Source organism: Pseudomonas sp. 58(2021) (assembly GCF_017491585.1).
GTDB lineage: Bacteria > Pseudomonadota > Gammaproteobacteria > Pseudomonadales > Pseudomonadaceae > Aquipseudomonas > Aquipseudomonas fluorescens_BT.
Genome location: NZ_JAFGYZ010000006.1, coordinates 1 through 57,671 on the forward strand (window position 1 = coordinate 1; position 57,671 = coordinate 57,671).

Sequence of the window (57,671 nt, forward strand, 5' to 3'; positions counted from 1 at the left end):
GGACTAGTTCATGGAAGTCGACGCGGGTTGAGGGAAATTTCCTAGGATGCAAGCGGAGAAAGTTGAAGCTCGCTCTCCGGATATGAATCCCCAGATGCGACAAGGCCCGCACTTGGCGGGCCTTGTCGTTGAGAGTTGGTGGGCCGGGGTAATTTGGATCCGGTCAGTAAATAATTGATTTTTAATGGAATTATTACTTTTAATTATAAGTTGGAATGCCAATTGGAATACTGCATTCCACGTGACCATCAGTTTACATCGATCTTACCAGCACGCGTCGTAAGCATAATTGGCAGTGAGCCGGACCTGCCCATAGCTGCCGGTGGCGACATGAAAACGGTTCAATAGCCGCCGCTCAATGCTGTCTATTAATCAAGGGGCGATTCACCTCCTGATTGGCTGCAGTTTAAGACAAAGAGTCATCTGCAAATGCCGGGATCTGTCATTTTCCTTACCGCAGTCTTGGGGGTGCGGGAACTGCGGCCCTTCAAATCCCATATGTCGCTGTGGCGTCGCCATCTGCATTTAGCCCGTCAAGGCAAAGCGTCCGTAGGCGCTCTAGGTACTGATCGGGCATTTGAAGCAAAGAGTTATAGAGTAAGCTGCGCCAATAATTGAAGGGAGTCAGTCGGGCATAGCGCATATTTATTTTTGCCCTATGTTCGATGGAAGATTTAAAGGCTGACAGGTCTTCAAAGTCCAAATCTTCTGCGAGTTTTTCGCGCAGTGAAAGAAACTCTCCTTCAATACGTTCTTTTATCTTATAAACTTCATTCCAGGTTATCAGCTTTTGTTGGTTTATAGGGTCTATGGGGGTCGCGGTCCAAGTGGCCAGTGGCGAAATGTCAAGAAATTCTACCTGTAATGCTACTTGTCCGTGGGCATTTTCGGTCCATGGGTTAAAGCATGTGCGTCGTACTCCTGCTGTGTCTCTTATAAGATCCTTTGCAAGTTTAGCTTTGGAGTTGCAGGTGTGACAAGTAGGTAGCAAGTTGCTCGGGTCTACTCCGAACTGTGGGTACTTATCTTTAGCTAACAGATGGTCGTAAGGTGCACGCCATTGCTCTTCTGCTGCGATGTGATGTTGTCGTTGCGCTAGTAGTTCCGTCGCGCAAATGCCACAGACGTTACCATTACCAGGAGGGAGATCAGCGCTATATCGATTGTAGTGATCCATGACGGTCTCTCCGCAGGCGCGTGTGACAGCGACAAGCTTCGACGTGTTTTCGAATAGATGCGCGGCCAGATTTTTCAAATCGGCTAATACTGCTTCAGGAAGCTCAGGTATTATAGATTTTGAATTACCAAGAAGTAGTAGAGTGTTCTCAGTACCGCGAAATGCTAAATACAGTTCATATCTTGCATCTGGGTTTGTAGCTGCGATGGAAACTTCTACGGATTGCAAGAGTGCTAAAGTTGGTTTATTAGCTTGCACGGCGTCCCATAGCCCGTGGGGAAAATTGATATCGTCGATAGCCCGCCCGGCGCAACTGGCGACTAGTAGTTCTTGCATTAATAAATTTAGCCCACTGAAAACCGCGCTGGGTGGAAGGCCAGCTCTTATTGGAAGTAGCATCAGTTTTCTAAGCTCCGAAGCCGCTGCAGTATGTAAGCACGCTCCATTGACTCACCAAGGTGGGACTCCATCCATTTCAGCTTATGATTATTATCTGTGCTTTGGTCGTGCAAGTGTCGATTGATTTCATCAACTGCCGTTTGTGAGATAACGGACCTAAGGCCGAAGAATTTTTTGATTAATACCTCAAACGAAGCACCAAAAGTTTCACTGGGTGGTGATGCCATAATTGATTGGCCATCAATTCTTTCAAAGTGAAAGACAGACTCGCGATGTAGGGAGGAGATCAAAAATGGCGAGTGTGTCGAGATCAGCGCCTGAGAGGTTATTAAGTTGCGTCCGGCTTGCTCAAAGTCAATGTGGTAGCGAGTACGCCAGCTGGGATTCAGATGTGTCTCGGGTTCGTCGAATATAAATAATGACTCAACCTCTCCAAAGAGTCTTACCGCTCCGATTGTATGGAGCAGTTGAGCCTCTCCATCACTCAAATCGTCAATTGGTGCGAAGTTGTCCCCGTCAGATAGTTGCAGCTCTATTACAGTAAGCGGTAGTTTTCCTTTAAGTGGCTTTTTTATATGTACATTTACGGAGTCGTTTCGCAGGGCTTTACGGATGTCGAAGGACCATCGCTTAACGCCTAATAGTTGTATTTTGTATAGTTTCCAGAATAAGCGGACGGGGTCTATATAGGTATCTCGTAGTCGTTCGGTGATAGTTCGGTCAGTGAAATCAATTGTGATTTCAGCTCGTAGGTAATTGAGTTCATAAAGTTCGTACTGATCATCCGTGGTTCGGTTGGTTAAGCCTTTTATGTTTTCTTCGCCGACAGCTCTTATTAGTTGTTTTAGGTCTTCGATGCTGTCTTGTTCAACGGGGACGTACTGCAAATTATAATGTAGGACTACTTTGCTCGGATGTCTTAAGCGGATCTCTGGCCACAGTTCGTTGCGCTCGGCGTCGCTTAATAGTCCAAGGGCTGCAATAACTAAATTTGTGCAGTCATAATCTAAAAATAGTGAATTCGGTAACGAGGTGTCTGCTTCTAGTGTATGCAGGGGATTATCTGTTACGCTTGTAGCTGCACCAAAAATACCAGGGAATCGTCGTCGGTACTTGTCATTGATTTGTTCAAAATTATCTGCGTCTACATTAGGCTGTGCCAGCTCGATACGACGTCGTGATCTCACCCGTATTACATCAAAGTACTCTAAGGCATTGCGCATGAATGAGCGTTGCAGGTTCTCGTTTAACCCAGAGGCGTAACCTATCAAACGAGGTAATGGAAGATTTTCCAATGTGGAGGTAGTGTCAGATATCCATTGTGCAGCACCATTTTCCATACTGGGGCCGGATATCTGAGTGCTAGTGATAATTAGGATTGATTGGTCTGGCTGGACTTGTACTATATATCGTTTTAGTGGCTCTCTATTATTGTCCTCACCTGACCATTCAAAGGCCAGATTAAAGCGATAATTTAAGGTCTTACGAGCGCGAAAGTCTGCTCGCTTCCGTCGCTCCAGGTATGCAAAGGATTCTGCGATAAGCTCCATCAGCTGCGACTTGCCAGACCCATTCAAGCCAATAAGTGCGATCACTTTTCCTGGTGCCTCAGAAAAATCAAATCGTTGATTAGCCAGGCTCTTGTACTGACCAATTAGCTCAAACTGCAGCAGTTTCATTCTTGAATACCTAGTTTTTTGGCATGCCTTGGTTTGTACGTCTGGAGCCCTTGGTGCAGACGAGCACAGGCTCCTGACAGGATGAATGCAGTCGATGCTTCTGAAATATTAGGAGCTTTTGCTTCTGCGTTTCACCTTGGGCGGGACGGCTCGTTTTGCTTTGATACGTTCCAAGAGGACGCTGGCTGGTTCATCGTTTAGGTCTTGGGGTACCAATTTTCCTCTAAACGCCTTGGCTAGGATGCTCTGGGTCAGCAGGTCTATACGGCTCTGAGCTTTAGTGACCTTGGCCTCTAGTTGGTCGGCAAAGGCAAAGAGCTGTTCGACACGACGGATAATCTCAATTTGTTCGTCTATGGGCGGTAGAGGAAGTAGCAAATCTCGAATGTTTGAGAGGTTTAGGCCTGGTTTTCCCCCGCCGTACGCAAGATCTAGCAAGATGCCACGGCCAGAGCCGATGTCTTTAAGAAAAAGCTCTATAAAAGGCGCATATTCAGGTTTGTAAAGTCTTACCAAGGCTACGTGTTGGCTGACGTAGGCTTCAGGAATTTGCTGTTTCACTCTAGCGACTTTCCCAACATTGGCACCGGTGATCGTAAGCAAAATATCTTGATATTGAACTCTAGTACGCTTTCCTTCGCTAGAGTCAGGCAGTTTCACAAAAGCTGTATCTGATATTTCAAGCTCATCAGTATTGATGTCCTGAGAGCGGATAAAAATGGCACCGCTATCTGAGTAGTAATCTGCCCAACCTCGCGAACCACTAGTCACTAATGATGATATGTCTCCGATTTTGCAATTTTTCCAGCTTGCCAGAGGCTTTGACGTATTAAGGGACAACCGCCACTTCTCCGTTAAGTGCCCGGAAACTGCTACCGCGAAGACGGAGTGGCGGAAGCGTTTGAGCAGTGCGGGGATGCCGTCGATACGGGCTTTCAGGGTATCGACTTTAGCCAGCAGTTCGTCGAGCTTGGCGGCGATGCGGGTTTGTTCAACGGTTGGTGCTAACCGGAACGGTAAGGTCTTAGCCGTTGCGCCAGAAATTTCTTTAAAGGTTGTTCCTGTTCCAAGGCTATCTGCCAGTTGTCGAATACTTTTCAGGTAATAAAAAGCGTAGCTCGGATCAATATCATGAGACAAAACGAAGCTTTTGAAGCCCTGATTGGTCGCGATTTCATTCGCAGCCACTGCCACATAGCCAATAGGCGCGCGGCTGCTGAACAGCAGACTGCCTTTTGGCATCAGTTTGGCAGAGCAAGACTTATATCCCTGTAAAGTCAGGTCTCGTGCGCCGAAGGCAATTTCTTTTCGCTTGTAACCACTGAGATCGGCCGGTGTAAGCCAAGCGATACCTTCGCCGGGAGCAGTGAAATTTTCGACGTCATTCGCCTTTGGCGTACCTCCACCTATGACTTCAGCAATTTCACCGATCTCCACATCAATCCAGGTGCTAGGCAACTTACTCATCGCCACTCTCCTGAGCTACCACCAACCCCATCACCTCAGCCATCAACTGCTTCTGCGCCACCACTTCATCCCCCGCCCCCAGCGCCTTCATCAGCTCTTCCAGCTCACGTAGTGCCTCGGTCAATTCAGCCATCGCCTCACCCGCCAGTACTTCCGGAGCGGGCAGGTCGGCGGCATCCAGGCTGCTGTTGTCTTTTAGCCAACTGATGTCCAGCGAGTCACTCCGCTCGTTGCGGATGTAATCCCGGGTAAAGCTGCGGAAGCGGCTGTTTTCACCGATACCTTCGACGTTCTCGGCGCGTGGGCTTTCGCCGTCGGGGGTGTCGCCATAGGCGTCCTCGAACGGTTTGAGGTGCGTGGGGCCGAAGGGCGTGCGCTTGCCGAAGCTGGGCATGTTGCTGCGCAGGTCGTAGATCCACACGCGCTTGGTGCAGCCTTCCTCCTGGCGCGGGTTTTCCACGGTGCCCTTCTGAAAAAACAGTATGTTGGTCTTCACACCCTGTGCGTAGAAGATGCCAGTAGGCAGGCGCAGGATGGTGTGCAGGTTGCACTTGTCCATCAGGTCGCGACGCACGTCTGTGCCAACGCCGGCCTCGAACAGCACGTTATCCGGCAGCACCACGGCGGCGCGGCCGCCTGGCTTGAGGCCACGGTAGATGTGCTGGAGAAAGGCCAACTGCTTGTTACTGGTGCGGTACGTGAGGTCATCACGAGTCGGGCCACCGCCACCCTTGGCCGTGCCGAATGGTGGGTTGGAGAGGATGACGTCGACCTTGGGTAAGTTGGCCCCGGTCTGACCTAGGGCGTTGCCCAAGTGCACCACGCCTTCTTCGTCGCCTTCCATGCCATGCAGCAGTGTGTTCATTAGCGCCAGACGGCGAGTGCCCGGCACTAGTTCTACGCCGACAAAGGCACGATTGCGCTGGAATGCCTGGGCTTTGGCGTCGAGGTCGTAGTAATCGTCGGTTTGACTTTTGATATAGGCGTCAGCAGCGATCAAAAAGCCCGCAGTACCGGCGGCCGGGTCTTGTATGGTCTCGCCCGGTTGCGGCTTGATGCAGCGGATGATGCTGTCGATCAGCGGGCGCGGGGTGAAGTACTGGCCGGCGCCGGACTTGGTCTCGCTGGCGTTCTTTTCCAGCAGGCCTTCATAAAGATCGCCGAGGCCGTCTTTGCGGGCGCTGAACCAGTCGATGCCGTCGAGGCTCTTGATCAACTGCTCTAGGTGGCGCGGTTCCTTGAGGCGAGTCTGAGCGTCGGCGTAGATCGCGGCGATCAGCGGGTCAGGGTTTTTGCCAAGGTCCAGCAGCATCTGCCGGTAGTGATCGAGCAGGTTAACGCCGGACTTGCCAGCCAGGTCTGGCCAGCGCGCGCCTTCGGGCAGCTTGTGGCCGAAGCTGTCGTTGTTCTGCACCTGTTCGTATTCCATCTTGATGAACAGCAGAAGCACGAGCTCGGTGACGTAGTCGCTGTAGTTGATGCCATCGTCGCGCAGGACGTCGCAGAGGTTCCAGAGTTTCTGGACGATATCGGAGTTGGTCATGGGGTACCTGTGGCGAAGAGTGTAAAGCGCCAGATTGCGCTGGCGCAAAGAAGTGGTTGTCTGGGCTCAGTCGTCTGAGGAGCGTTGTTCGGCCTTTAGCGCTCGGCCGGCCGCAGTCAGGCGATAGCGTTGCTTGCTGCTGTTGGGCTTGTCTGGAATGGTCATCTCGACCATGCCAATTGTCAGTAGTGGGGTCAAAACCTGCTCGCGGAACTTGCTGCGGTTTCTGCGCCCAACGAAGGTCATTAGCTCTGGCGCAGTGTGATCGCCTGTCATTTTGCACAGCATCGTTATCTGCTCTTGCTGCAGAGACAGGCGAGTTTCGGCTTGTTCTTCTTCGACAGCGGACTCAGTCCCTACTTGGTCCCTACTTGGTCCCGACTTAGTCCCTACTTGGTCCCCACTTGGGCCCGAAAGAGGCCCTTTTTCAACGGCGCGCTGAATCACCACCTTGAACTGATTACTCTGCCGGTCGTCCTCCAGCCGGATCATTGGCCAAGCATCGATAGCGCGCGGGATGCCGGTGCCCAAACCGCGATAGGGAAGAATGTGCACAGCATGGGAGGTGAGCGTCGGGTTGCGACGGTTGGACAGGCCGAATCGAATTTTCTCGGTATCGAGCACGTCAGGCAGGTGCCCGGGGCTGATCAGTTCGATGCGATCGGCGAAGATCATGATCCGGATGGAGGCGCTGACAAAGTAGTCGCGGTGGATCAGGGCATTGACCAGCAGTTCTTCAAACACCTCCTCCGGCACTTCCAGCTGGCCGAGGGTATTGAAGCCCTGCTGGCGCTGCACGTGGTGTAGGTTGCGCTTTATGAAGGCAAGGCTGCGTCGGTACTGTTCCTGCAGATTGCCGTCGATATCTTCGCTGTCTAGATAGTGGCGGTCATGCAGAACCGTGCCCGGAAACGCAACGGCCTTGATATCGAACGCCGGGCACAGGCGTTGTGGCGCTTGGCCGAAGAGCAGCAAACCGGCCAAATTGGGTGTGTCGCCACTGGCGAGGCCAAGATTTTCCAGGATGCGGGTGGTTTCCAAACCTGTCTGTTCGGGGCTTTGCCGAAAGCGTCTTTGAAAGTACTCGCCGAGCGCCTTGGCATCGATATCCGCTACGCTGCTGCCCGCGACCGGTACTGCATCGGCACACACCAGCCCGGCCTGCTGGAACAAACGCTGCAGTTCTTCACGGGCCGTGACCCGACGTTTGTCGGCGCCGTTCTTTACCCAGATGCGACCCTGGTTGTCGACATAGGGTTTATTCAGCCCTTGTTCGACTGTCACCACCATGACCAGCCCGTGTTCGGTCTGAAGGTTGCTGGACAATGGATTGATCGCCGGGCGGACATTCTGTGAGGCCGCGTTGGAGAGCAGTTGATTGAGTCGCGAAATGTCGGCGCTACTCAACCCGCTCACCGTGCCGGAGTCGTCTACGCCAATCAGCAAGTAGCCACCGGACGTATTGGCGAACGCTACCAACTCGGCCGCCAAGGCATCGATATTGCTGAAATCGCGCTTGAACTGATGGCGGCTGTCCTCACCACGGTCAAGGATTTGATGAAGCTCGGCAAGGGTCATTAAGCGTCTCTAGGTGTTGCAGTCGATAACTCGTGCAATAGGAGGGCATTATCCCTCATGAACGAGTACGGTGGCCAACCCAGCGTTCAGGATCGGCCTCATCCCGTCTGTGCCCACAGGTTGTCATTCAGGGCGTCCAGTACCACGCCCAAATTGCCGCCGAGCATCTTGTCCAGCCGCGTGCTGCCGCCATCGCTCTTGAACGCCTCACCAATCTGCTTCTTGTCAATAACGACCTCGTGCACCAGTTGCTTGGCCAGGCGATCAAGCCACTTACGCTGAATTTGAGTCCAAGGCTGCAGGGTATAAATCGTCTCCATCGCCTTGGTTACGCGCTGCTCAAATGGCAGCAAAGCCTCTCCGAGGGCGGCGCGGCGGATGAAGCCGACGATACTGGCAGCGATTTCCTGGTTGGTTTGGTTGCGCCAGGCGCTTTGCAGGTTCACCTCGCTATAGCCATGCCCGTCGAGCAGCAGGCGCACTTCGCGCAATTGTTCACGGGTCAGGTCTTGCGGGCGGTTGACCACTACGCCGAGTGCCACTGACTGGTTCAACTGATTCTTAATGAAGTCGTTGAAGCTCTCCAGATAGTCCCCGGGCTTTTGGTAATCGCCGTAATTCTGCTCACGGACCATCAGTTCGTCCGTGTGAGTGGAGATCACCGGGTAGTTCAGCGATCCCAGCAGGGCATTAACCGTGGCGAGCTGATCGAGAAGTTGGGCATGCTGTTGGATGAACTGGGCAGCTTGCTGTGGGCCGAGCTGGTGCAGGTGCTGATGCAGTTTGTCCGGGGCTACGCCCCAGGTGTTCTCCAGTTCGGCGAGCTTGGCCTTTAGGGTTGGCTTTTGCTCGGCCTTATGGCTGGCCTTGCGCAGAATACGCATGATCCGCTGGCTGAGCTGGTCCAGGACGTCGTGGGCATGACTAGTGTCTGGCTGGTTACCAGGAGCATCGAGGCTGGCTGGGTTGCTTAGCTCGCTGACCAGCTGTTCGAGGCTGATGCTTGGGTCTTTCACTAGCGGCTTCATTGTATCTACTGGCTCGAGGGCAGCGTACAGATCAACCGGATCGTAGATTCTGAATACCGTCTTGCCGATTTCATCGCAGCGGCGAGTCGCGCGGCCCTTCATCTGTTCGTAGAGAATGCGCGAACGCACCCGACGCATGAACACCAAGTGGCAAATGCGTGGTACGTCGATACCGGTGGTCAACAGGTCGACCGTGATGGCAATGCTCGGGTAGCGCTCGTTCTTGTACTGGCGGATCAGTTGTTTGACCTTGTCACTTTGCCCGGTGATGATCTGTACAGCTGCCTGGTTGTAATCCTCGCCGTGAACGTCCTTGAAGGCTTCGTCGAGAAGGTTTTTGACTCGCTCGGCATGGGCTTGGTTAACGCAAAAGATCATCGTTTTTTCGTCGCCCGACGGGTCGAGCTCTTGTGCCAGTTGCTCGCAGATGACCTTGTCGAAACCGGGCGTAATCACGCGGCGATTGAAGGACTCGATTTCGAAGTCGAGTTCGTCCTCGAGCTCGGCGACATCCACCTCGCCGGTGCTCGTATCGATGACGCTGACACTCTCGCCCTTGGCAAAGTGGATGCCATTCTGGCTCAGCAGGGTTTGGTAGCGGATTGGAGGTTCGTGATCAATCAGCCAGTCGTCAGCCACGGCCTCACGGTAGCTGTAGGTGTATATCGGAGCCCCGAAGACCTCGCTGGTGTGCTTGGCTGGGGTAGCGGTGAGCCCGACGCGGCAGGCGTCGAAATAGTCGAGCACGCGACGATACTGCGATAGATACTGGTTGAAGTCGCGCACTGCCAGCTCGCCTTCAGTCATTTCCTGATCGAGGGTGTAACCGCGGTGGGCTTCGTCGACGATGATGCAGTCGAAGGCATCGATGGGCGGCGGAGTGTCCGACTGGAAGATACGCTTGACCATGGCCTGCACAGTGGCGACCTGAACCCGTGTTTCAGCTTCGGCAGCCATGTCACCTAGTTCTTTGACGTCGTAGATCTGCGCCAGCGTGTGGTTCTGTTCCAGCGTCGCCTCATTGAAGGCTTCGATGGCCTGTTCCCCCAAGGCGCTGCGATCGACCAAGAAAAGAATACGGCGAAAGCGCTCGGCCTTCAGCAGACGGTACATCAAGCCAATGATAGTGCGCGTTTTGCCGGTTCCGGTCGCCATGGCCAGCAGACAGTTGCGGCGATTGGCGGCTAGGGCCTGTTCGACGGCGCGGATGGCGTTTTCCTGATAGTCACGCAGCTTGAGATAGGCGAAGCCTTCCTGCTGTAGTTTCGCCTCGGCGTCCTCACGGCTGCGTTTGAGCAGGTCGAGTAGGCCGCCCGGCGTGTGGAAGTCCTGCAGCGGCCGGCGCAGGTTGGCCGGGCTGCGCAAGTCACGAAACCAGATGCCAGACAGCTCAGCGAGCTGCTTAATGAAGGGCCGGCCATTGCAGGCAAAGGCAAACGGGACTTTGAAGTGGCCGCCCTGGCCATCCGCCCAGCCCGTGTTCTGCCCGGCCGGTTGCAGATTGTCGGTAACGATCAGTTGGCGTGAATAGCGCTCGGCTTGGGGAATGCGGTCCGCTATGTTGACACGCTTGCGCTTGGCTTCGACGATGGCGACTGGGATTAGGCTGGCGAACAGCACGTAATCAGCGTTTTCTTTCGGCTTGCTGGTTGGCCATTCGGCGATGGCCTTGTTCTTGCCCTTTTCGGGCCGAGCGCCCTTGCTGTAGGTAAGATCGAGCGAATCGGCTTCCCAGCCGGCATCGTTTAACTGTTGATCGATGAGAATACGGGTGAGGTCTTCATTGAGGTCGAACTGGCTGCTTGCCTGCTGAGTTTTACGCGTGACCTGCTGGGCAGCTTGCGGATGATCTTCAAGCTGTTGTTGCAGCACTTTCAGCCGCGCCTCGAAATCGACTCGGGCCTTCGATAGTTCTGCCTCGCGTTCAAGGGCAATCTGCTCGTAGACGCGGGCTTCTTCGTTCATCTGCCCAACAAGACTGGCTTGTTCATGCTTTTCTTGCGCCAGTAGCTCGGCTAATTGGTGGTTGTTCTCCAATTGCTGGCGACTGTCGCCCAGCTCTGCGCGAAGTTTTTCGATCTGCCCCTGCAGCTCACGTAGAGGCTCACTCGGATCGGCCGGAACCATGAAAGGCCCAGGCTTGAAGGTGTTGCCGCCCGTGCCAAATGACTGGTGATACCAGATCGCCAAGGCGCGGGCGACCCTCAGCCCGTCCAGTGCCTCACGATGCTGGGTGCGGAATTCATGGGTAGCCTTATTGCCTTCGACGCGCAGCGTATGGAATAGGTTACGGATGTTACCGTCGAGCTGGATTTCACGACTCAGGCGGAACAGCAGATCAGCTTGGGAAGTGGTGGCGTCGAACTCAATGCCTGCTCTTACCGCCAGATCCTGGGCGAGCGCTTCGCCCAACTGGCGCAGTTTGATCAGCGTCGTGTTGGGATCACTGGAAAATACTCGCTCGGCCGCATTGGCAAGTTGGAAAAAAACCGGATCGTGTTCTTTGAAAAAGGCGAAGTTGCTGTTCTCTGCCATGTTCCATCCCTTGAGTTCGTCACCAGCCATCCTGAGAGTGGTGGCGCTATAAAGGCATAATGCCAGACGAAGCGTGGTGCGTGTATAACCATATGCCGTCGGTCCAGCGTGACCAGCTTCTGGCCGAGGGCGAGATGTTACGCTTGTATGCGGCGCGACTTGCGCATAGTCGGGCTGACCTTTAAAAGTCATGATTTCCTCAGCACTGAGGAGGTTGCTTATAGGCGCGTCGACGCCATGATTTTCCGAGGCGGTGGCGATTACCGATGGTTAGGAACGGGAGCTCCACTCAACGCTTAAAAACCCATGGCCTTTCCAGGCGTCGTGCGAGCAGTTGGACAGTAAGCAAATAGTAATACTGTGTTGCCTCACTGCGGCCGGTGAGGAAGTGTTCAAGAAACCAAACCAAATGCTTTCGCTGCCAGGCCCAAGGAGTTGATCGCTGCCAGCGTTTTGCGATTTCAGATTGGATGATTCTCGCCTGCCGCAAATGCCGGTGCCGCGTCGCATGCGATCCTGTCAGCACGGCACTCAAGAACAACTCCATATCAAACGCCTTAGTCATACCCTCCACCCTATGTAGGCAGCGACCACTTCAATCCGTCCATGCCCCAGCTCATCGCTGATCTGCATGCGAGCCTCCAGATCTAGGCGCCGGTCTATGGTGTAGCACTGACCACCATTTACAGGCGCACGGTGATGTGTGATCTGTTCATAGCGCTCACATGCAAACGCCGCCCGAAGTTCGTGAAAGCCTTTGAGGTCGTGTGCTTTCAGGACCTCTCTCGCTGGCCGTGCTATTTCCTGCAGAATGTTCAGATAGCTCTCGTTTGGAGCAATCAGGTTGCGGCTATCCGTGGGGGATACTTGCAATGCAAATCTAAGTGCGCCACGAATATGGTCATCCACCTTAATCCAGCGGGGGGCAGATGCACCGGCGCGGCCGCCTTTGGTGCCATCCTGAATATTGATTTTGCCGTAGAGCGCGGCTTCACGGCTCAGCCGTGGCAGGTCAGCCAGGATGGCCTCGCGCAAACGCATCCCCGTGGCTCGCGTCAACTGAACTATCGCTGCTGCTCGCATCTGATCACGGCTACAAAGCGTCTCGACGATCTGCTGTACCTGTTCGCGGTCTTGGCCTTGCGGCGCCGATTTACGTACACCGGTGCGCTGCATACCCAAGGCCTTGCTCGGACTTGGCAATTTTACATATTGATCACCGCGAAGGGCTGCCATGGTTCGGTTAACGCTGGATAGCCGGTTTTGTGCAGTGCTGATTGCTAGGTCGTCGTGCTCAACCAGGCCGCGAAGGTATGCGGCATAGTCCGACAACACCTCGCGATCAATCTGCCGCGCATCATTGACCCCGGGCCCCGCTTCAGACCGACACCACTTCACGAATGCCAACCACCGATCAGAGTGCGCCTTGACCGTGCCGTAGTGGCCTCCGCCGAACATGTCTTTCAGCGCCTGCGGCCCTGCGTAGCTCAATTGCCTGCCGTAGCCAAAATTGCGGCCTTCTCGCCTGCCTACTAATACCATTTCGGTTACCTCGCCTAATTCACCAGGTCTTCGCCCCACGTCATCCCGCCAAAAATGCTGAGTGTTATCAGGGATCAAGGCCCCTGCGGCCTGTGGGGATGTCCACTTACGCGGGACTGGCGGCTCCTTACGGCCAAGAGCTTGGGCATCTCATGATCTGGCCCCCTGAGCACCGAAACCGGTGGGCGGGTGGAGGCTGCGTTGGCTGACGAAACCAGCGCCGCGAGATCCTGAGTCGGGTGAAGGCAACGATGCGATGACAGGGGCGTGCCTGGCTGTCAGCCAGGTGCAGTCCAGTTAAGGTCTGCGGCACCATCATCTACATCGCTGTTGTAGGTGGCTTCGGCGTTTGTCACGCCGATTGTCACGAGGAGGATTGCGGCAAAGCGACGTATTACCTTGCCGGCAGCGGTGGTATGTGCGCCCGTCTCTTTCCTTAGAAAGAGACGGGCAAAGGGATGGCGCACATGAAATGGCCATGCGAATGGGTTGCTACAAGGCAGCAAGAGGGTAGGGTGGTTGCCGCATGGGCAACGAAGTGAAGTAGGCATCCATCACGTGGGTAGTGACCGTACGAGCTGCCGGACGCGAATCGTACTTAGGTTGAGCCACCGCGTTAGCGGCATGACCTTGAAGGCTCTGGCCATCTGGGGTGCTGCCAACGGCAGCGTTTGGAAGCTTCGTTTTAATGGCGCTGGGGGTATGGGTCAATGGCGAAACGCGCCTGGAATTGCGCCAATTGAAAGCGTTGGCGTGGAGTGGAAATCGGTGGCATTCAGTAGCGGCGCGGCCGCTCGTCGCTTTTATAGTGTTAGCCCCTGGGTATGGGGATGCGAAGCCTCCCCATACCCAGGGGCTGGGCGGGAGAGGCTTAGAGCAAAGTGAGTTGGCCACTGCCGCCAGTGAGTCTGACGGCGCGCTTTCTACCACCGATGCCGCAGCGCTACCGGATCGGCACCACGATGCGATCACGCGTCACGTTGATCGCGGTTGCCGAAAGGTTGCCCGTCGCAGCTTTCTGAATGTATTCACTCCACCACGCCATCATCGGCCGTCGGCGCTCGATATAATCCGCACGGTTGTACGCACTGCGCACTTCATCCTTATCCACATGCGCCAGCGCGACCTCAATCAACTCGGGGTCCCAGCCATGCTCGTTAAGAATGGTGCTGGCCATCGAGCGCAGACCGTGGCTGACCAGGCGGTCTTGGAAGCCCATCCTCTTGAGCGCCATATTCGCGGTCTGGCTATTGGCGTGGGTGCGGGGATTGCGGTCAGAGGGAAACACATATTCACGATTGCCGCTGTGCGGCCTAACCGTGGCAAGCAGTGCGAGCGCCTGCTCGGTGAGGGGGACCGCGTGGGGGCGGCGCTTCTTCATGCGCTCGGCGGGGATCACCCATAACGCTTTATCGAAGTCGATATCGGCCCATCGAGTGGTGGCCGCTTCGGCGGGGCGGGTCATGGTGTGCAGTTGCCATTCGAGCAGGCAGCGGGTGATGCGCTTGATACTGGCGTTAGCGATTTCCATCATTAGCTCGGGAAGCTCTTCGGGCGGAAGCGCGGCCATGTTTTCTTTCTTGGGCTTTTTGAAAACTGCACGAATGCCACTGAGCGGGTTGGCAAAGATCAGCCCGGAGTTAACGCCGTAGGTCATGATCTCGTTGAGCCGCTGGGTCAAGCGTTTCACCGTTTCCAAGCTGCCTTTGGCTTCGAGCGGGCGAAGCAGCTCGATCACCATCGGGGCAGTGATCTTCACCAGTGGCGTGATCCTCATACTCGGCAGCACGTGCAGCGTGAGCGAGCGCCAAATGTCTTAGGCGTAGGCAGGGGTGACCGAGTCTTTCTTGAGCTCGAACCAGGCGAGAGCGACGTTCTCGAAGGTGTGTTCGGTTTCGGCTCGCCTGGCTTCATTTAGCATGTTGCGCTGCACTTTGGGGTCGATGCCTTGCGCGAGCAGTTCGCGCGCTTCGACAGCCTTCTTTCGTGCATTCGCTAGTGACAGCTCGGGGTAGGTCCCGAAGCCCATGTTGATGCGTTTTTTGGTCACCGGTTCGCGGTAATTGAAATTCCACAGCAACGAGCCGTTGCTGCGTACGCGGAGCTGCAAACCGTCGCCGTCGGTGAGGACGTAATCCTTGGACGCCGGTTTGACTCCCTTGAGTTGTCGGTCGGAGAGGCGGAGGGCTGGAGCAGGCATGAGATCTACCTCAGGCGCTGTTTTGGTATTCCAGAGATTAGCCCCGGAGGGGCTGGAATACCACTTGGAATACCTGAACGGTCAGAACTCGGCGGATGCCAAAAAACCTCAGAAGTGCTGAAGCCCTTGATTTCAATGAATTTCAGGCACAAAAAAAGACGTCCGTGGACGTCTTTAGATGATGAAGTGGTGGAGCCGGGGGGATTTGAACCCCCGTCCGCCAGTACTCCGCTGTCGGTACTACATGCGTAGCCGTGTCTATTAAGTTAACCCTCAGCGACCCGACGGGCAGGGTGCTTTGGGCGAGTTGTGTAAGTTTTAGCCGCTTCGTCCACAACGTACTGCACGGCGATTCTGTTCTATATGACAATCATTTCGGGTTTACAGACATCCCCTGATGATTGCTGGACCCGAAGGTACCAGGAGTGCATGTCAGCTGCAATTAAGCAGCGAGAGCAGCACCGTATTGGTCGTCATTGGCAACTATAAGTAGTTGCAACAGTGGATTTACGACTTCTGTTACCAAGTCGGCATGCACCTAGAGTTTCGCAACCGGCGTCGAATCCTAAACGGCCCCGAACTCATTGCCCGGTACATCTGTTCGAGCAACAAGCATGTGCAGTGTACGCCAAACGGCCCGCAAGGCCAACCCGAAGGTTGGCCGGGCCTGGATCAATTGTTGGTGCCGGTGGATTTACGCAGTTCCAGAATGGTTTGCGAGGTTTCCGCAACACAGTCATCGATCTTGCCCTGGGCCTTGAGCGCCTGAGCCTTTTGCACGCTGGTTTCAGCACGCTGACTCAGCTCCGGCGACGATGACAGCTGCCCCTTGGCATTGTTGATGGTCTGGATATTGGCGTCGCACAGGTCGGCAGGCTTGTCTGCAGCAAAGGACGTGGAAGCCATCATCGAGGCAGTAACGAACAGACCTAACAGTACAGAACGTTTCATATGAGTCTCCTTGAACTGAGGGATCCCGACTTCGCTGGCCGTCAGGACGGGCAACCGAATGGAGGAAAAGCCCCGACTGTTCGGGGCCTGTTCTGTGGACTGCGGTCGTTCGCAGGGGTTCTATTTTTCTTCAGGTGACGGTTTCACGGGGTTTGGCCCGGGTCACTCGATCCACCAGATAGACCAAGCCGTGGTAGTCGATGCCGCCATGTTGTGTCAGACCGATCTCACAGGTCCGGCTGGTGGAGATCCCTTCGCTGCAATGCTGCACCGCATCCTTGAGGGTTCGCAGCGAATGGCCGTTGAGTTCCGGTGTAGTGAATCCCTTGTCCCCGGCAAACCCACAGCAATGAATGCCTTCCGGGATCACCACGTTATTGCTGCACATGCGTGCGAGGTCGATCAGCGCCTGGCTTTCCCCCAGATGCTGAGTGCTGCACGTCACATGAACGGCAATCGGTGCTTCCTGCGGAGTGAACTCCAACCGGTCGATCAGATGCGTACGGATGAAACGCACAGGGTCATACAGATCAAGGCGAACATTTCCCACATCCTGCACCAGACGCAAGGTGCAGGGACTGGTGTCGCAATAGATCGGATCGAGCCCGCCACGGCTGGCGTGCAGCAAGGCGCCGATCAGCTCCTGACGCTTGTGCTCGGCCTGTTCTGTATAGCCTTTGGACGCGAACGGCTGGCCGCAGCAGAGGTTGTCCAGATTGTCCGGGAAGACCACCTGATAACCGGCCTTTTCCAGCAGACCCCGGGTTTTGTCGTACAGCGACATTTGCTCCTTGTCGCCCGCCGCCGGTCCCATTACCCGCGATACGCAAGCCGCCAGATACACCACACGCGGGCGTTCGTCCGAGACTGTCGGACTGAGACGAATGGCCTTTTCCGGCTGCGGCATTGCGTTGGTCCACTGCGGCACCTGCCCCTTGGACAAGCGCGTCAGCGTCGCCGAAAGCTTCGCCAGACGCGGCGCTCCCAGCAGCATTCGCGCACCGTTGGCCACGTGCAGGGTGAATCGTGCGCCTTGCAGGGTGGTGGCGAAATTTCCTTCGATCCAGTTGGCAGCTTTCGTATGCGTGGCGTGACGGCTGCGAAGTTTTTTCACCAGCTCGCCGGTATTGATGCCTACAGGACAACGCTGCGCACACAAACCGGTCGCGGCGCAGGTGTCGATGCCTTGGTACTCGTAGGCTTTTTCCAGTTCGGTGGTGTCGATCCCGGCGCGTTTTCGCGCCTGAATATCGCGCCAGATCACGATGCGCTGGCGTGGGCTCAGGGTCAGGCCTTTCGATGGGCAAACCGGCTCACAGAAACCGCATTCGATGCACTTATCCACAATCTCGTCGGCCGCCGGCAGCGGCTTCAGGTGCTTGAGGTGGATCTGCGGATCTTCGCTGAGCACCACGTCCGGATTGAGAATGCCTTGGGGATCGAGCAAGCGCTTGAGCTGCCACATCAATTGATAAGCGTCGCTGCCCCATTCCAGTTCGACAAACGGCGCCATGTTGCGCCCGGTGCCGTGTTCGGCCTTAAGCGAACCGCCGAACTCCACGGCCACCAGTTGCGCCACGTCGTCCATGAACGCCTGATAGCGTGCGACTTCTTCCGGGCTGTTGAAGCCTTGTGTGAAGACGAAGTGCAGATTGCCTTCCAGCGCGTGTCCGAAAAGGATCGCTTCGTCGTAGTGATGTTTGTCGAACAGCTCGATCAGGCGGTTCACACCGATCGCCAGTTGTTCCACTGGGAACGTGACGTCTTCGATGATCACCGTGGTGCCGGTCTTGCGCACGGCGCCGACGGCGGGGAAGGTGTCCTTGCGGATTGCCCAGAGGCGGGCGTTTTCGACCGGGTCTTCGGTGAAGTCGACCTGTTTTTCCACCGGGAAACCGTTGAGCGACGCCATGATCTGCGCCAGTTGTTCCTGCAGCAACGTGGAAGAGGCGGCGCGGGATTCGATCAGCAGTGCGCAGGCATTGTTCGACAGGTGCTGTACGAAATCCGGCATGCCGGGTTTGTCCTGCACCGAGCGCAGACTGCGGCGGTCGAGCAATTCCACGGCGGAAACGGGCTGACTTTTCAGCACAGTGACGGCGTTGCAGCAGGTTTCCACGTCGGGGAAAACGATCAGCGCCGACGCCTTGTTCGGGTGGTCGATCACCGTGTCGTAGGTCACCGCACTGATGAAACCTAGCGTGCCTTCGGAGCCTACCAACAGGTGACTCAAGATATCCACAGGCTCATCGAAATCCACCAGGGCGTTGAGCGATAGGCCGGTGGTATTTTTCAGACGGTATTTGTGGCGGATTCGTGCGGCCAGTTCAGCATTGGCGCGGGTCTCGCGGCCCAATGTTGCCAGGCGCTCCAACAACTCACCGTGGCTTGCGCGAAACGCCGCGACGCTGGCAGCGTCTTCGGTATCCAGGCGCGTGCCGTCGGCCAGCACCAGACGAATCCCGGCCAGCGTGTGATAGGTGTTTTGCGCGGTGCCGCAGCACATGCCGCTGGCGTTATTGGCGACGATGCCACCAATCTTGCAGGCGTTGATCGAGGCCGGATCCGGACCGATCTTGCGCCCGAATGGCGCGAGCCATGCGTTGGCCTGGGCGCCGATCACGCCCGGTTGCAGACGGATCTGCGCACCCTGGCCGCGGATCTCCCGGGCGTTCCAGTTATCCCCAAGCACGATCAGCACCGAGTCGCTGATCGCCTGGCCCGACAGGCTGGTGCCGGCGGCGCGAAAGGTCACCGGGACCTGATCGCGCTGGGCCAGTTTCAGCAGCGCCACCACTTCCTCTTCGGATTCAACGCGGATCACCAGTTGCGGAATCAACCGGTAGAAACTGGCGTCGGTGCCGAAGGCCAAAGTCGACAGCGGGTCGTCGAAGCGGCGCTCGGCTGGAATCAGTTGCTGCGCATCGCGCAGGAAGGTCGCCGGTAAGGTCATTGGTCCTCCAGAATCAATACCACCAGATCTTTCGGGCCATGGGCGCCGTAGGCCAGCACTTGTTCGATGTCGGCGGTTTTCGACGGACCGGACACCAGCAATGCATTGGTCGGCATGCCCTGTGCCCACTCGAATTCCTGCTGCACCTGATAGAAGTTGTCGCGGATCTGGCTGGCCTTGAGCAGGGTGAAATGCACCGGCGGTACCAGGCTCATCAGCCGTGGTTCTTCCCGGGTCGGCCAGAGAATCAGGCTGCCGGTGGCGGCAATCGCGCCGAGAGTGCCGGTCAGGCTGGCCGGGGTGTCGTTGAACAGCTCGGCTTTCCACTCTTCCATCGGTCGGTCGTAGGATTTCAGCGCCGGTAGATCAGGATTGTTCGCCCAGTGCTGTGTGATGCGCTGCCCGTGGGGCGTCGTCGGTGCGATCAACAGGCTCGGGAGCTGGCGGTCGCGCAGCAATTGCGCCAGCAGCGCGGGCCACGCATCAGCGGACGTCAGATGGATTTCGGTATGCACCGCTTCCATCAGTTTGCGCAGTTGCGGGATGCGCTGTTCGGCGCTGTAGGTGTAAGGCTGGGTCACCAGATCGACATCGAAGTTGTCGGCAATCGGTGTGGTGCCGGTCAGGCTTTTGCGCAACTTGCCGAGGATGTTTTGCTTGGCGCTCATCAACGGTCTCCTTGTTTGGCCAGATGTTCGCGAGCCATGTCATGCAGTGAGCGGGCGGCAGGTTTCGGCGCGCTGTGGTTCTGCGTCCACGGGCCGACTTTGTCTGGCGTCAGGGCGCGCAGGCGCGTGGCGAAAAACGCAAACAATCGATACAAAGTCGGCGAGCTGTTGAGCTTCGCCCAGGCGTTCCAGATAAAGCGTTCCTTGCGCGAATACTTGCTGCCCTGGCCGCGCATCACTTGGTGCGGTGAGTCCGGAGCCTTGACGTTCTCTTCGCGCAGACGGCGCAGCAGCGCCGGGATCGGAATCTTCACCGGGCACACTTCACCACAGGCGCCGCACAGCGACGAGGCGCTCGGGTGATCCGGGACTTTCGCCAGGCCGACCATGTGCGGGGTGATGATTTTGCCGATCGGGCCAGGGTAAACCTCGCCGTAGGTGTGGCCGCCGACGCGGGTGTAGACCGGGCAATGATTCATGCAGGCGCCGCAGCGGATGCAGTTCAAAGTCTGGCGCAGTTCGCTGTCGGCAAAGGCCTGGCTGCGTCCGTTGTCGAGCAGCACCAGATGCACTTCCTGCGGGCCGTCGAGTTCGTGTTCCTTGCGCGGGCCGGAGATCATGTTGACGTAAGTGGTGATCGGAATGCCCAGCGCCGAGCGGGTCAGCAGCGACAGCAGCGGCACCACGTCGCGCAGGTTTTCCACGACTTTTTCGATGCCGGTGACGGCGATGTGCACCGGCGGCACGGTGGTGGTCATGCGGCCGTTGCCTTCGTTTTCCACCAGCAGCAGGGTGCCGGTTTCGGCCACGGCGAAGTTGACACCGGAGACGCCGATGTCCGCTTCGAAGAATTTCTGCCGCAGGACCCTGCGACCGATCTGAATGAGTTGGTCAACGTCCTTGGTGTATTCCACGCCAAGTTTGTCGTGGAACAAGGACGCGACCTGACCGGCATTCTTGTGGATTGCCGGCATGATTATGTGTGAAGGCTTCTCGTGGTCGAGCTGGACGATGTACTCCCCCATGTCGGACTCCAGACATTCAATGTCCCGAGCCTCGAGGAAATGGTTCATCTCCATCTCTTCGCTGACCATCGATTTGCCCTTGATCACTTGCCGCGCCTCGTGAGCGCGGATGATCGAAAGGACGATGCCATTGGCCTCGTCCACCGTTTCCGCCCAGTGCACAGTCACACCGTTGCGGGTCAGGTTCTGTTCCAGTTGCTCGAGCAGGTCGGGCAATTTGGAGAGCGCGCGGGCACGGATTGCATTGCCCAGTTCGCGCAGGTGTTCTCTTTCGTGGGCATCGCTGAAAGCCGCTGCCCGCTTGGTCATCAGTGAATCCATCGCAGTGCGGAAGTTGTTCCGTAACTGCGAATCGCCCAGGGCGTTGTGTGCCCGGGTACGGAAATTTTCTTCTACGGCAACCGTAGGAATAATCGTGGAAGTGCTCATCGCGCACCTCCGGTTCGTTGCCAGAGAAAGCTCGCCAGGTGTTGCCCGCGCAGCGCTTCCTTCTGTTTTTCCAGCGAGCCGTTGATGTTCATCAGGCAGCCGCAGTCGGCACTGAGTACCTGATGCGCGCCGGATTCCTTCAACGCCCGGGTCTTGTCAGCCACCATCGCGCCGGAAATGTCTGGCATACGGACGCTGAATGTCCCACCGAAGCCACAGCATTCGCTTTCGTGATCGTGATTGACTCGTTCCACGTTGCTCAACTGCGCCAACAACTCGCGGCCGTGCAGGTGGGTGTTCATTTCCCGTCGCGCCGAACACGAAGTGTGCAGCGCCACTTTGACCGGCTCGCCACTGTCCTTGAGCTGCACCTTGCAGACGAACAGCAGGAACTCGGCCAGTTCATAGGTGCGGGCCGCGAGGGCCTGAACCTGTTTCAGCGTTTGCGGCTCGTCCTTGAACAAGTCGGCGTAATGCTCGCGAATCATTCCGGCGCAGGAGCCCGACGGCACCACCACCGGATAATCCCCGGCAAACAGCGCCAGTTGCGAGCGCGCCACTGTCCGCGCCTGCTCGGTGTAACCCGAGGTGTAGGCCGGTTGTCCGCAGCAGCTCTGCCCTTGCGGGTAATCGACCCGAATGCCTTCGCGTTCCAGCAAGTGGATCGCGTCCATCCCGGCTTCGGGATAAAACAGGTCAACCACGCAGGTGCCGAACAGGTAGACCCGCGACGGTTTCTCGCTCGGGTATTGCCGGGGTTCGGGCAGGGGCGGTGCAACGCGAGTGGCGTTGGGCACAGCGTTGTAAAAAAGCTCGCTCATCAGGCGTGTCTCCGGGTGGGCCCGGTTATCCGTCTGTCGAGGCTGCCGAATATAGGGCGCGTTGCTTTCAGCAGCCTTACAGACCGGGTTGTGAATTGCTGACGCCGGAATCACGAACCGGCGTCGGTTATTTCCATGCTTCTTGTAGGTATCAGTGAACCAGCATGCCGGTGAACCAGTAGGCCTGGGCCAAGGTGATCAGGCCGACAATCGTGGCAAAGAATAGGCTGTGCTTGAGGGTGAAGCGGAACAGATCCGATTCCTTGCCCACCAGCCCGGTTGCTGCGCAGGCTACGGCGATCGACTGCGGCGAAATCATCTTGCCGGTTACGCCGCCGCTGGTATTGGCCGCCACCAGCAGGGTGTCGTTGACCCCGATCTGGTGCGCGGTGGTCGCTTGCAGCGAACTGAACAGCGCGTTGGACGAGGTATCGGAACCGGTGAGGAACACGCCCAGCCAGCCAAGGAACGGCGAGAAGAACGGGAACGCCGCGCCGGTCGCGGCCAGCACCAAAGCCATGGTCGAAGACATGCCGGAATAGTTGGTCACGAAGGCGAACGCCAGCACCATGCCGATCGACAGAATGGGCCAGCGCAGTTCGTAGAAGGTCTCTTTGAGAGTGGTCAGACCAATTTTGAAATTGATCTTCAGGATGATCATCGAGATCAGCGCGGAGAAGAAAATCGCCGTGCCGGTGGCGGAGATCGGGTCGAGTTTGAACACGGCCGGAATGGCGGTCGGCGTCGCGACGATCGGTGCAGTCTTGATCACCAGTTGATCCAGGTGCGGGATCGCGAAGTTGAACACCCAGGCGTACATCGAGCCGCCAGCGGCGAACATGGCCTTGAACGGTTTGAGGGTCCAGATGGTGACCAGCACGGTGAGGATCAGGAACGGCGACCAGGCCTTGAAGATTTCCCCAAGGCTGTAGGGGGATTCGATGGTGGTGCGTTTCTGGCCGAAACCGCCGGCGCTGGCGGTGATCGCCACGTTCGAGGTCGCACCAGCGATCTGTGCACCTGCGGTGCGTCTTGGTTGCCAGACTTTCAGGAACAGGGTCAGCGCGATCAGGCTGGCCAGGGCCGAGGTGATGTCCGGCAATTCCGGTCCGATGAAGTTCGACGTGAAGTATTGGGTCACGGCGAAGCTCAGGCCGGCAACCAGCGCGGCTGGCCAGGTTTCACGCACCCCGCGCAGGCCGTCCATCATGAACACCAGCCAGAACGGCACGAACAGCGACAGCAGCGGCAGTTGGCGGCCGGTCATGGCGCCGATCTTGAACGCGTCGATACCGGTGACCTGCCCGGCGACGATGATCGGAATCCCCAAGGCACCGAACGCGACCGGCGCGGTATTGGCAATCAGGCACAAGCCTGCGGCATACAGCGGGTTGAAGCCCAGTCCTACGAGCAGCGCGGCGGTAATCGCCACTGGCGCGCCGAAACCGGCTGCACCTTCGAGGAAGGCACCGAAGCAGAAGCCGATCAGCAGCACCTGCAAACGCTGGTCATCGGTGATCGACAGCACCGAACTGCGGATGACTTCGAACTGACCGCTCTTGACCGTCAGTTTGTACAGGAACACCGCCGCGACAATGATCCAGGCAATCGGCCACAGACCATAGGCGAAACCATAGCCAGCGGCGGCGAACGCCATGTCGACCGGCATCTGGAACGCAAAGATTGCCACAAGGATCGCCAGGGCCAGCGTGATGCTGCCGGCGACATGACCTTTGAGGCGGAACACCGCCAAGGCGAGAAAGAAAAAAACGATGGGGATGACGGCCGCGAGTGCGGACACGCCGAGACTGCCGAGCGGGCTGTAGAGCTGTTGCCAGGTTTGCATATGGGGTGGCCCCTAATTGTTGTTGGTCAGGCACTGTCAGCGTTCTTGGTTAATTGGTAATACCAATTTACAATCGCTGTTGGCTAGGGTAAAAGCCTTGATGTCGGTGTGTCAATTTGTCGCCCTGAAACTTTTGTCGAATGACCGGTGCAGAATCGATCTGATCCGGTCCGGGGCGTTTTATCTGGCAGGTGTCGGCAAGGCGCCGATAGGCCAGAATAGAGAGCCCGGCGAGTGGTCGGGATCGTGGAGAATTGAGTGATGGGGTTTGATCAGATACGTCAGCGCCGTTTGTCTGACGATATTGTCGAGCGGCTCGAGGGGATGATCCTCGAGGGCACGCTGAAGTCTGGCGAGCGCCTGCCGGCCGAGCGCACATTGGCGGAGCAGTTCGGCGTGTCCCGGCCTTCGTTGCGCGAGGCAATCCAGAAACTGGCGGCCAAGGGGTTGTTGGTCAGCAAGCAGGGCGGCGGCAATTACGTGGTGGAAAGCCTGGGCTCGACCTTCAGCGATCCCTTGTTGCAACTGCTGGAAAGTAATCCCGAGGCTCAGCGCGATCTGCTGGAGTTTCGCCACACGCTGGAGGCATCGTGCGCCTATTACGCGGCATTGCGCGCCACTGATGTGGATCGTGAGCGGCTGACCGCCGCGTTCGAAGAACTACAGGATTGCTACTCGCGCCATGACGAAGTGAGTCGGGCCGAGGAGGGCGCGGCGGACGCGAAATTTCACCTGGCTATCGCCGAGGCCAGTCACAACGCCGTGCTGCTGCACACCATTCGCGGGCTGTTCGATCTGCTCAAGCGCAACGTGGTGACCAACATCGGTGGCATGTACAAGCAGCGCACGGAAACCCGCGACATGCTGATCACGCAGCATCGGGAGTTGTATCTGGCGATTATCGAGGGGCGTGCGGAGCAGGCGCGAGAGGTTTCCAGTCGACACATTCTGTATGTACAGGAAGTGCTGGAAGAAGTGCGACAGGAAGTACAGCGCGTGGCTCGGGCCGAGCGGCGCAAAGGGATGTAAGCATGATCGTTCCCGCGCCGGGTGCGGGAACGGTCATTCAGGCAGAGGAATCAGTCTTCCTTGCCCTTGTTGCGCACCGCACGCTGCAACTCGCGACCGGCGTCGCGTTCGCGCTCGGTATCACGCTTGTCGTATTCCTTCTTGCCTTTGCCCAGAGCGATTTCGCACTTGACCATGTGCTTGCTCCAGTACCAGGACAGGCACACGCAGGCATAACCCTTCTGCTGCACGGCGGCGGCCAGCTTGTCCAGCTCGCGGCGGTTGAGCAGGAGCTTGCGGGTGCGGACCGGGTCGGCGATGACGTGAGTGCTGGCCGTCATCAACGGCGTGATGTGACTGCCGAGCAGCCAGGCTTCGCCATCCTTGAGCAGGACGTAACTGTCGACCAGTTGCAGCTTGCTTGCCCGCAGACTTTTTACTTCCCAGCCGGCCAGGACCAGACCAGCCTCGAACTTGTGCTCGATGAAGTAATCGTGTCGCGCCTTTTTGTTTTGCGCGATGGTCCCTGTTGGGTGTTTCTTCTGTTTAGCCATAGGGGCGGCATTATATGGAGATAAACGGCTGTCGGCTACGGTGATGCTGCGTGCTTGAGCAGGTTGAGTGAATCCCGGACAATGCGGCCTCTTTTTCTAACGCTTGGGCGTGATAAACGATGTCGACAGACAAGGTTTCTGTCCACGGCAGTTGGGCTAGCCGCTGGGTTTTCATATTCGCCGCGACCGGTTCGGCCGTGGGATTGGGCAGCATCTGGAAATTCCCCTACATGGTCGGGGTCTACGGTGGCGGCGCCTTCGTGCTGATGTTTCTGGCGTGTATCGCGCTGATCGGCATCCCGGTAATGCTCGCTGAAACCCTGATCGGCCGGCGTGCCCGTCAGAGTCCGGCGAATGCCCTGAAGGTGCTGGCGCGGGAAGCCGGGCACTCGGGCAAATGGTCGTGGGGCGCGTTCGCCGGGATGATCACGGCGTTGCTGATCCTGTCTTTCTACAGCGTGGTCGGCGGCTGGTCGCTGGATTACATCATTGATATGGGGCGCGGGGATTTCCAGGGCGCGACGGCCGATCAGGTCGGGGCGTACTTCGGTAATGTCATCGCCGACCCATGGCGCATCACGCTGTGGCATACGGTTTTCATGCTGTTGTCGGCGGTGGTGATCGCCAAAGGCGTGGTTGCCGGGCTTGAACGCAGCCTGCGGATCATGATGCCGCTGCTGTTCGTGATGGTCCTCGTCCTGCTGGGTTACAGCATGACCACCGGGCATTTCATGGAAGGCGTGCATTTCATGTTCGACTTCCACCCGGAAAAAGTCCTCGACGGCTTGCTGCCGGCCATGGGGCACGCGTTCTTCTCCCTGAGCGTGGGCGTGGGCTCGATCATGATCTACGGCGCTTACATGACGAAGGAAGCCTCGCTGTCCGGCACCGTCGTGGGTGTGGCGCTGCTCGATACCTTTGTATCGCTGGTGGCCGGGCTGGCATTGTTTCCGATTGTGTTCGCCGGTGGTTTGAACCCGAGCGAAGGCCCGGGGCTGATGTTCGTCAGCCTGCCATTTGCTTTCGGTAACGTGCTGTTTGGCCAGTTGATGGGCGTGGTGTTCTTCGTTCTGGTGGCCATTGCTGCCTGGAGCTCGGCGATTTCCCTGCTGGAGCCGATGGTCGCCTATCTGGTCGAGCGGACTAAAATCAGCCGTGCCTGGGTGACATTTTGGCTGGCGTTCACCTGCTGGTTCGTCGGTCTGGGTACCGTGTTTTCTTTCAATATCTGGAAGGAAGCCAAATTTTTCGTGAACGATGGCGGAGTGTTCCATCTCTACCAATGGGGTGCAGCCGGTGGCCTGGACTTCTTTGGGGTGATCGACTTCTTCACCTCGCGGATCATGTTGCCGCTCGGCGGGCTGTGCTTCGTGCTGTTTGCCGGTTGGGTGATGGGGCGTGAAGCGGTGCGTGACGAATTGTCGATTCGCAGCCCGGCGCTGTTCGCCCTGTCTCTGTTCTTGATGCGCTATGTGGCGCCCATCGGCATTCTTGTAGTGTTTGCCGCCCAGCTCTGGAAGTGACGCTTACATGACGACACATATTCAACGATCGGCGCTGCTGCCTTACCCGGCGCAATTTCTCTACGACCTGGTCAATGACGTGGCGCGTTACCCGGAGTTTTTGCCGTGGTGCTCGTCTGCTGAGGTTCTGGAAAGCTCGCCTGAACATATGCGCGCCAGTGTCGGCGTGGCCAAGGGCGGCCTCAGCCAGCACTTCGTGACGCGCAATACGCTGGTGCCGGGGCAGTCGATCGAGATGAACCTTGAGGAAGGACCGTTCAATCAGTTGCACGGGGTCTGGGTGTTCAAGGCGCTGAACGAGAAGGCCTGCAAGATCAGCCTCGATCTGTCCTTCGATTATGCCGGCCCGCTGGTGCGCGCCACGCTCGGGCCGCTGTTCAATCAGGCGGCCAACACACTGGTGGATGCATTCTGCCAGCGCGCCAAGCAGATGCATGGTTGAGCCGGTGATCGAAATAGAAGTGGTGTACGCGGCGGTTGATCGTCAGGTGTTGCGTACGATCAGTGTGGTAGACGGTTCGACGGTCCGTGCTGCGCTGTTGGCCAGCGGCATCGATGCCGATTTTCCCGAGCTGGATCTGGCGAGTTGTCCGATCGGGATTTTCGGTAAGGTGATTGCCGACCCGGATGTGCGGGTTGTCCAGGCGGGGGATCGCCTCGAAATCTACCGCCCTCTACTGGCTGATCCGAAAGAGGTGCGTCGATTGCGGGCTGCCAAAGCCGCCGAGGCTAAAGCCAGAAATCAATGATTGCGCCGATCTGCAGGCAATAAAAAACCCGGAATTTCCGGGTTTTTTATTGCGTCGCAAATTATTGCGGCGAGGTGTCCAGCGGTTCTGGTGTAGGAACCGGAACGGTTTGCACACCATCGACGTCCTTCTGGATCTGATCCAGCAAGGAGCCTGGCTTGACGGGTTTTTCCGGTTTTGGCTTCTCGGCGTTTTCGGCAGGAGCGGTCACGCTGGTGTCACTGTCCTTGCCGAGAATGGCTTCGTCACGGCTCACGCCCGGCATGAAGTCACCGGACAGGCTGACAAGGCGGTCGTTAGAGTCGAAAATGACACTCATGCGTTCCTGCTGACGTTCACCGCCACCAGGTTGCAGGCTGTACAGATAATCCCAGCGATTGGCATGGAACGTGTCGACGAGCAGAGGGTTGCCCATGATAAACCGTACTTGCGGCCGGGTCATTCCCGGGCGTAACTGGTCTATCATGTCCTGCGTGACGACATTGCCCTGCTGGATGTCGATTTTGTAAACCCCGGGGAATGAACAACCGGCGAGTGCGAGCAGTCCCACAAAGGTGAAACTGGTTAGCAAGAGCTTGGTGTTTTGCATCGGTGGGCGACTTCCACTATCTTGGCTGGGACAACGTAAACGCCGATCATACCCGCATTAAGAGAAGCTGCGAAGCAGCATCGCGAGAAAGCTGACCATGGTTGAAAATAGCGAACTACGCAAAGCCGGCCTCAAAGTGACCCTGCCACGGGTCAAGATCCTGCAAATGCTCGACTCTACAGAGCAGCGTCACATGAGTGCCGAGGACGTCTACAAGGCGTTGATGGAAGCTGGCGAGGACGTCGGTCTGGCCACGGTTTACCGTGTTCTGACCCAGTTCGAAGCGGCTGGCCTCGTGGTCCGTCACAACTTCGACGGCGGCCACGCGGTATTCGAATTGGCCGACGGTGGCCACCACGACCATATGGTTAACGTGGAGTCGGGCGAAGTCATCGAATTCTTCGACGAAGAAATCGAAAAGCTTCAGAAGGCGATCGTCGAGAAGCACGGTTACGAGATGGTGGATCACAATCTGGTGCTGTACGTACGCAACAAAAAATAAGCATGTCGCGCGAATTTCTGATTCGCGAAACGAACGAAGGCGACCCAAGGGTCGCCTTCGTGCTTTCTGGTGTACTTAAGCCTTTGCGGTAACGACCATCTTTTTCGCGTGCGCCAAAGACTCTTTGGTCAGATCGATGCCGCCAAGCATCCGCGCGACTTCTTCTATTCGGTCATTCTTGCTCAGTTTCGAAACGGCGGTGTGAGTCGCCTGCTCGCCTCGCACCTTGTGCACGAACAGATGCTGATGCCCCTGAGCCGCCACTTGCGGCAGGTGCGTGACTGTCAGTACCTGTCCGCGATCCCCGAGACGGCGCAACAACTGGCCGACGATTTCGGCCGTCGGACCGCCAATCCCCACGTCCACTTCATCGAACACCAGCGTCGGTACGCGAGAGGTCTGGGCGGTAATCACCTGGATTGCCAGGCTGATCCGTGACAGCTCACCGCCGGACGCCACTTTGGCCAGGGCCTTCAAAGGCTGGCCCGGGTTGGCGCTGACCAGCAGCTCGACTTGTTCCAGGCCATTGGGTTGCAGTTCGCTGCTGTTGTTGTCGCGCAATTCGATGGTGAAGCGGCCGCCGGGCATACCCAGGCGCTGGATCTCCTGCTCCACCGCGCTGGCCAGGCTGCCGGCCGCCTGATGACGCAGCTCGCTCAGTTCCCGGGCCTTTTCCTGATAGTGGCGGGCATAGGATGCGAGTTCTTCGGCGAGGCGCTCGATGGATTCATCGTTGGCGTCCAGGGCTTCGATTTCGTCGAGCAGCTTCTGCTGCATCTCCGCAACTTCTGTTGGCTGAATACGGTGTTTGCGTGCCAGCGTGTAAATGGAATCCAGACGTTCTTCCAGATACTGCAGGCGCGCCGGATCGGCGTCGAAGTTGTCGAGAAAGCGATTGAGCTCGCCGACGGCCTCTTCGACCTGGATCTGCGCACTGGTCAGCAGGCTGCTCGCCTCACCCAGCGCGCCGACCGAGTTGTTCACGCTCGACAGTCGATTGAGGCTGGCCGTCAGGGCATTCAGCACGTTGCCGGAATCACTTTCGCTGCATTGTTCGACCACTTGTCGGCAAATGCCGAGCAGGGTTTCGGCGTTGGTCAGGTTTTTGTGTTCCTGCTCCAGTTCCTCCAGCTCGTTTTCCCCGAGGCCGAGGTTTTCCAGTTCTTCGAGCTGGTAGCTGAGCAGTTGATGCCGCGCGCGCTGTTCGTCGCCGGAGTTGGAAAGGCGTTCCAGCTCCTGACGAGTCTGACGCCAGCGCTGGGCGGCCAGGTGAACCTGCCGCGCCAGATCGGTAGCCCCGGCGTATTCGTCGAGCAGACGCCGGTGGGTGTCGGTCTTGAGCAGGGATTGGTGTTCGTGCTGGCTGTGGATATCGATCAGCAGCTCGCCGAGGGCCTTGAGGTCGCCGAGCGGGCAGGGTGTGCCATTTATATAGCCGCGTGAACGACCTTCGGAAGTGATGACCCGGCGCAGGATGCACGGGCCGTCGATTTCCAGGTCGCGCTCGGCCAGCCAGGCGCTGGCTTCGGGAATGTCGGCCAGGTCGAAGGTCGCCAGGATATCGGCCTTGTCGGCACCCGGGCGAACCACGCCGCTGTCGGCGCGGTCGCCAAGGGTCAGGCCCAGCGCGTCGAGCATGATCGACTTGCCGGCACCGGTTTCCCCGGTAATCACGCTCATCCCGCGATCGAGTTCGAGATCGAGATGTTCAACGATGGCGTAGTTGTGTACGGACAGGTGCACCAGCATAAAGGCCGCTCCCAGGCTTTAGGTCTGGTTATTTATACAGTGTTTTGTTTCGGCCTGACAATGCCCTCGCTTAGCTCGATTGGCTTGATCCGATCAAATGCTTATCGCACCCGGGAATGACAATGCAGCACTTTTTTGTAGGGTTAATCATCGGCAGCCCTTGAAGCCTGATTTTGCGGCCCCATATACCGGGGCAGAAGCGCGAATCGAACTCGCGGACGATATTGAAAGGAGAATTCTATGGCTGACGAACAGACAGTAGATACGCAAAATCCAGAAGCCAATCAGGCGCCCGAGAATTCGGGTGATGACCTGGCGACCCGTGTACAAGTGCTCGAAGAGCAGTTGGCCGCCGCGCAGGATCAATCGCTGCGCGTAGCTGCCGATCTGCAGAACGTCCGCCGCCGTGCCGAGCAGGACGTCGAAAAGGCTCACAAGTTTGCACTGGAAAAATTCGCCGGCGACCTGCTGCCGATCGTCGACAGCCTGGAGCGCGGTCTCGAGCTGTCGAGCCCTGATGACGAAAGCATCCGTCCGATGCGCGAAGGCATCGAGCTGACCCTGAAAATGTTTCACGACACCCTCACGCGCTATCAGCTTGTAGCTGTCTGCCCGCAGGAAGGTGAACCGTTCAACGCCGTGGAGCATCAGGCAATGGCCATGCAGGAAAGTGCTGACCTGGAGCCGAACAGCGTTCTGAAGGTGTTCCAGAAGGGCTACCAGCTCAATGGCCGCCTGTTGCGTCCGGCGATGGTCGTGGTCAGCAAGGCGCCGGCGCCCGTTTCGCCTTCGATTGACGAGAAGGCTTGAAATTAGCCGCAAGACCCCCATTTACAAGTCAAGCGTTTAAGAATTACCGCAGTCAGCCACCACTGCTGCGGCAAAAAAATCCAAAGTTTCGGGAGAGTGAACATGGGCAAAATTATCGGTATCGACCTGGGGACTACCAACTCCTGCGTCTCCGTGCTGGAAAACGGTAAAGCCAAGGTTATTGAAAACGCTGAAGGCGCGCGCACCACGCCGTCGATCATCGCTTACGCCAACGATGGCGAAATCCTGGTCGGTCAGTCGGCCAAGCGTCAGGCTGTGACCAACCCGCACAACACCCTTTTCGCAGTGAAGCGTCTGATCGGTCGCCGCTTCGAAGAAGACGTTGTACAGAAAGACATCAAGCTGGTGCCTTACAAGATCGTCAAGGCCAACAATGGTGACGCCTGGGTCGAGGCCTCCGGCAAGCAGATGGCTCCGCCGCAAATCAGCGCCGAAGTTCTGAAAAAGATGAAGAAGACCGCCGAAGACTACCTCGGCGAAGCTGTGACCGAAGCGGTGATCACCGTTCCGGCCTACTTCAACGACAGTCAGCGTCAGGCAACTAAAGATGCTGGCCGCATCGCCGGTCTGGACGTAAAACGTATCATCAACGAACCGACCGCTGCTGCTCTGGCTTACGGTATGGACAAGGCCAAGGGCGATCACACCGTGATCGTTTACGACCTGGGTGGTGGTACCTTCGACGTTTCCGTGATCGAAATCGCTGAAGTCGACGGCGAGCACCAGTTCGAAGTACTGGCCACCAACGGTGACACCTTCCTGGGTGGCGAAGACTTTGACATGCGCCTGATCGACTACCTCGTCGACGAGTTCAAGAAAGAGTCCGGCATGGACCTGAAGAACGATCCACTGGCCCTGCAGCGTCTGAAAGAAGCCGCTGAGAAAGCCAAGATCGAGCTGTCTTCCTCTCAGTCGACCGACGTCAACCTGCCGTACATTACTGCAGACGCGACCGGTCCGAAGCATCTGAATGTGAAGATCTCCCGTGCCAAGCTCGAATCGCTGGTCGAAGATCTGGTGACTCGTACCATCGAGCCATGCCGCATTGCTCTGAAAGACGCCGGCATCGACGCCAGCAAGATCGACGACGTGATCCTGGTCGGCGGTCAGACCCGCATGCCAATGGTGCAGAAGGCTGTTTCCGACTTCTTCGGTAAAGAAGCCCGTAAAGACGTGAACCCGGACGAAGCTGTTGCCATGGGTGCTGCGATCCAGGGCGCCGTTCTGGCCGGTGACGTGAAAGACGTTCTGCTGCTCGACGTCAGCCCGCTGACCCTGGGTATCGAAACCATGGGTGGCGTGATGACCGCGCTGATCGAGAAAAACACCACGATTCCTACCAAGAAATCGCAAGTGTTCTCGACGGCCGACGACAACCAGGGCGCCGTGACCATTCACGTCCTGCAAGGCGAACGCAAGCAAGCCGCACAGAACAAGTCCCTGGGCAAGTTCGACCTGGCCGACATTCCACCTGCTCCACGTGGTGTGCCGCAGATCGAAGTGACCTTCGACATCGACGCCAACGGCATCCTGCACGTAGGTGCGAAGGACAAGGCGACTGGCAAAGAGCAGAAGATCACCATCAAGGCCAACTCTGGTCTGTCGGATGAAGAAATCCAGAAGATGGTGCGCGACGCCGAGCTGAACGCCGAGGAAGACCGCAAGTTCGAAGAGCTGGCCGCTGCCCGTAACCAGGGTGATGCACTGGTTCACTCGACTCGCAAGATGATCGCTGACGCTGGCGACAAAGTGACTGCAGAAGAGAAGACTGCAATCGAAGCGGCCGTGGTTGCCCTGGAAGCCGCCGTCAAAGGCGACGACAAGGCTGCCATCGACGCCAAGGTTGAAGAACTGTCGAAAGTCTCTGCGCCGGTTGCCCAGAAGATGTACGCCGAACAGGCTCAGCCTGCTGAAGGCGCGGCACCGCACGACGAGAAAGCTGAAAAGGCTGACGATGTTGTCGATGCCGAGTTCGAAGAAGTCAAAGACCACAAGTAAGTTGTTGGTCGCCCGGTTGACTGCCTTGCGGCGGTGACTGGTAGGATGTCGCCGCGCGGGAGCTTGCTCCCGCGTTGGCGTATCTGGAATACGCGAATTTTTACAGCATGCGACAAGCTTCGTGTGTTAGCGGTATGGCCGGGAATGCTCCTGCTTTTCGCGCCGCAAATACCGCATGAATCAAAGACCAGGATCGTTGAATTGACGTGAGTTGGGTCCGGGCCTGCATTGGGGCTCAACGAGTTTGGCGAAGCTCAGGAGGGGTTTGCCGAACGTCCTTAAGAGTGCAAAGACTTATGGCAAAGCGTGACTATTACGAAGTGTTGGGTGTTGAGCGTGGCGCAAGCGACGCAGACCTGAAGAAGGCCTATCGCCGTCTGGCGATGAAGCATCACCCGGACCGTAATCCCGATGACAAAGCATCGGAAGAAATGTTCAAAGAGGCCAACGAGGCCTACGAAGTATTGTCCGATTCCAGCAAGCGCGCGGCCTACGATCAGTACGGCCATGCCGGCGTGGACCCAAGTATGGGTGGCGGCGGTGCCGGTTTCGGCGGTCAGAACTTCTCCGATATTTTCGGTGATGTCTTCAGTGACTTCTTTGGTGGCGGTCGCGGTGGTTCCCGTGGCGGCGCTCAGCGCGGTAGCGATTTGCGCTACACCCTGGAGCTGAACCTGGAGGAAGCGGTACGCGGTACGACCGTGAATATCCGCGTTCCGACACTGGTCAATTGCAAACCATGCGACGGTTCGGGTGCCAAGAAAGGTTCGTCCCCGTCGACGTGCCCGACTTGCGGCGGCATCGGCCAGGTGCGCATGCAGCAGGGCTTCTTCTCTGTACAGCAGACCTGCCCGCGCTGCCATGGCCAGGGCAAGATCATTTCCGATCCGTGCGACTCCTGCCACGGCGACGGTCGCGTCGAAGAGTACAAAACCCTTTCCGTCAAAGTGCCGGCCGGTGTTGATACCGGTGACCGCATTCGCCTGTCCGGCGAAGGCGAGGCGGGCACTCAGGGTGGCCCGACCGGCGACCTGTACGTGGTGATCAACGTTCGCGAGCACGACATCTTCCAGCGTGACGGCAAGCACCTGTTCTGCGAAGTGCCGATCAGCTTCGTCGACGCAGCCCTGGGTGGCGAGCTGGAAATTCCGACCCTTGACGGTCGCGTCAAACTGAAGATTCCGGAAGGGACTCAGACCGGCAAGCAGTTCCGCGTACGCGGCAAGGGCGTTGCGCCAGTGCGTGGCGGTGGTGCGGGCGATCTGATGTGCCGTGTGGCCGTCGAAACGCCGGTCAATCTGAACCGTCGTCAACGTGAGTTGCTCGAAGAGTTCCGCAGCTCCCTGGCCGACGACAACAGTCACTCGCCGAAAACCACCGGTTGGTTTGACGGTGTAAAACGCTTCTTCGGCGATTTGTAAGGAGTCGGCATGCGACGTATAGCTGTGATGGGCGCTGCCGGGCGCATGGGCAAGATTCTGGTCGAGGCCGTGCAGCAGCGCGCGCCGCTGACCGGTTTGACGGCTGCCATCGTTCGCCCTGGCAGTACGCTGATCGGGGTGGATGCCGGTGAGCTGGCTTCGCTGGGTCGAATCGGCGTGCCGCTGTCCGGGAATCTGGAGTCGGTGGCGCAAGAGTTCGATGTATTGATCGACTTCACCCTGCCGGAAGTCATGCTGAAAAACCTGGCTTTCTGTCGCAAGGCCGGCAAGGCGATGGTGATCGGCACGACCGGGCTGGACGCTGCGCAGAAGCAGTTGCTGGCCGAGGCGGGCAAGGATATTCCGATCGTGTTCGCCGCCAATTTCAGTGTCGGCGTCAACCTGTCGCTGAAGCTGCTCGACATGGCCGCGCGGGTGTTGGCGGAAGATGCGGACATCGAAATCATCGAAGCCCATCACCGGCACAAGATCGATGCACCGTCGGGTACGGCCCTGCGCATGGGTGAAGTGATTGCCAATGCACTGGATCGTGATCTGCAGAAAGTCGCGGTCTATGGTCGTGAAGGCCACACCGGTGTGCGTGAGCGTGAAACCATCGGTTTCGCCACTGTTCGCGGTGGTGATGTGGTGGGCGATCACACGGTTCTGTTCGCCTGCGAAGGCGAGCGACTGGAGATCACGCACAAGGCTTCGAGTCGCATGACGTTCGCCAAAGGTGCGGTGCGTGCGGCGTTGTGGCTGGACGGTCGCGAGCCTGGTTTGTACGACATGCAGGACGTGCTCGACCTGCATTGAGATGTTCTGAAGCCGGCGCAAACGCCCTGTTTGTGCCGGTTTTGCTCCGCCGAGCGACGCCCTGTCGCATTCTCCGGCCTTTCGGCCTCATTGGCGGTAGACCAAAAATCCCTTTTTCTGTAAGCTACAGCTTTAGTGTGTCCACTAAAAGCGCGCAGAATAATTCAGTGAAGAAGCGGGGTGACGTGTCCATACGTCACTCCGCTTTTTTACAACCTGCGATTGCCCTTTCATGCGTTATTTACGGGAGGTCTTCTTGACTAAGCCAGCCATACTCGCCCTTGCTGATGGCAGCATTTTTCGCGGCGAAGCCATTGGAGCCGACGGTCAGACCGTTGGTGAGGTGGTGTTCAACACCGCAATGACCGGCTATCAGGAAATCCTTACCGATCCTTCCTACGCCCAACAGATCGTTACTCTGACTTACCCGCACATCGGCAACACCGGCACCACGCCGGAAGACGCCGAGTCCGATCGCGTCTGGTCCGCTGGTCTGGTCATCCGCGACCTGCCGCTGGTAGCGAGCAACTGGCGTAACACGATGTCCCTGTCCGATTACCTGAAAGCCAACAACGTTGTGGCAATCGCCGGTATCGACACCCGCCGCCTGACCCGCATCCTGCGTGAAAAAGGCGCGCAGAACGGCTGCATCATGGCCGGCGACAACATCTCCGAAGAAGCGGCCATCGCCGCGGCGCAAGGCTTCCCGGGCCTGAAGGGCATGGACCTGGCGAAAGTTGTCAGCACCAAGACCCAATACGAATGGCGCTCCACTGTCTGGGATCTGAAAACCGACAGCCACGCGACCATCGAAGCCTCCGAGCTGCCATACCACGTGGTTGCCTACGATTACGGCGTCAAGGTCAACATCCTGCGCATGCTGGTCGAGCGCGGCTGCCGCGTGACCGTGGTGCCGGCGCAAACCCCGGCTGCCGACGTGCTGGCACTGAAGCCGGACGGTGTGTTCCTGTCCAACGGTCCTGGTGACCCGGAGCCTTGCGACTACGCGATCAAGGCCATCAAGGAAGTACTGGAAACAGAAATTCCGGTGTTTGGCATCTGCCTCGGCCACCAACTGCTGGCTCTGGCCTCCGGCGCCAAGACCCTGAAAATGGGCCACGGCCACCACGGTGCCAACCACCCGGTTCAGGATCTGGACACGGGTGTTGTGATGATCACCAGCCAGAACCACGGTTTTGCGGTTGACGAAGCGACCCTGCCAGCCAACGTCCGCGCGATTCACAAATCGCTGTTCGACGGCACCCTGCAAGGTATCGAGCGCACCGACAAGAGCGCGTTCAGCTTCCAGGGTCACCCTGAGGCGAGCCCGGGCCCGAACGATGTGGCCCCTCTGTTTGACCGCTTCATCAACGAGATGGCCAAGCGACGCTAAGCGCTCGCCTTGAGACTGTAGCGAGAAGCCCCTCGAGGGCGGCCCCGGAACCGGCGGCCCCCTCGGGACTTCAGAAATCGATCAAGACGGCTTGCCGACTGACCTGCGGATTTGAGTGACAAACCCATGCCAAAACGTACAGACATTAAAAGCATCCTGATTCTCGGCGCTGGCCCGATCGTTATCGGCCAGGCCTGCGAATTCGACTACTCCGGCGCCCAGGCCTGTAAAGCCCTGCGCGAAGAGGGTTACCGCGTCATCCTGGTGAACTCCAACCCGGCCACCATCATGACCGACCCGGACATGGCCGACGCCACCTACATCGAGCCGATCAAGTGGCAGACCGTTGCCAAGATCATCGAAAAAGAGCGTCCGGATGCGGTGCTGCCTACCATGGGCGGCCAGACCGCTCTGAACTGCGCCCTGGACCTGGAGCGCGAAGGCGTTCTGGAGAAATTCGGCGTAGAGATGATCGGCGCCAACGCCGACACCATCGACAAGGCTGAAGACCGTTCGCGTTTCGACAAGGCGATGAAAGCCATCGGCCTGGAATGCCCGCGTTCCGGTATCGCCCACAGCATGGAAGAAGCCAACGCGGTGCTCGAGCGCCTGGGCTTCCCGTGCATCATTCGTCCGTCCTTCACCATGGGCGGCACCGGTGGCGGTATCGCTTACAACCGTGAAGAATTCGAAGAAATCTGCGCCCGTGGTCTGGACCTGTCGCCAACCAAGGAACTGCTGATCGACGAATCCCTGATCGGCTGGAAAGAATATGAAATGGAAGTTGTCCGCGACAAAAAGGACAACTGCATCATCGTCTGCTCGATCGAAAACTTCGACCCGATGGGCGTGCACACCGGCGACTCGATCACTGTCGCTCCGGCCCAGACCCTGACCGACAAGGAATATCAGATCCTGCGTAACGCCTCGCTGGCGGTACTGCGCGAGATCGGCGTCGAGACTGGCGGTTCAAACGTCCAGTTCGGTATCTGCCCGGACACCGGCCGTATGGTCGTGATCGAAATGAACCCGCGTGTATCGCGTTCGTCGGCCCTGGCTTCGAAAGCCACCGGTTTCCCGATTGCCAAGGTCGCGGCCAAACTGGCGGTCGGCTACACCCTTGACGAGCTGTCGAACGACATCACCGGCGGCAAGACCCCGGCGTCCTTCGAACCTTCCATCGACTACGTTGTGACCAAGCTGCCGCGCTTCGCTTTCGAGAAGTTCGCCAACGCTGACGCGCGCCTGACCACTCAGATGAAGTCGGTCGGTGAAGTCATGGCCATCGGCCGTACTTTCCAGGAATCTCTGCAGAAAGCCCTGCGTGGTCTGGAAGTGGGTGTTTGCGGTCTGGACGAGAAAGTCGACCTGAGCAATCCGGAAAGCATGAGCGTGCTCAAGCGCGAGCTGACCGTGCCGGGTGCCGAGCGTATCTGGTACGTGGCGGACGCTTTCCGCGCCGGCATGACCGTCGAAGAAATCTTCGGCATGAACATGATCGACCCGTGGTTCCTGGTGCAGATCGAAGATCTCATCAAGGATGAAGAAAAGGTCAAGACCCTCGGTCTGTCCGCTATCGACCGCGACCTGATGTTCAAGCTCAAGCGTAAAGGTTTCTCCGATCAGCGTCTGGCCAAGCTGCTGGGCGTCACCGAGAAGAACCTGCGCACTCACCGTCAAAAACTGGAAGTGTTCCCGGTCTACAAGCGCGTCGATACCTGCGCCGCCGAGTTCGCCACCGACACCGCTTACCTGTACTCGACTTACGAGGAAGAGTGCGAAGCGGCGCCGTCCGGTCGCGACAAGATCATGATTCTGGGTGGTGGTCCAAACCGTATCGGTCAGGGCATCGAGTTCGACTACTGCTGCGTACACGCCGCTCTTGCCCTGCGTGAAGACGGCTACGAAACCATCATGGTCAACTGCAACCCGGAAACCGTTTCCACTGACTACGACACTTCCGACCGTCTGTACTTCGAGCCGGTGACTCTGGAAGACGTGCTGGAAATCTGCCGCGTCGAGAAGCCGAAAGGCGTGATCGTCCAGTACGGCGGCCAGACGCCTCTGAAGCTGGCTCGCGCCCTGGAAGCAGCCGGCGTGCCGATCATCGGCACCAGCCCTGACGCCATCGACCGTGCCGAAGATCGTGAGCGCTTCCAGCAGATGGTTGAGCGCCTGAACCTGCGTCAGCCGCCAAACGCTACCGTGCGCAGCGAAGACGAAGCTGTTCGCGCTGCCGCGAAGATCGGTTACCCGCTGGTGGTGCGTCCGTCCTACGTACTGGGCGGCCGGGCGATGGAAATCGTCTACAAGGAAGAAGAGCTCAAGCGCTACCTGCGTGACGCGGTGCAAGTGTCGAACGACAGCCCGGTGCTGCTCGACCACTTCCTCAACTGCGCCATCGAGATGGACGTGGATGCGGTCTGCGACGGCAAAGACGTAGTGATCGGCGCGATCATGCAGCACATCGAGCAAGCGGGCGTTCACTCCGGTGACTCCGCGTGCTCGTTGCCGCCGTACTCGCTGCCGGCGCACATCCAGGACGAGATGCGCGAGCAGGTCAAGAAAATGGCCCTGGAACTGGGCGTGGTCGGTTTGATGAACGTTCAGTTGGCGCTGCAAGGCGAAGACATCTACGTCATCGAAGTCAACCCGCGTGCTTCCCGTACCGTACCGTTCGTGTCGAAGTGCATCGGTGTTTCCCTGGCGATGATTGCTGCCCGCGTGATGGCCGGCAAGACTCTGAAGGAAATCGGCTTCACCAAGGAAATCATTCCGAACTTCTACAGCGTGAAAGAGGCGGTGTTCCCGTTCGCCAAATTCCCTGGCGTTGACCCGATCCTCGGCCCGGAGATGAAGTCCACCGGTGAAGTGATGGGTGTCGGCGACACCTTCGGCGAAGCCTTCGCCAAGGCCCAGATGGGTGCCAGCGAAGTGTTGCCGACCGGTGGTACTGCGTTCATCAGTGTGCGTGACGACGACAAGCCACTGGTTGCAGGTGTGGCCCGCGATCTGATCAACTTGGGCTTCGAAGTGGTCGCCACTGCCGGGACTGCCAAGCTCATCGAAGCGGCTGGCCTGAAAGTGCGTCGTGTGAACAAGGTGACCGAGGGGCGTCCGCACGTGGTCGACATGATCAAGAATGACGAAGTCACGCTGATCATCAACACCACCGAAGGTCGCCAGTCGATCGCCGACTCTTACTCCATTCGTCGTAACGCCTTGCAGCACAAGATCTACTGCACCACCACCATTGCTGCTGGCGAAGCCATCTGCGAAGCGCTGAAGTTCGGTCCCGAGAAGACCGTGCGCCGCTTGCAGGATCTACACGCAGGATTGAAGGCATGAATAAATACCCAATGACCGTCCAGGGCGCGAAAGCCCTGGAAGAAGAACACGCTCATCTGACCAAGGTCGTTCGTCCGAAGCTCAGCCAGGACATCGGTACGGCCCGCGAGTTGGGTGACTTGAAGGAAAACGCCGAATACCATGCCGCCCGCGAACAGCAGGGCATGGTCGAGGCGCGGATCCGTGACATCGAAGGTCGTATGCAGAACGCGGTGATCATCGACGTGACGACCATTGCGCACACCGGCAAAGTGATTTTCGGCACTACCGTCGAGATCGCCAACGTCGAGACTGATGAAAGCGTGACTTACCAGATCGTTGGTGAAGACGAGGCGGACATTAAGCTCGGCAAGATTTCGGTCGGCTCGCCGATCGCCCGCGCCTTGATTGCCAAGGAAGAGGGCGACACGGTCGTCGTGAAAACGCCCGGCGGCGATATCGAGTATGAGATTGTCGAAGTCCGTCACATCTGAAACAGGGCGCCCGCTGCATGCGGGCGCCATGCTCTGGCAGCTGACCCAGATGTTGTGGGTCGGCGGTTTATGGCTGGTGCACCTCGGTCTGCGGCCGGTGTTGGGCCAGATAGGTCTCGCACCGCTGCTGATCGACGAGGTCGCCAGTGCATTTGAAGTGCCGGTGGTGGGTTTTGCTGCCGCGTGCGTGATTTTTCAGGCTTTGGTGCTGGTACGGACCGAAGGCCTGGGCAGTCTATGGCGGGATTTTCGCGGACAGGTGCTGCTGATGGCGTTGTATGCGAGTGCGATGTATGTCGCAGTGCGTGTCGGCTGGCCGGATGCGCAGCGCTGGCAAGTGTTCAGCTATCTTGTTCTGGGCTTTTCCGGGCTGGTTCTGGTGATGCAGCCGGTGCCGGGGTGGAGTGGCAGGGTGCGCGAAGCACACCCTTGACCCTTTTCATCACTTGAAGCGATGAACGTTCGACAGCTGCTTGTTGACGCTGAAGTTCTTGCGGTAGATCAGGGCCATTTTGCCGATGACCTGAACCAGATCGGCCTTGCCGACCTTGCACAGCTCCGCAATGGACGCCAGGCGCGCCTCACGATCGAGGATGTTGAGCTTGATCTTGATCAGCTCGTGGTCCGCCAGCGCGCGTTCGAGTTCGGCTAAAACACCCTCAGTCAAACCGTTGTCAGCCACAGTCAAAACTGGTTTGAGGTGGTGGCCAATGGATTTGTACTGTTTCTTCTGCTCTGGAGTGAGCGGCATAATCTGACCCTTTCGTCTGGATTCTGTAAAATGGCGGCCATTTTACCCGAGGGCTCGTGGATCCGCCCAATTAATCACGACCCTAATCAACGAGGTGCCCAATGGCGCGTTCCAAGACAAGCCTTGGTTGGCTGAAACGACATGTCAACGATCCTTATGTGAAGCAGGCGCAGAAGGATGGCTACCGCTCGCGTGCGAGTTACAAGCTTCTTGAAGTCCAGGAAAAATACAAATTGATCCGCCCAGGGATGAGCGTGGTCGACCTGGGCGCGGCGCCCGGTGGCTGGTCGCAGGTCACCAGTCGGCTGATCGGTGGCCAGGGGCGCCTGATCGCCTCGGACATCCTGGAAATGGACAGCATTCCGGACGTGACCTTCATACAGGGGGATTTCACTCAGGACGAAGTACTCGCTCGAATCCTTGAGGCTGTGGGTAATTCGCAGGTGGACCTTGTGATTTCCGATATGGCCCCCAATATGAGTGGTACGCCTGCCGTAGATATGCCCAAAGCCATGTTTCTTTGCGAGCTGGCTCTTGATCTGGCAGAGCGGATACTCAAGCCGGGCGGCAATTTTCTGATCAAGATTTTTCAGGGAGAAGGGTTCGATACTTACCTGAAGGACGCTCGCAAGAAGTTCGACAAGATCCAGATGATCAAGCCGGACTCTTCCCGCGACAGCTCCCGCGAGCAATACATGCTGGCTTGGGGCTACCGCGGCGGTGGCGAGTAAAACGAGGTTTTTTGGCGGGGTGATAGGTTTTTCGTATTTCGCCCCGCGTGCATTAGCGAATATTGTGTAGAAAGTGTTTCACAAAGGGTTACAGACGGCGCCTGCCAGAGCTGTAGGTAATGTAGTAAGTTAGGCCGGTGAATATCATGCGAAGCGCGCGCCAGTAGCGGAGCTTGCTTCAGAGGGTAGTTAATTGAACGATATGGCAAAGAATCTGATCCTGTGGTTGATCATCGCGGCAGTCCTGGTGACGGTGATGAACAACTTCTCCAGCCCTAACGAGCCGCAGACCCTCAACTATTCCGACTTCATCCAGCAGGTCAAGGATGGCAAGGTCGAGCGCGTGGCCGTCGATGGCTACGTGATTACCGGCAAGCGCAACGATGGCGACAGCTTCAAGACCATTCGTCCGGCAATTCAGGACAATGGCCTGATCGGCGACCTGGTCGACAACCACGTCGTGGTCGAAGGCAAGCAGCCTGAACAGCAAAGCATCTGGACCCAGCTTCTGGTGGCCAGCTTCCCGATCCTGGTCATCATCGCGGTGTTCATGTTCTTCATGCGCCAGATGCAAGGCGGTGCGGGCGGCAAGGGTGGGCCGATGAGCTTTGGCAAGAGCAAGGCGCGCCTGCTGTCCGAAGATCAGGTAAAGACCACGCTGGCTGACGTTGCCGGTTGCGACGAAGCCAAGGAAGAGGTTGGCGAGCTGGTCGAATTCCTTCGTGATCCGGGCAAGTTCCAGCGTCTCGGTGGCCGCATCCCGCGCGGTGTACTGATGGTTGGTCCCCCGGGTACTGGTAAAACCTTGCTGGCCAAGGCGATTGCCGGCGAAGCCAAAGTGCCGTTCTTCACCATTTCCGGTTCCGACTTCGTCGAAATGTTCGTCGGTGTCGGTGCCAGCCGCGTTCGTGACATGTTCGAACAGGCCAAGAAACACGCACCCTGCATTATTTTCATCGACGAGATCGACGCCGTTGGTCGCCATCGTGGCGCTGGCATGGGTGGCGGTCACGACGAGCGCGAGCAGACCCTCAACCAGTTGCTGGTCGAGATGGACGGCTTCGAAATGAATGACGGCATCATCGTCATCGCCGCAACCAACCGTCCTGATGTGCTGGACCCGGCTCTGCTGCGTCCTGGTCGTTTCGACCGCCAGGTGGTGGTCGGTCTGCCGGACATCCGTGGTCGCGAACAGATCCTCAAGGTCCACATGCGTAAAGTGCCAATGGGTGATGACGTAGCTCCGGCCGTTATCGCACGTGGTACTCCGGGCTTCTCCGGTGCTGACCTGGCTAACCTGGTCAACGAGGCTTCACTGTTCGCTGCTCGTGCCGGCAAGCGCATCGTCGAGATGAAAGAGTTCGAACTGGCGAAAGACAAGATCATGATGGGCGCCGAGCGCAAATCCATGGTCATGTCCGAGAAGGAAAAGCAGAACACCGCTTATCACGAAGCCGGCCACGCTATCGTCGGTCGCGTCGTGCCCGAGCATGATCCGGTCTATAAAGTGTCGATCATCCCGCGCGGACGTGCGCTGGGTGTGACCATGTTCCTGCCGGAAGAGGATCGCTACAGCCTGTCCAAGCGTGCGTTGATCAGTCAGATCTGCTCGCTGTACGGCGGCCGTATCGCCGAAGAAATGACGTTGGGCTTCGACGGGGTGACTACAGGTGCCTCCAACGACATCATGCGTGCCAGTCAGATTGCGCGGAACATGGTGACCAAGTGGGGGCTGTCTGAAAAACTCGGTCCGTTGATGTATGCGGAAGAAGAAGGCGAGGTGTTCCTCGGTCGTGGCGGTGGCGGTCAGAACGCCAGCTTCTCGGGCGAAACGGCCAAACTGATCGACTCGGAAGTGCGCAGCATCATTGATCAGTGCTACGGCACCGCCAAGCAGATCCTCACGGACAACCGTGACAAGCTCGACGCCATGGCTGATGCCTTGATGAAGTACGAGACCATCGATGCCGAACAGATCGACGACATCATGGCGGGTCGTACGCCGCGCGAGCCGCGCGACTGGTCGGGTGGTACTGGTACGCCTCCTCCGGTCGTTCAGGATGAGCGTCCGGAAACACCGATTGGCGGTCCGGCTGCTGACGTTTAAGGTTTGAAATGACTTCTGTACAGTCCCTGACCCGGTTGCCTTGCGGCAACCGGGTTCTTGATTTGGCCCGGACGCATGTCATGGGCATTCTCAATGTCACTCCCGATTCCTTTTCCGATGGCGGTCGATACAGTCAGCTTGATGCAGCCTTGCGTCATGCCGAGGCGATGGTGTCTGCCGGTGCAACGCTGATTGACGTTGGCGGTGAGTCAACCCGTCCTGGCGCTCGTGCGGTTTCTCCTCTCGAGGAGCTTGAGCGAGTGGCGCCGATCGTCGAGCTGATCAATCGCGAACTCGATGTGATCATTTCGGTCGATACATCCACTCCGGCTGTCATGCGGGAAACCGCGCGTCTGGGGGCCGGCTTGATCAATGATGTGCGATCGTTGCAGCGTGATGGTGCGCTGGATGCAGCGGCGGCCACCGGGTTGCCGGTCTGCCTGATGCATATGCTGGGAGAGCCCGGCAACATGCAGGACAATCCGCACTATCAGGATGTCACTCGTGAAGTGGGTGAGTTTCTCGCCGAGCGTATGGAGCGATGCGCTTCGGTCGGCATACCCGCCGAACGGATCATCCTTGATCCTGGCTTCGGTTTCGCAAAAAACCTTCAGCACAATCTAAGCTTGTTCAGGCACATGGAAGCCCTCCATGCATTGGGTCGACCTCTGCTGGTGGGTGTTTCGCGAAAAAGCATGATCGGACAGGCCCTGAATCGCCCCGTGGGTGAGCGTCTGTATGGTGGTCTGGCACTGGCCGCACTGGCATCGGTCAAAGGCGCACGTATATTGCGCGTCCATGATGTGGCAGAAACGGTGGATGTCGTGCGCATGATCGCGGCCGTGGAATCAGCCGAATAAGAATGATGGAGTACTTATGAGCAAGAAATACTTTGGTACCGACGGTATTCGTGGTCGCGTCGGTGAGTACCCGATCACTCCGGACTTCATGCTCAAGCTCGGCTGGGCTGCCGGCATGGCCTTCCGAAAAATGGGCGCCTGCAAGGTGCTCGTCGGCAAAGACACGCGAATTTCCGGTTACATGTTCGAATCGGCGCTGGAAGCCGGTCTGACATCGGCCGGCGCCGATGTAATGTTGCTCGGCCCGATGCCGACACCTGCCATTGCTTACCTGGCGCGTACCTTCCAGGCTGAAGCCGGTATTGTGATCAGTGCTTCGCACAACCCTCACGATGACAATGGCATCAAGTTTTTCTCCGGCAGGGGCACCAAGTTGCCGGACGAGTTGGAGCTGATGATCGAGGAGTTGCTCGATACGCCAATGACTGTTGTCGAGTCGAGCAAGATCGGCAAGGTATCGCGAATCAACGATGCCTCCGGCCGTTATATCGAATTCTGCAAGAGCAGTGTACCGACCAACACCAGCTTTGCCGGTCTCAAGGTCGTGATCGACTGTGCGCACGGTGCGACCTACAAGGTCGCGCCAAGTGTGTTCCGCGAACTGGGTGCCGAGGTCGTCGTGTTGTCCGCGCAGCCCAACGGGCTGAACATCAACGACAACTGTGGTTCGACCCATATGGGGCCGTTGCAGGCAGCGGTGCTTGCCGAACACGCTGATCTGGGGATTGCGTTCGATGGTGACGGTGACCGCGTGCTGATGGTCGACCATACCGGTGCGATAGTCGACGGTGACGAACTGATCTTCATCATCGCCCGCGATCTGCATGAGCGTGGCAAGCTGCAGGGCGGCGTGGTCGGCACGCTGATGAGCAACCTTGGCCTGGAGCTGGCTCTGGCGGATCTGGGTATTCCTTTCGTGCGTGCCAATGTCGGCGACCGTTATGTGATTGCCGAATTGCTGGAGCGCAACTGGCAGGTTGGTGGCGAGAACTCGGGGCATGTCGTCTGCTTTAATCACACCACTACGGGGGATGCGATCATCGCTGCATTGCAGGTGTTGATGGCACTCAAGACTCGCAATGAAGGTCTTGCTCAAACCCGACAGGCCCTGCGCAAGTGTCCGCAAGTGCTGATCAATGTCCGATTTGGCGGTGGCGACAGTCCGCTCGAGCACCCCGCTGTCAAGGAAGCCAGCAAGCGAGTAACCGAGGCGATGGCGGGTCGTGGGCGTGTGCTTCTGCGCAAGTCCGGGACAGAGCCTCTGGTGCGCGTCATGGTCGAGGGTGAGGATCAAACCCAGGTTCGCGGCTATGCCGAAGAACTGGCAAAACTGGTAACTGAAGTTTCTGCCTGATACGGCTTGCCAGTCGTGATTGTGTTGGGTAACATCTGCGCCCACTTTGACCGACGAGGTACAGCATGCGTCGCCCTATGGTAGCTGGTAACTGGAAGATGCACGGTACCCGCGCCAGCGTCGCTGAGCTGATCAACGGCCTTCGTCATCTGGCCTTGCCAAGCGGTGTTGATGTCGCGGTATTTCCGCCTTGCCTGCATATCAATCAAGTGATTGATGGCTTGAAAGGAAAGTCGATTTCGGTCGGCGCGCAGAACTCTGCGGTGGAATCGATGCAAGGTGCGCTGACAGGTGAAATTGCACCGAGTCAGTTGGTGGATGCAGGATGTTCCCTGGTGCTTGTAGGGCACTCCGAACGCCGCCAGATCATGGGCGAGCGAGACGGGATGCTGAATCGCAAGTTCGCAGCGGCGCAGGCATGTGGCTTGATTCCGGTGCTGTGTGTGGGGGAGACCCTGGAGCAGCGCGAAGCTGGGAAAACTCTTGAAGTTGTCGGGCGTCAGCTGGGCAGCATTATTGAGGAGCTGGGTGTTGGTGCCTTTGCCAATGCAGTGATCGCATACGAGCCGGTCTGGGCCATTGGCACCGGGCTGACTGCAACGCCGCAACAGGCTCAGGATGTGCATAAGGCCATTCGTGAGCAGTTGGCGGCAGAGAATTCTGAAGTCGCACGAGGCGTGCGGCTTCTATACGGCGGCAGCGTGAAGGCGGCCAATGCGGTCGAACTGTTCGGCATGCCGGATATCGATGGGGGGCTCATTGGTGGGGCTTCCCTGAATGCAGATGAGTTCGGTGCGATTTGTCGCGCCGCGGGAAACTGAAAAAATGCTGGAAACAGTCGTAGTCGTTTTTCATCTGCTGGGTGCATTGGGCGTAGTTGCTCTGGTTTTGCTGCAGCAGGGTAAAGGTGCGGATGCTGGCGCGTCTTTCGGAGCAGGTGCTTCAAATACTGTGTTCGGAAGCCAAGGTTCCTCTACCTTTCTTAGTAAGTTTACTGCTATACTTGCCGCCGGTTTCTTCATAACCAGCTTGGGGTTAGGATACTTTGCTAAAGAGAAAGCTCATCAGCTGACTCAGGCAGGTTTGCCAAACCCGGCAGTGTTGGAAGTTCCAAAGCAACAACCGGCTTCTGATGATGTCCCGGTGCTTCAAGAGCAAAAGTCGGCTACTCCAGCGACTGACGTACCTCCAGCTCAAGAGCAGAAGTAAGAAGGGTTTCAAACGTAGTTTTGCCGAGGTGGTGGAATTGGTAGACACGCAACCTTGAGGTGGTTGTGCCCATAGGGTGTAGGGGTTCGAGTCCCCTTCTCGGTACCAATTAGTCAGGAGAGCCCGCTGTTGCGGGCTTTCTTGCAGGTGGAAGGTTACATTGACCCTTTCAGGGATCGGTCGTATACTTCCGCCCCAGCTTTGTCGCGGGGTGGAGCAGTCTGGTAGCTCGTCGGGCTCATAACCCGAAGGTCGTCGGTTCAAATCCGGCCCCCGCAACCAGTTTAAGGAGCCCCTTTTAAGGGGCTTTTTGTTAGCTGGACACTTTCAACGCCGCTGTTCGACGGCGTTTCAAGGATGGGCGTTTCGCCCATTTTTTTATTTTGCAAAGCATGCACATACATGCACGAGGGGGTTCAGGTGTCGAGCAAGCTAGAAGAGTTGCAGGCCTTGTTGGCCCCGGTGGTCGTGGCCCTGGGCTATGAATGCTGGGGTATTGAGTTTTCGGCTCAAGGTCGCCACTCAATGTTGCGCGTTTATATCGATAAGGAAGGCGGCGTGCTGGTGGACGATTGCGCCATCGTCAGCCGTCAGATCAGCGGTGTGCTGGATGTTGAAGATCCGATATCCGTTGAATACACCCTTGAAGTTTCCTCGCCAGGCATGGAACGCCCACTGTTCACTCTTGAGCAGTTTGCCAAATATGTCGGTGAACAAGTGAAGATCAAGCTGCGCTCGCCTTTTGAAGGACGACGCAACTTTCAGGGCCTTCTGCGCGGTGTAGAAGAACAGGATGTCGTGGTGCAGGTAGATGACCATGAGTTCCTGTTGCCGATCGATATGATCGACAAGGCCAACATTATTCCCAGTTTTGACTGAGACGCGGATCCCGCGGATCCAATGGCTTGCGAAAGGCGAGGCGTACGATGAGCAAAGAAGTACTGCTGGTTGTTGAGTCGGTATCCAATGAAAAGGGCGTACCGGCAAGCGTAATTTTTGAAGCGCTGGAGCTGGCTCTGGCCACTGCTACCAAAAAGCGTTTTGAAGACGAAGTTGATCTGCGTGTGGAAATCAATCGCCACACCGGTTCTTACGAAACTTTCCGTCGCTGGACGGTCGTCGAAGAGAATGATCTCGATGATCCGGCCATTGAAACCTGGCCAAGCAAGGTTGCCGAAACGCATCCTGGCGCCAAGGTTGGTGACGTCGTTGAAGAAAAGATCGAATCCATCGAGTTCGGCCGCATCGCTGCGCAGACCGCCAAGCAGGTCATCGTGCAGAAAGTGCGCGAAGCCGAGCGCGCTCAAGTGGTTGACGCCTATCGCGAGCGCCTGGGAGAAATCATCTCCGGCACCGTGAAGAAAGTGACCCGCGACAACGTGATCGTCGACCTGGGTAATAACGCCGAGGCGTTGCTGGCCCGTGAAGACATCATTTCTCGCGAAACCTTCCGTGTTGGCGTGCGTCTGCGTGCGCTGCTCAAGGAAATCCGCACCGAGAACCGTGGCCCTCAGCTGATCCTGTCGCGTACCGCGCCGGAAATGCTGATCGAGCTGTTCCGTATCGAAGTGCCGGAAATCGCTGAAGGCCTCATCGAAGTCATGGCCGCTTCCCGTGATCCGGGTTCGCGGGCCAAGATTGCCGTCCGTTCCAAGGACAAACGCATCGACCCGCAGGGCGCGTGCATCGGTATGCGCGGTTCGCGCGTCCAGGCCGTGTCGGGCGAGTTGGGTGGCGAGCGTGTCGATATCGTCCTGTGGGACGACAACCCGGCGCAGTTCGTGATCAATGCCATGTCGCCGGCAGAAGTGGCGGCCATCATCGTTGACGAAGATGCCCACGCCATGGACATCGCCGTTGGCGCAGACAATCTGGCTCAGGCCATCGGTCGTGGTGGTCAGAACGTGCGTCTGGCGAGCCAGCTGACTGGCTGGACCCTGAACGTGATGACCGAATCGGACATCCAGGCTAAGCAACAAGCGGAAACCGGCGACATCCTGCGCAACTTCATCGACGAGCTGGAAGTCGACGAAGAGCTGGCTCAGGTGCTGGTAGACGAAGGCTTCACCAGCCTGGAAGAGATTGCCTACGTACCGTTGGAAGAAATGCTCAACATCGACGGCTTTGACGAGGAGATCGTCAACGAGCTTCGCGCTCGTGCCAAGGATCGCTTGTTGACCAAAGCCATCGCTACTGAGGAAAAGCTGGCAGACGCCCATCCGGCCGAAGACCTGCTCTCGCTTGAGGGTATGGACAAGGATTTGGCGATGGAACTGGCGGTGCGCGGCGTAATTACCCGCGAAGACCTGGCCGAGCAGTCTATTGACGACCTGCTCGACATCGACGGCATTGACGATGATCGTGCCGGCAAGTTGATCATGGCCGCCCGAGCCCACTGGTTCGAGTAATTAGGCGCGGCCTGAGGAGAGAAATGCATGACGCAAGTCACGGTGAAACAACTGGCCGATGAGGTCAAAACACCGGTAGAGCGCCTGTTGCAGCAGATGCGTGAGGCAGGTCTGCCGCACACCGCCGCCGAAGAACATGTGACTGACAGTGAGAAGCAATCCCTGCTGACTCACTTGAAGAGCAGCCACAAGGCGAAAGTGGAAGAACCACGCAAGATCACGCTGCAGCGTAAAACCACCAGCACCCTGCGTGTGGCTGGCAGCAAAAGCATCAGCGTTGAAGTCCGCAAGAAGAAAGTTTTCGTACAGCGTAGCCCGGAAGAAATCGAAGCCGAGCGCAAGCGTGAACTGGATGAGCGTCGCGCAGTAGAGAATGCTGCCCGTCAAAAGGCTGAAGAAGAAGCCCGTGTTCGCGCTGAAGAAGAAGCGCGTCGCCAGCCTGCTGCACCGACCGCTTCTGCCGAGCCTGTTGCTGCGCCTGCGCCAGCCGCTGAACCTGTGCGCGAAGCTGCGCCGGTTGTGGCTGCTGCGCCCGCTGCCGACACTCGCAAGCGTGACGAACAGCGCCGTCCGGACAAACCACGTGCCGACGATAACAACCGTCGTGGCGGTGGTGATGGCGAGCGCAAGAATGCTCCGCATCGCGCTTCGGTCAAGGAAAAGGCACCGGCTCCACGTGTGGCGCCACGCACCACCGACGAAGAAAGCGATGGCTTCCGTCGCGGCGGTCGCGGCAAGGCCAAGCTGAAGAAACGCAACGCCCACGGTTTCCAGAGCCCGACCGGCCCTGTCGTGCGTGAAGTGAAGATCGGCGAAACCATCACTGTTGGCGATCTCGCTCAGCAGATGTCGGTGAAGGCTGCTGAAATCATCAAGTTCATGTTCAAACTGGGTACTCCAGCGACCATCAACCAGGTGCTTGATCAGGAAACTGCTCAGCTGGTAGCCGAAGAACTGGGCCACAAAGTGACCCTGGTCAGCGACACTGCCCTTGAAGATTCCCTGGCCGAGTCCCTGAAGTTTGAAGGTGAAGCGGTTCCTCGTGCGCCGGTCGTGACCGTAATGGGTCACGTTGACCACGGCAAGACCTCGCTGCTCGACTACATCCGTCGTGCCAAGGTTGCTGCTGGCGAAGCCGGCGGTATTACCCAGCACATTGGTGCTTACCACGTTGAAACCGAACGCGGCATGGTCACCTTCCTCGACACCCCGGGTCACGCCGCGTTTACCGCAATGCGTGCCCGTGGTGCCAAGGCGACCGACATCGTGATCCTGGTGGTTGCGGCGGACGACGGCGTGATGCCACAAACCATCGAAGCTGTTCAGCATGCTCAGGCGGCTGGCGTTCCTCTGGTGGTTGCGGTGAACAAGATCGACAAGCCGGGTGCTGATCTCGATCGCATCCGCAGCGAACTGTCGGCTCACGGCGTGACCTCCGAAGAGTGGGGTGGCGACACTCCATTCGTTCCGGTCTCGGCGAAGATGGGTACCGGCGTCGACGAACTGCTTGAAGCTGTTCTGCTGCAAGCCGAAGTTCTCGAACTGACTGCCACTCCATCGGCCCCAGGCCGTGGTGTCGTGGTTGAATCGCGTCTGGACAAGGGCCGTGGCCCGGTAGCGACTGTTCTGGTTCAGGACGGTACGCTGCGTCAAGGCGACATGGTGCTGGTCGGCTCGAACTACGGCCGTGTACGCGCCATGCTCGACGAGAACGGCAAGCCGATCAAGGAAGCGGGCCCGGCCATTCCGGTCGAGATCCTCGGCCTGGACGGTACGCCTGACGCTGGCGACGAGATGAGCGTGGTTGCCGACGAGAAGAAAGCCCGTGAAGTGGCTCTGTTCCGTCAAGGCAAGTTCCGCGAAGTCAAACTGGCTCGCGCTCACGCCGGCAAGCTGGAAAACATCTTCGAAAGCATGGGTCAGGAAGAGAAGAAGACGCTCAACATCGTCCTCAAATCCGACGTCCGTGGCTCGCTGGAAGCCTTGCAGGGTGCTCTGAACGGCCTGGGCAACGACGAAGTGCAAGTGCGCGTGGTCGGTGGCGGTGTCGGTGGTATCACCGAATCCGACGCCAACCTGGCACTGGCTTCCAACGCTGTACTGTTCGGCTTCAACGTGCGTGCCGATGCCGGCGCACGGAAGATCGTCGAGCAGGAAGGTCTGGACATGCGTTACTACAACGTAATCTACGACATCATCGAAGACGTCAAGAAAGCCCTGACCGGTATGCTTGGCAGCGATGTTCGCGAGAACATCCTCGGTGTGGCCGAAGTACGTGATGTGTTCCGTTCGCCTAAGTTCGGCGCTATCGCCGGCTGCATGGTGATCGAGGGTACCGTCCACCGTAACCGTCCGATCCGCGTACTGCGTGAAGACATCGTTATCTTCGAAGGCGAGCTGGAATCCCTGCGTCGCTTCAAGGATGACGCTTCCGAAGTGCGTGCCGGCATGGAATGCGGTATTGGCGTGAAGAGCTACAACGACGTCAAAGTCGGTGACAAGATCGAAGTCTTCGAGAAGGTTCAGGTTGCTCGCAGCCTCTGACTCGTGCACTTCAAGGGCCACGTCGGGCCGCCGCATGAAAATGCGCGGCACGGCGTCAGGACTCTAAACGCAACGCCCGGTCTGGCTTTTTGTCAGGCCGGGCGTTTGCCGCTTTCAGACCTTGCGGGTTTCACCGCGGGGCAGTAACAGGTAACAAATCATGGCAAAAGAATACAGCCGTACCCAACGAATCGGCGATCAGATGCAGCGTGAGCTGGCCCAGCTGATCCGTCGTGAAGTCAAAGATCCGCGTGTCGGCCTGGTCACCATTACCGCTGTTGATGTCAGCCGTGACGTTGGTCACGCGAAGATCTTCATCACCGTGATGGGGCAGGACAACGCCGAAGACATCGCGCAAAGCATCAAGGTGCTCAATGCTGCCGCCGGTTTCCTGCGCATGCAGCTGGCTCGTGAAATGAAGCTGCGCAGCGTGCCTCAATTGCACTTCCACTACGACGAAAGTGTCGCCCGTGGCGCGCACCTGTCGGCTCTGATCGAGCGAGCGGTGGCCGAAGACAGTCAGCACGAAACTGCTGCACCCGAAGACACCAAGGAGTAACTCGGTGGCTCAGGTCAAACGTATCCGTCGTAACGTCAGTGGCATCATCCTGCTCGACAAGCCGCTGGGGTTTACCTCCAACGCCGCGTTGCAGAAGGTTCGCTGGCTGCTCAACGCCGAGAAGGCCGGTCACACCGGCAGTCTCGACCCACTGGCTACCGGCGTGTTGCCGCTGTGCTTTGGCGAGGCGACCAAGTTCTCGCAGTATCTGCTTGATTCCGACAAGGGTTACGAAACCCTGGCGCAACTGGGCAAGACCACCACCACGGCAGACGCCGAAGGCGAGGTTTTGCAGGAGCGTCCGGTGACCGTTGGTCAGGCCGACATTGAAGCGGTCCTGCCGAAATTTCGCGGTCAAATCAGTCAGATACCGCCGATGTACTCCGCTCTCAAGCGTGATGGCCAGCCGCTGTACAAGCTGGCCCGTGCAGGCGAAGTAGTGGAGCGCGAACCGCGTTCTGTTACTATTGCGCGCTTGGAATTGCTGGCCTTCGAAGGCGATACTGCGCGTCTGGCGGTGGATTGCAGCAAGGGCACCTATATTCGTACCCTGGTGGAGGATATCGGTGAGCAACTCGGTTGTGGTGCATACGTCGCTGAATTGCGCCGTACCCAGGCCGGGCCTTTCACCCTGGCGCAGACCGTGACCCTCGAAGAGCTTGAAGCGGTACATGCCGAAGGCGGCAACGAAGCGGTCGACCGCTTCCTGATGCCATCGGACAGCGGCCTGCAGGATTGGCCACTGCTGCAGTTCTCGGAGGCGAGCGCGTTCTACTGGCTCAACGGCCAGCCGGTACGTGCCCCGGATGCTCCGAAGTTCGGCATGGTGCGGGTACAGGATCATAACGGTCGCTTCATCGGTATCGGTGAAGTGAGCGAAGACGGGCGGATCGCGCCGCGTCGACTGATTCGGTCAGAATGACCGAACGAGTGTGGCTGTTAACAGGCACGGTCACTACTCATTTATAGATACAGGGATTTGTCCCTGGCCTGTTGAAACCGTTTCTGAAACGGTTTCCTGATAAAAGGATTGCCTCATGGCTCTCGACGTTCAAGAAAAAGCCCAAATCGTAGCTGACTACCAGCAAGCTGTTGGTGACACTGGTTCGCCAGAAGTGCAAGTTGCACTGCTGACCGCCAACATCAACAAACTGCAAGGTCACTTCAAGGCCAACGGTAAAGACCACCACTCCCGTCGTGGTCTGATCCGCATGGTTAACCAGCGTCGCAAGCTGCTGGACTACCTGAAAGGCAAGGACCTGAGCCGTTACAGCGCTCTGATCGCTCGCCTGGGTCTGCGTCGCTAATCAGCGATTGCGCTAGAGGTTGGTTGTCTGTCTTGCGTCAACGGGATTCCCGCTGGCGCATGGCAGGCTCCCAGCCTCAAGTTTTATCTGAACTACCGTTTTACCCGGACAATCAGCGGGCCGATTCCCGACGTTGCCCAAGAATTTCGCAAGAAACCAGTTCCCCCAAGAGCCACAAAGAAGGTAGGACACCGTGAACCCGGTAATCAAAAAATTCCAGTTCGGTCAGTCGACCGTTACCCTCGAGACTGGCCGTATCGCCCGTCAGGCCTCCGGCGCAGTATTGGTCACCGTTGACGACGACGTCAGCGTGTTGGTGACCGTAGTCGGTGCCAAGCAAGCCGATCCGGGCAAGGGCTTCTTCCCTCTGTCCGTTCATTACCAGGAAAAGACTTACGCTGCCGGCAAGATCCCTGGCGGTTTCTTCAAGCGTGAAGGCCGTCCTTCCGAGAAAGAAACCCTGACTTCCCGACTGATCGACCGTCCGATCCGTCCGCTGTTCCCTGAAGGCTTCATGAACGAAGTGCAGGTTGTCTGCACCGTGGTTTCCACCAGCAAGAAGACCGATCCGGACATCGCTGCGATGATCGGTACCTCGGCTGCCCTGGCGATCTCCGGCATTCCGTTCGACGGCCCGATCGGCGCCGCTCGCGTTGCTTTCCACGAAAGCACCGGTTACCTGCTGAACCCGACTTACGAGCAGCAAGCTGCCTCGAGCCTGGACATGGTTGTTGCCGGTACTTCGGACGCTGTACTGATGGTTGAATCGGAAGCCAAAGAGCTGACCGAAGACCAGATGCTGGGCGCGGTACTGTTTGCTCACGACGAGTTCCAGGTCGTGATCAACGCTGTAAAAGAACTGGCTGCCGAAGCTGCCAAGCCAACCTGGACCTGGGCACCGGCTCCAGAGGCCACCGAGCTGCTGGCCGCTATCCGTTCCGAGTTCGGCGAAGCGATCTCCCAGGCTTACACCATCACCATCAAGGCCGACCGTTATGCGCGTCTGGGCGAGCTGCGTGACCAGGTCGTTGCCAAGCTGTCCGGCGAAGAAGGCCAGCCTTCGGCTTCCGACGTCAAAGCCGCTTTCGGCGAAATCGAATACCGCACCGTTCGCGAAAACATCGTTAACGGCAAGCCACGTATCGACGGTCGCGACACCCGCACCGTACGTCCGCTGAACATCGAAGTCGGCGTTCTGCCGAAGACTCACGGTTCGGCACTGTTCACCCGTGGCGAAACCCAGGCTCTGGTGGTCGCGACGCTGGGCACCGCCCGTGACGCACAACTGCTGGACACTCTGGAAGGCGAGAAGAAAGACCCGTTCATGCTGCACTACAACTTCCCTCCGTTCTCGGTGGGCGAGTGTGGTCGCATGGGTGGCGCCGGTCGTCGCGAAATCGGTCACGGCCGTCTGGCCCGTCGCTCGGTTTCGGCCATGCTGCCAGCCGCTGACGTATTCCCGTACACCATCCGTGTGGTATCGGAAATCACCGAATCCAACGGTTCGAGCTCGATGGCTTCCGTTTGTGGTGCTTCCCTGGCCCTGATGGACGCCGGCGTTCCGATGAAGGCACCGGTTGCCGGTATCGCCATGGGTCTGGTTAAAGAAGGCGAGAAATTCGCTGTTCTGACCGACATCCTGGGTGACGAAGACCACCTGGGCGACATGGACTTCAAAGTGGCCGGTACCGCCAAAGGTGTGACCGCGCTGCAGATGGACATCAAGATCAAGGGCATCACCGAAGAGATCATGGAAATCGCTCTGGGCCAAGCCCTGGAAGCGCGCCTGAACATCCTCGGTCAGATGAACCAGATCATCGGCCAGTCGCGTACCGAACTGTCGGCCAACGCTCCGACCATGATCGCGATGAAGATCGACACCGACAAGATCCGTGACGTTATCGGTAAAGGTGGCGCGACCATCCGTGCGATCTGCGAAGAGACCAAGGCTTCGATCGACATCGAAGACGACGGCTCGATCAAGATCTTCGGCGAAACCAAGGAAGCGGCTGAAGCAGCACGTCAGCGCGTTCTGGGTATCACCGCAGAGGCCGAGATCGGCAAGATCTACGTCGGCAAGGTTGAGCGCATCGTCGACTTCGGCGCATTCGTCAACATCCTGCCAGGCAAGGACGGTCTGGTTCACATCTCGATGCTGAGCGACGCTCGCGTAGAGAAAGTGACCGACATCCTGAAAGAAGGCCAGGAAGTGGAAGTTCTGGTACTGGACGTGGACAACCGCGGCCGTATCAAACTGTCCATCAAAGACGTGGCAGCGGCCAAGGCTTCGGGCGTTTAATCACCCCATAGCTTTAGCGCAATAAAAATGCCCCGCCGTGAAAACGGCGGGGCATTTTTTTGTCCGTGAAATATCGAGTCATTCGGCGAAGTTGCCGACCTGCAAGACCAGTGCTAGGTTTAGCCCACCGCCCGTGTAGCTCAGCCGGTAGAGCAGCGCACTCGTAACGCGAAGGTCGCAGGTTCGATTCCTGTCTCGGGCACCACTTCCCCTTATTTCACCTTGCGGCTCAACTCCTCGACGGTCCGCTTGAGCTGATCCATCGCGCGATCCTGATCGTTGAGCTTCTGCTTCAGGCTGGAGATTTCGCTGTTGCTTGAGCTGGAGCTGGAGCCGCTGTTGCGCTTGAGGTCTTCGACCTGACGGCCGAGCGTATCGAGCTGGCGCTCCTGTTCCTTGACCTTGCTCTTCAGATCATCAATCTCTCTGCCGCTGGAACTCGAGCTGGAACCGCTGCTGCGTTTGAGCTCTTCGATCTGACGCGACTGATCGTTGACGGTGTCGCGCATCTTTTTCAGTTCATCGACACCAATACCGCTCTTGATTACCACGTCTTTGCCGAAATCGTTGTGAATGGCGGAGATCTCGTCGCCATAGGAAGGGCTGCTGCCACTGAGTTCAACTGCCATTGCACTGGTCAGAGGGGCGAGGGTGCCCAAGAGGACAGTCAAAGCGGTGGCGGACACAACAGAAGAAATCTTCGAAAAGCTGCGCATCACTGGGTTTCCTTGTGAACAGCGAAGGTGA

General features: G+C 57.8%; 45 protein-coding genes, 3 tRNA genes, 1 other RNA gene and 1 pseudogene. 29 read left to right on the top strand and 21 right to left on the bottom strand.

All coding sequences use genetic code 11. The features are described from left to right. Positions 1-487: 487 nt before the first annotated feature. From J5M72_RS08345 to J5M72_RS08420, 16 genes and pseudogenes are all read right to left on the bottom strand, one after another. Positions 488-1,513, bottom strand: coding sequence for a hypothetical protein (locus J5M72_RS08345; RefSeq protein WP_207865144.1), 1,026 nt, complete (start codon positions 1,511-1,513; stop codon positions 488-490). A 62-nt stretch (positions 1,514-1,575) separates the two neighbouring features. Next, the gene (locus J5M72_RS08350; protein WP_207865146.1) at positions 1,576-3,255 is read right to left on the bottom strand and encodes an AAA family ATPase; all 1,680 of its coding nucleotides are present in this window, start codon (positions 3,253-3,255) and stop codon (positions 1,576-1,578) included. Between the two features lie 108 nt (positions 3,256-3,363). Continuing rightward, on the bottom strand, positions 3,364-4,722 hold the full coding sequence (locus J5M72_RS08355) for a restriction endonuclease subunit S (protein ID WP_207865148.1): 1,359 nt from the start codon (positions 4,720-4,722) through the stop codon (positions 3,364-3,366). Then, positions 4,715-6,265: a class I SAM-dependent DNA methyltransferase gene (locus J5M72_RS08360; RefSeq protein WP_207865150.1), complete on the bottom strand. Its 1,551-nt coding sequence runs from the start codon at positions 6,263-6,265 to the stop codon at positions 4,715-4,717. Before J5M72_RS08360 ends, J5M72_RS08355 begins: the two co-directional genes overlap by 8 nt. A gap of 66 nt (positions 6,266-6,331) precedes the next feature. Beyond that, positions 6,332-7,843 carry an RNA-binding domain-containing protein gene (locus tag J5M72_RS08365; RefSeq protein ID WP_243433254.1) on the bottom strand — a complete coding sequence of 504 codons (1,512 nt, stop codon included), beginning with the start codon at positions 7,841-7,843 and terminating at the stop codon, positions 6,332-6,334. A 98-nt stretch (positions 7,844-7,941) separates the two neighbouring features. Next, positions 7,942-11,406, bottom strand: a complete 3,465-nt coding sequence (gene hsdR / locus J5M72_RS08370; protein ID WP_207865152.1) for a type I restriction-modification system endonuclease — start codon at positions 11,404-11,406, stop codon at positions 7,942-7,944. 289 nt (positions 11,407-11,695) lie between these two features. Beyond that, complete coding sequence (locus J5M72_RS08375; RefSeq protein WP_081095874.1) at positions 11,696-11,971, bottom strand: hypothetical protein; 276 nt, start codon at positions 11,969-11,971, stop codon at positions 11,696-11,698. Then, positions 11,968-12,948, bottom strand: a complete 981-nt coding sequence (locus J5M72_RS08380; protein WP_207865154.1) for an integrase domain-containing protein — start codon at positions 12,946-12,948, stop codon at positions 11,968-11,970. The genes J5M72_RS08375 and J5M72_RS08380 overlap by 4 nt, the downstream gene beginning before the upstream one ends. Positions 12,949-13,891: 943 nt before the next feature. Next, positions 13,892-15,148: pseudogene (locus J5M72_RS08385) on the bottom strand (integrase domain-containing protein). Positions 15,149-15,335: 187 nt separating this feature from the next. Further along, positions 15,336-15,725, bottom strand: a transfer-messenger RNA (tmRNA) gene (gene ssrA / locus J5M72_RS08390). 95 nt (positions 15,726-15,820) lie between these two features. Further along, positions 15,821-16,099 carry a hypothetical protein gene (locus tag J5M72_RS08395; RefSeq protein WP_085711868.1) on the bottom strand — a complete coding sequence of 93 codons (279 nt, stop codon included), beginning with the start codon at positions 16,097-16,099 and terminating at the stop codon, positions 15,821-15,823. Between the two features lie 130 nt (positions 16,100-16,229). After that, complete coding sequence (locus J5M72_RS08400; RefSeq protein WP_207865156.1) at positions 16,230-19,052, bottom strand: FAD-binding and (Fe-S)-binding domain-containing protein; 2,823 nt, start codon at positions 19,050-19,052, stop codon at positions 16,230-16,232. After that, positions 19,049-19,720: a lactate utilization protein C gene (locus tag J5M72_RS08405; protein WP_207865158.1), complete on the bottom strand. Its 672-nt coding sequence runs from the start codon at positions 19,718-19,720 to the stop codon at positions 19,049-19,051. Before J5M72_RS08405 ends, J5M72_RS08400 begins: the two co-directional genes overlap by 4 nt. Continuing rightward, positions 19,720-21,174 (bottom strand): LutB/LldF family L-lactate oxidation iron-sulfur protein, encoded by a 1,455-nt coding sequence (locus tag J5M72_RS08410; RefSeq protein WP_207865160.1) that lies wholly within the window; start codon positions 21,172-21,174, stop codon positions 19,720-19,722. Before J5M72_RS08410 ends, J5M72_RS08405 begins: the two co-directional genes overlap by 1 nt. Then, positions 21,171-21,995, bottom strand: coding sequence for a (Fe-S)-binding protein (locus tag J5M72_RS08415; protein ID WP_065259955.1), 825 nt, complete (start codon positions 21,993-21,995; stop codon positions 21,171-21,173). The genes J5M72_RS08410 and J5M72_RS08415 overlap by 4 nt, the downstream gene beginning before the upstream one ends. A gap of 151 nt (positions 21,996-22,146) precedes the next feature. Further along, complete coding sequence (locus J5M72_RS08420) at positions 22,147-23,841, bottom strand: lactate permease LctP family transporter (RefSeq protein ID WP_169428793.1); 1,695 nt, start codon at positions 23,839-23,841, stop codon at positions 22,147-22,149. Between the two features lie 261 nt (positions 23,842-24,102). Here J5M72_RS08420 and J5M72_RS08425 point away from each other — a divergent pair, with 261 nt between their 5' ends. Then, a complete protein-coding gene (locus J5M72_RS08425; protein ID WP_169428794.1) occupies positions 24,103-24,870 on the top strand; it encodes an FCD domain-containing protein in 768 nt (255 codons plus the stop codon). A gap of 50 nt (positions 24,871-24,920) precedes the next feature. On the opposite strand, the gene smpB is transcribed toward J5M72_RS08425, so the two are convergent. Continuing rightward, positions 24,921-25,403: an SsrA-binding protein SmpB gene (smpB, locus tag J5M72_RS08430; protein ID WP_007953781.1), complete on the bottom strand. Its 483-nt coding sequence runs from the start codon at positions 25,401-25,403 to the stop codon at positions 24,921-24,923. A 119-nt stretch (positions 25,404-25,522) separates the two neighbouring features. Here smpB and J5M72_RS08435 point away from each other — a divergent pair, with 119 nt between their 5' ends. From J5M72_RS08435 to J5M72_RS08445, 3 genes are read left to right on the top strand one after another with little or no spacing between them, the layout of a single operon-like run. After that, complete coding sequence (locus J5M72_RS08435) at positions 25,523-26,926, top strand: sodium-dependent transporter (RefSeq protein WP_039769144.1); 1,404 nt, start codon at positions 25,523-25,525, stop codon at positions 26,924-26,926. 7 nt (positions 26,927-26,933) lie between these two features. Further along, positions 26,934-27,368, top strand: coding sequence for a type II toxin-antitoxin system RatA family toxin (locus tag J5M72_RS08440; RefSeq protein ID WP_003221509.1), 435 nt, complete (start codon positions 26,934-26,936; stop codon positions 27,366-27,368). Continuing rightward, positions 27,361-27,675: an RnfH family protein gene (locus J5M72_RS08445; protein WP_207865162.1), complete on the top strand. Its 315-nt coding sequence runs from the start codon at positions 27,361-27,363 to the stop codon at positions 27,673-27,675. Before J5M72_RS08440 ends, J5M72_RS08445 begins: the two co-directional genes overlap by 8 nt. A 61-nt stretch (positions 27,676-27,736) precedes the next feature. Here the strand turns inward: J5M72_RS08445 and J5M72_RS08450 are convergent, their stop codons facing one another. Next, positions 27,737-28,264, bottom strand: coding sequence for an outer membrane protein assembly factor BamE (locus J5M72_RS08450; protein ID WP_169428796.1), 528 nt, complete (start codon positions 28,262-28,264; stop codon positions 27,737-27,739). 97 nt (positions 28,265-28,361) lie between these two features. Between J5M72_RS08450 and fur the strand changes: the two genes are divergently transcribed. Further along, entirely contained in the window at positions 28,362-28,766 is a 405-nt protein-coding gene (fur, locus tag J5M72_RS08455) for a ferric iron uptake transcriptional regulator (protein ID WP_039769149.1), read from the top strand. 75 nt (positions 28,767-28,841) lie between these two features. Here the strand turns inward: fur and recN are convergent, their stop codons facing one another. Next, positions 28,842-30,515 carry a DNA repair protein RecN gene (gene recN, locus J5M72_RS08460; RefSeq protein WP_207865164.1) on the bottom strand — a complete coding sequence of 558 codons (1,674 nt, stop codon included), beginning with the start codon at positions 30,513-30,515 and terminating at the stop codon, positions 28,842-28,844. Between the two features lie 240 nt (positions 30,516-30,755). Here recN and grpE point away from each other — a divergent pair, with 240 nt between their 5' ends. The 8 genes from grpE (at position 30,756) to J5M72_RS08500 (ending at position 41,228) form a co-directional block, all read left to right on the top strand. Then, complete coding sequence (gene grpE, locus J5M72_RS08465) at positions 30,756-31,325, top strand: nucleotide exchange factor GrpE (RefSeq protein WP_207865166.1); 570 nt, start codon at positions 30,756-30,758, stop codon at positions 31,323-31,325. A gap of 102 nt (positions 31,326-31,427) precedes the next feature. Beyond that, positions 31,428-33,344 (top strand): molecular chaperone DnaK, encoded by a 1,917-nt coding sequence (gene dnaK, locus J5M72_RS08470; protein WP_169428799.1) that lies wholly within the window; start codon positions 31,428-31,430, stop codon positions 33,342-33,344. A 296-nt stretch (positions 33,345-33,640) separates the two neighbouring features. Beyond that, positions 33,641-34,765 carry a molecular chaperone DnaJ gene (gene dnaJ / locus J5M72_RS08475; protein ID WP_169428800.1) on the top strand — a complete coding sequence of 375 codons (1,125 nt, stop codon included), beginning with the start codon at positions 33,641-33,643 and terminating at the stop codon, positions 34,763-34,765. Positions 34,766-34,774: 9 nt separating this feature from the next. Next, positions 34,775-35,581, top strand: coding sequence for a 4-hydroxy-tetrahydrodipicolinate reductase (dapB, locus tag J5M72_RS08480; protein WP_169428801.1), 807 nt, complete (start codon positions 34,775-34,777; stop codon positions 35,579-35,581). Positions 35,582-35,837: 256 nt separating this feature from the next. Beyond that, positions 35,838-36,974, top strand: a complete 1,137-nt coding sequence (carA, locus tag J5M72_RS08485) for a glutamine-hydrolyzing carbamoyl-phosphate synthase small subunit (protein WP_064593337.1) — start codon at positions 35,838-35,840, stop codon at positions 36,972-36,974. 126 nt (positions 36,975-37,100) lie between these two features. Further along, complete coding sequence (gene carB, locus J5M72_RS08490; protein WP_085711853.1) at positions 37,101-40,322, top strand: carbamoyl-phosphate synthase large subunit; 3,222 nt, start codon at positions 37,101-37,103, stop codon at positions 40,320-40,322. After that, on the top strand, positions 40,319-40,795 hold the full coding sequence (gene greA / locus J5M72_RS08495) for a transcription elongation factor GreA (protein WP_085729545.1): 477 nt from the start codon (positions 40,319-40,321) through the stop codon (positions 40,793-40,795). The genes carB and greA overlap by 4 nt, the downstream gene beginning before the upstream one ends. A gap of 28 nt (positions 40,796-40,823) precedes the next feature. Then, positions 40,824-41,228 (top strand): MFS transporter, encoded by a 405-nt coding sequence (locus J5M72_RS08500; protein ID WP_169428803.1) that lies wholly within the window; start codon positions 40,824-40,826, stop codon positions 41,226-41,228. A gap of 9 nt (positions 41,229-41,237) precedes the next feature. On the opposite strand, the gene J5M72_RS08505 is transcribed toward J5M72_RS08500, so the two are convergent. Beyond that, complete coding sequence (locus J5M72_RS08505; protein ID WP_085698388.1) at positions 41,238-41,546, bottom strand: YhbY family RNA-binding protein; 309 nt, start codon at positions 41,544-41,546, stop codon at positions 41,238-41,240. Positions 41,547-41,647: 101 nt separating this feature from the next. Here J5M72_RS08505 and rlmE point away from each other — a divergent pair, with 101 nt between their 5' ends. The 16 genes from rlmE to J5M72_RS08585 all read left to right on the top strand — a co-directional run bounded on the left by rlmE (position 41,648) and on the right by J5M72_RS08585 (position 57,129). Continuing rightward, positions 41,648-42,277: a 23S rRNA (uridine(2552)-2'-O)-methyltransferase RlmE gene (gene rlmE / locus J5M72_RS08510; RefSeq protein ID WP_169428804.1), complete on the top strand. Its 630-nt coding sequence runs from the start codon at positions 41,648-41,650 to the stop codon at positions 42,275-42,277. A gap of 202 nt (positions 42,278-42,479) precedes the next feature. Then, positions 42,480-44,384, top strand: a complete 1,905-nt coding sequence (ftsH, locus tag J5M72_RS08515; RefSeq protein ID WP_169428805.1) for an ATP-dependent zinc metalloprotease FtsH — start codon at positions 42,480-42,482, stop codon at positions 44,382-44,384. Positions 44,385-44,392: 8 nt separating this feature from the next. Beyond that, positions 44,393-45,244 (top strand): dihydropteroate synthase, encoded by an 852-nt coding sequence (folP, locus tag J5M72_RS08520; protein WP_207865168.1) that lies wholly within the window; start codon positions 44,393-44,395, stop codon positions 45,242-45,244. A 16-nt stretch (positions 45,245-45,260) separates the two neighbouring features. Next, positions 45,261-46,598, top strand: a complete 1,338-nt coding sequence (gene glmM, locus J5M72_RS08525) for a phosphoglucosamine mutase (protein ID WP_169428807.1) — start codon at positions 45,261-45,263, stop codon at positions 46,596-46,598. A gap of 65 nt (positions 46,599-46,663) precedes the next feature. Further along, positions 46,664-47,419, top strand: coding sequence for a triose-phosphate isomerase (gene tpiA / locus J5M72_RS08530; RefSeq protein WP_003221542.1), 756 nt, complete (start codon positions 46,664-46,666; stop codon positions 47,417-47,419). Positions 47,420-47,423: 4 nt separating this feature from the next. Next, the gene (gene secG, locus J5M72_RS08535; protein ID WP_011332406.1) at positions 47,424-47,807 is read left to right on the top strand and encodes a preprotein translocase subunit SecG; all 384 of its coding nucleotides are present in this window, start codon (positions 47,424-47,426) and stop codon (positions 47,805-47,807) included. 22 nt (positions 47,808-47,829) lie between these two features. Then, positions 47,830-47,915: transfer RNA gene (locus J5M72_RS08540), tRNA-Leu, on the top strand. A gap of 97 nt (positions 47,916-48,012) precedes the next feature. Next, positions 48,013-48,089, top strand: a tRNA-Met gene (locus J5M72_RS08545). A gap of 138 nt (positions 48,090-48,227) precedes the next feature. Then, positions 48,228-48,686 (top strand): ribosome maturation factor RimP, encoded by a 459-nt coding sequence (rimP, locus tag J5M72_RS08550; protein WP_039769696.1) that lies wholly within the window; start codon positions 48,228-48,230, stop codon positions 48,684-48,686. Positions 48,687-48,733: 47 nt separating this feature from the next. Further along, positions 48,734-50,215: a transcription termination factor NusA gene (gene nusA / locus J5M72_RS08555; protein ID WP_169428808.1), complete on the top strand. Its 1,482-nt coding sequence runs from the start codon at positions 48,734-48,736 to the stop codon at positions 50,213-50,215. A 27-nt stretch (positions 50,216-50,242) separates the two neighbouring features. After that, the gene (infB, locus tag J5M72_RS08560) at positions 50,243-52,759 is read left to right on the top strand and encodes a translation initiation factor IF-2 (RefSeq protein WP_169428809.1); all 2,517 of its coding nucleotides are present in this window, start codon (positions 50,243-50,245) and stop codon (positions 52,757-52,759) included. Between the two features lie 160 nt (positions 52,760-52,919). After that, the gene (gene rbfA / locus J5M72_RS08565; protein WP_085698395.1) at positions 52,920-53,318 is read left to right on the top strand and encodes a 30S ribosome-binding factor RbfA; all 399 of its coding nucleotides are present in this window, start codon (positions 52,920-52,922) and stop codon (positions 53,316-53,318) included. Between the two features lie 4 nt (positions 53,319-53,322). Continuing rightward, the gene (truB, locus tag J5M72_RS08570) at positions 53,323-54,240 is read left to right on the top strand and encodes a tRNA pseudouridine(55) synthase TruB (protein ID WP_007953739.1); all 918 of its coding nucleotides are present in this window, start codon (positions 53,323-53,325) and stop codon (positions 54,238-54,240) included. Positions 54,241-54,355: 115 nt separating this feature from the next. Further along, positions 54,356-54,625, top strand: coding sequence for a 30S ribosomal protein S15 (gene rpsO / locus J5M72_RS08575; protein WP_085698397.1), 270 nt, complete (start codon positions 54,356-54,358; stop codon positions 54,623-54,625). 193 nt (positions 54,626-54,818) lie between these two features. Beyond that, on the top strand, positions 54,819-56,924 hold the full coding sequence (gene pnp, locus J5M72_RS08580; RefSeq protein ID WP_007953735.1) for a polyribonucleotide nucleotidyltransferase: 2,106 nt from the start codon (positions 54,819-54,821) through the stop codon (positions 56,922-56,924). 129 nt (positions 56,925-57,053) lie between these two features. Beyond that, positions 57,054-57,129, top strand: a tRNA-Thr gene (locus J5M72_RS08585). Between the two features lie 7 nt (positions 57,130-57,136). On the opposite strand, the gene J5M72_RS08590 is transcribed toward J5M72_RS08585, so the two are convergent. After that, positions 57,137-57,640 carry a hypothetical protein gene (locus tag J5M72_RS08590; RefSeq protein ID WP_207865170.1) on the bottom strand — a complete coding sequence of 168 codons (504 nt, stop codon included), beginning with the start codon at positions 57,638-57,640 and terminating at the stop codon, positions 57,137-57,139. Positions 57,641-57,671 lie beyond the last annotated feature (31 nt).

Excerpts from the sequence above, each read along its gene's own strand:
- J5M72_RS08345 (WP_207865144.1), bottom strand. The coding sequence starts at position 1,513 with ATGCAAGAACTACTAGTCGCCAGTTGCGCCGGGCGGGCTATCGACGAT.
- J5M72_RS08350 (WP_207865146.1), bottom strand. The coding sequence starts at position 3,255 with ATGAAACTGCTGCAGTTTGAGCTAATTGGTCAGTACAAGAGCCTGGCT.
- J5M72_RS08355 (WP_207865148.1), bottom strand. The coding sequence starts at position 4,722 with ATGAGTAAGTTGCCTAGCACCTGGATTGATGTGGAGATCGGTGAAATT.
- J5M72_RS08360 (WP_207865150.1), bottom strand. The coding sequence starts at position 6,265 with ATGACCAACTCCGATATCGTCCAGAAACTCTGGAACCTCTGCGACGTC.
- J5M72_RS08365 (WP_243433254.1), bottom strand. The coding sequence starts at position 7,843 with ATGACCCTTGCCGAGCTTCATCAAATCCTTGACCGTGGTGAGGACAGC.
- hsdR (WP_207865152.1), bottom strand. The coding sequence starts at position 11,406 with ATGGCAGAGAACAGCAACTTCGCCTTTTTCAAAGAACACGATCCGGTT.
- J5M72_RS08375 (WP_081095874.1), bottom strand. The coding sequence starts at position 11,971 with ATGACTAAGGCGTTTGATATGGAGTTGTTCTTGAGTGCCGTGCTGACA.
- J5M72_RS08380 (WP_207865154.1), bottom strand. The coding sequence starts at position 12,948 with ATGGTATTAGTAGGCAGGCGAGAAGGCCGCAATTTTGGCTACGGCAGG.
- J5M72_RS08395 (WP_085711868.1), bottom strand. The coding sequence starts at position 16,099 with ATGAAACGTTCTGTACTGTTAGGTCTGTTCGTTACTGCCTCGATGATG.
- J5M72_RS08400 (WP_207865156.1), bottom strand. The coding sequence starts at position 19,052 with ATGACCTTACCGGCGACCTTCCTGCGCGATGCGCAGCAACTGATTCCA.
- J5M72_RS08405 (WP_207865158.1), bottom strand. The coding sequence starts at position 19,720 with ATGAGCGCCAAGCAAAACATCCTCGGCAAGTTGCGCAAAAGCCTGACC.
- J5M72_RS08410 (WP_207865160.1), bottom strand. The coding sequence starts at position 21,174 with ATGAGCACTTCCACGATTATTCCTACGGTTGCCGTAGAAGAAAATTTC.
- J5M72_RS08415 (WP_065259955.1), bottom strand. The coding sequence starts at position 21,995 with ATGAGCGAGCTTTTTTACAACGCTGTGCCCAACGCCACTCGCGTTGCA.
- J5M72_RS08420 (WP_169428793.1), bottom strand. The coding sequence starts at position 23,841 with ATGCAAACCTGGCAACAGCTCTACAGCCCGCTCGGCAGTCTCGGCGTG.
- J5M72_RS08425 (WP_169428794.1), top strand. The coding sequence starts at position 24,103 with ATGGGGTTTGATCAGATACGTCAGCGCCGTTTGTCTGACGATATTGTC.
- smpB (WP_007953781.1), bottom strand. The coding sequence starts at position 25,403 with ATGGCTAAACAGAAGAAACACCCAACAGGGACCATCGCGCAAAACAAA.
- J5M72_RS08435 (WP_039769144.1), top strand. The coding sequence starts at position 25,523 with ATGTCGACAGACAAGGTTTCTGTCCACGGCAGTTGGGCTAGCCGCTGG.
- J5M72_RS08440 (WP_003221509.1), top strand. The coding sequence starts at position 26,934 with ATGACGACACATATTCAACGATCGGCGCTGCTGCCTTACCCGGCGCAA.
- J5M72_RS08445 (WP_207865162.1), top strand. The coding sequence starts at position 27,361 with ATGGTTGAGCCGGTGATCGAAATAGAAGTGGTGTACGCGGCGGTTGAT.
- J5M72_RS08450 (WP_169428796.1), bottom strand. The coding sequence starts at position 28,264 with ATGCAAAACACCAAGCTCTTGCTAACCAGTTTCACCTTTGTGGGACTG.
- fur (WP_039769149.1), top strand. The coding sequence starts at position 28,362 with ATGGTTGAAAATAGCGAACTACGCAAAGCCGGCCTCAAAGTGACCCTG.
- recN (WP_207865164.1), bottom strand. The coding sequence starts at position 30,515 with ATGCTGGTGCACCTGTCCGTACACAACTACGCCATCGTTGAACATCTC.
- grpE (WP_207865166.1), top strand. The coding sequence starts at position 30,756 with ATGGCTGACGAACAGACAGTAGATACGCAAAATCCAGAAGCCAATCAG.
- dnaK (WP_169428799.1), top strand. The coding sequence starts at position 31,428 with ATGGGCAAAATTATCGGTATCGACCTGGGGACTACCAACTCCTGCGTC.
- dnaJ (WP_169428800.1), top strand. The coding sequence starts at position 33,641 with ATGGCAAAGCGTGACTATTACGAAGTGTTGGGTGTTGAGCGTGGCGCA.
- dapB (WP_169428801.1), top strand. The coding sequence starts at position 34,775 with ATGCGACGTATAGCTGTGATGGGCGCTGCCGGGCGCATGGGCAAGATT.
- carB (WP_085711853.1), top strand. The coding sequence starts at position 37,101 with ATGCCAAAACGTACAGACATTAAAAGCATCCTGATTCTCGGCGCTGGC.
- greA (WP_085729545.1), top strand. The coding sequence starts at position 40,319 with ATGAATAAATACCCAATGACCGTCCAGGGCGCGAAAGCCCTGGAAGAA.
- J5M72_RS08500 (WP_169428803.1), top strand. The coding sequence starts at position 40,824 with ATGCTCTGGCAGCTGACCCAGATGTTGTGGGTCGGCGGTTTATGGCTG.
- J5M72_RS08505 (WP_085698388.1), bottom strand. The coding sequence starts at position 41,546 with ATGCCGCTCACTCCAGAGCAGAAGAAACAGTACAAATCCATTGGCCAC.
- rlmE (WP_169428804.1), top strand. The coding sequence starts at position 41,648 with ATGGCGCGTTCCAAGACAAGCCTTGGTTGGCTGAAACGACATGTCAAC.
- ftsH (WP_169428805.1), top strand. The coding sequence starts at position 42,480 with ATGGCAAAGAATCTGATCCTGTGGTTGATCATCGCGGCAGTCCTGGTG.
- folP (WP_207865168.1), top strand. The coding sequence starts at position 44,393 with ATGACTTCTGTACAGTCCCTGACCCGGTTGCCTTGCGGCAACCGGGTT.
- glmM (WP_169428807.1), top strand. The coding sequence starts at position 45,261 with ATGAGCAAGAAATACTTTGGTACCGACGGTATTCGTGGTCGCGTCGGT.
- tpiA (WP_003221542.1), top strand. The coding sequence starts at position 46,664 with ATGCGTCGCCCTATGGTAGCTGGTAACTGGAAGATGCACGGTACCCGC.
- secG (WP_011332406.1), top strand. The coding sequence starts at position 47,424 with ATGCTGGAAACAGTCGTAGTCGTTTTTCATCTGCTGGGTGCATTGGGC.
- nusA (WP_169428808.1), top strand. The coding sequence starts at position 48,734 with ATGAGCAAAGAAGTACTGCTGGTTGTTGAGTCGGTATCCAATGAAAAG.
- infB (WP_169428809.1), top strand. The coding sequence starts at position 50,243 with ATGACGCAAGTCACGGTGAAACAACTGGCCGATGAGGTCAAAACACCG.
- rbfA (WP_085698395.1), top strand. The coding sequence starts at position 52,920 with ATGGCAAAAGAATACAGCCGTACCCAACGAATCGGCGATCAGATGCAG.
- rpsO (WP_085698397.1), top strand. The coding sequence starts at position 54,356 with ATGGCTCTCGACGTTCAAGAAAAAGCCCAAATCGTAGCTGACTACCAG.
- J5M72_RS08590 (WP_207865170.1), bottom strand. The coding sequence starts at position 57,640 with ATGCGCAGCTTTTCGAAGATTTCTTCTGTTGTGTCCGCCACCGCTTTG.